Origin of the sequence: Acrocarpospora catenulata, assembly GCF_018476525.1 — a bacterium.
Taxonomy (GTDB): Bacteria; Actinomycetota; Actinomycetes; order Streptosporangiales; family Streptosporangiaceae; genus Acrocarpospora; species Acrocarpospora catenulata.
In genome coordinates, this window is the sequence record NZ_JAHCST010000002.1 from 1 (window position 1) to 57,671 (window position 57,671).

Annotated in this window: 38 protein-coding genes (1 of these 38 running past the window's edge); 22 read left to right on the plus strand and 16 right to left on the minus strand. The window is 70.8% G+C overall.

The window, feature by feature from the left end; translation table 11 throughout:
* Nucleotides 1-32: 32 nt before the first annotated feature.
* From KIP79_RS48880 to KIP79_RS02035, 3 genes are all read left to right on the plus strand, one after another.
* Nucleotides 33-662 carry a carbohydrate binding domain-containing protein gene (locus KIP79_RS48880; protein ID WP_261368000.1) on the plus strand — a complete coding sequence of 210 codons (630 nt, stop codon included), beginning with the start codon at nucleotides 33-35 and terminating at the stop codon, nucleotides 660-662.
* 69 nt (nucleotides 663-731) lie between these two features.
* Nucleotides 732-3,470 (plus strand): carbohydrate binding domain-containing protein, encoded by a 2,739-nt coding sequence (locus KIP79_RS02030; RefSeq protein ID WP_214102954.1) that lies wholly within the window; start codon nucleotides 732-734, stop codon nucleotides 3,468-3,470.
* A 123-nt stretch (nucleotides 3,471-3,593) separates the two neighbouring features.
* Nucleotides 3,594-4,970, plus strand: a complete 1,377-nt coding sequence (locus KIP79_RS02035) for a sensor histidine kinase (RefSeq protein ID WP_214102955.1) — start codon at nucleotides 3,594-3,596, stop codon at nucleotides 4,968-4,970.
* Here KIP79_RS02035 and KIP79_RS02040 read toward each other — a convergent pair.
* Complete coding sequence (locus KIP79_RS02040; protein ID WP_308169522.1) at nucleotides 4,909-10,158, minus strand: non-ribosomal peptide synthetase/MFS transporter; 5,250 nt, start codon at nucleotides 10,156-10,158, stop codon at nucleotides 4,909-4,911. The genes KIP79_RS02035 and KIP79_RS02040 overlap by 62 nt on opposite strands.
* Nucleotides 10,159-10,356: 198 nt before the next feature.
* Here KIP79_RS02040 and KIP79_RS02045 point away from each other — a divergent pair, with 198 nt between their 5' ends.
* Genes KIP79_RS02045 through KIP79_RS02055 form a run of 3 tightly spaced genes read left to right on the plus strand, consistent with a single transcriptional unit; the run spans nucleotide 10,357 to nucleotide 18,401 of the window.
* Entirely contained in the window at nucleotides 10,357-16,302 is a 5,946-nt protein-coding gene (locus KIP79_RS02045; protein WP_214102956.1) for a non-ribosomal peptide synthetase, read from the plus strand.
* A 10-nt stretch (nucleotides 16,303-16,312) separates the two neighbouring features.
* Nucleotides 16,313-17,905 carry a condensation domain-containing protein gene (locus KIP79_RS02050; RefSeq protein WP_214102957.1) on the plus strand — a complete coding sequence of 531 codons (1,593 nt, stop codon included), beginning with the start codon at nucleotides 16,313-16,315 and terminating at the stop codon, nucleotides 17,903-17,905.
* A gap of 10 nt (nucleotides 17,906-17,915) precedes the next feature.
* The gene (locus KIP79_RS02055) at nucleotides 17,916-18,401 is read left to right on the plus strand and encodes an NUDIX hydrolase (RefSeq protein ID WP_214102958.1); all 486 of its coding nucleotides are present in this window, start codon (nucleotides 17,916-17,918) and stop codon (nucleotides 18,399-18,401) included.
* On the opposite strand, the gene KIP79_RS02060 is transcribed toward KIP79_RS02055, so the two are convergent.
* Nucleotides 18,398-19,345 (minus strand): alpha/beta hydrolase, encoded by a 948-nt coding sequence (locus tag KIP79_RS02060; RefSeq protein WP_214102959.1) that lies wholly within the window; start codon nucleotides 19,343-19,345, stop codon nucleotides 18,398-18,400. The two genes, KIP79_RS02055 and KIP79_RS02060, sit on opposite strands and share 4 nt — an antisense overlap.
* A gap of 631 nt (nucleotides 19,346-19,976) precedes the next feature.
* Here KIP79_RS02060 and KIP79_RS49160 point away from each other — a divergent pair.
* The 4 genes from KIP79_RS49160 to KIP79_RS02080 all read left to right on the plus strand — a co-directional run bounded on the left by KIP79_RS49160 (nucleotide 19,977) and on the right by KIP79_RS02080 (nucleotide 25,108).
* Entirely contained in the window at nucleotides 19,977-22,049 is a 2,073-nt protein-coding gene (locus tag KIP79_RS49160) for an N-acetylneuraminate synthase family protein (protein ID WP_308169539.1), read from the plus strand.
* A complete protein-coding gene (locus KIP79_RS02070; protein WP_214102961.1) occupies nucleotides 22,049-22,999 on the plus strand; it encodes a glycosyltransferase family 2 protein in 951 nt (316 codons plus the stop codon). The genes KIP79_RS49160 and KIP79_RS02070 overlap by 1 nt, the downstream gene beginning before the upstream one ends.
* A complete protein-coding gene (locus KIP79_RS02075; protein ID WP_214102962.1) occupies nucleotides 22,996-24,279 on the plus strand; it encodes a polysialyltransferase family glycosyltransferase in 1,284 nt (427 codons plus the stop codon). The genes KIP79_RS02070 and KIP79_RS02075 overlap by 4 nt, the downstream gene beginning before the upstream one ends.
* Before the next feature lie 67 nt (nucleotides 24,280-24,346).
* Nucleotides 24,347-25,108 (plus strand): pirin family protein, encoded by a 762-nt coding sequence (locus KIP79_RS02080; RefSeq protein ID WP_214102963.1) that lies wholly within the window; start codon nucleotides 24,347-24,349, stop codon nucleotides 25,106-25,108.
* 61 nt (nucleotides 25,109-25,169) lie between these two features.
* On the opposite strand, the gene KIP79_RS02085 is transcribed toward KIP79_RS02080, so the two are convergent.
* A complete protein-coding gene (locus tag KIP79_RS02085) occupies nucleotides 25,170-25,385 on the minus strand; it encodes a hypothetical protein (RefSeq protein ID WP_214102964.1) in 216 nt (71 codons plus the stop codon).
* Nucleotides 25,378-26,259 carry an RpnC/YadD family protein gene (locus KIP79_RS02090; protein ID WP_214102965.1) on the minus strand — a complete coding sequence of 294 codons (882 nt, stop codon included), beginning with the start codon at nucleotides 26,257-26,259 and terminating at the stop codon, nucleotides 25,378-25,380. The genes KIP79_RS02085 and KIP79_RS02090 overlap by 8 nt, the downstream gene beginning before the upstream one ends.
* Before the next feature lie 199 nt (nucleotides 26,260-26,458).
* On the opposite strand from KIP79_RS02090, the gene KIP79_RS02095 reads away from it, so the two are divergent.
* Nucleotides 26,459-27,805 carry a CHAP domain-containing protein gene (locus KIP79_RS02095; RefSeq protein ID WP_214102966.1) on the plus strand — a complete coding sequence of 449 codons (1,347 nt, stop codon included), beginning with the start codon at nucleotides 26,459-26,461 and terminating at the stop codon, nucleotides 27,803-27,805.
* Here KIP79_RS02095 and KIP79_RS02100 read toward each other — a convergent pair.
* The 10 genes from KIP79_RS02100 to KIP79_RS02145 form a co-directional block, all read right to left on the minus strand.
* The gene (locus KIP79_RS02100) at nucleotides 27,789-29,030 is read right to left on the minus strand and encodes an MSMEG_0565 family glycosyltransferase (RefSeq protein ID WP_308169523.1); all 1,242 of its coding nucleotides are present in this window, start codon (nucleotides 29,028-29,030) and stop codon (nucleotides 27,789-27,791) included. The two genes, KIP79_RS02095 and KIP79_RS02100, sit on opposite strands and share 17 nt — an antisense overlap.
* Before the next feature lie 98 nt (nucleotides 29,031-29,128).
* Nucleotides 29,129-29,962, minus strand: coding sequence for a carbon-nitrogen hydrolase family protein (locus KIP79_RS02105; protein ID WP_214102968.1), 834 nt, complete (start codon nucleotides 29,960-29,962; stop codon nucleotides 29,129-29,131).
* Between the two features lie 3 nt (nucleotides 29,963-29,965).
* The gene (locus KIP79_RS02110; protein WP_214102969.1) at nucleotides 29,966-31,018 is read right to left on the minus strand and encodes a carbon-nitrogen hydrolase family protein; all 1,053 of its coding nucleotides are present in this window, start codon (nucleotides 31,016-31,018) and stop codon (nucleotides 29,966-29,968) included.
* Entirely contained in the window at nucleotides 31,015-32,508 is a 1,494-nt protein-coding gene (locus KIP79_RS02115; RefSeq protein ID WP_214102970.1) for an MSMEG_0567/sll0787 family protein, read from the minus strand. The genes KIP79_RS02110 and KIP79_RS02115 overlap by 4 nt, the downstream gene beginning before the upstream one ends.
* Before the next feature lie 31 nt (nucleotides 32,509-32,539).
* Nucleotides 32,540-33,595, minus strand: a complete 1,056-nt coding sequence (locus KIP79_RS02120) for an MSMEG_0568 family radical SAM protein (RefSeq protein ID WP_214102971.1) — start codon at nucleotides 33,593-33,595, stop codon at nucleotides 32,540-32,542.
* Nucleotides 33,595-34,107 (minus strand): MSMEG_0572/Sll0783 family nitrogen starvation response protein, encoded by a 513-nt coding sequence (locus tag KIP79_RS02125; RefSeq protein WP_214102972.1) that lies wholly within the window; start codon nucleotides 34,105-34,107, stop codon nucleotides 33,595-33,597. The genes KIP79_RS02120 and KIP79_RS02125 overlap by 1 nt, the downstream gene beginning before the upstream one ends.
* A gap of 11 nt (nucleotides 34,108-34,118) precedes the next feature.
* Entirely contained in the window at nucleotides 34,119-34,934 is an 816-nt protein-coding gene (locus tag KIP79_RS02130) for an amidohydrolase family protein (protein ID WP_250212589.1), read from the minus strand.
* The gene (locus KIP79_RS02135) at nucleotides 34,934-36,202 is read right to left on the minus strand and encodes an MSMEG_0569 family flavin-dependent oxidoreductase (RefSeq protein WP_214102974.1); all 1,269 of its coding nucleotides are present in this window, start codon (nucleotides 36,200-36,202) and stop codon (nucleotides 34,934-34,936) included. Before KIP79_RS02135 ends, KIP79_RS02130 begins: the two co-directional genes overlap by 1 nt.
* Before the next feature lie 106 nt (nucleotides 36,203-36,308).
* The gene (locus KIP79_RS02140) at nucleotides 36,309-37,547 is read right to left on the minus strand and encodes a DUF6716 putative glycosyltransferase (RefSeq protein WP_250212570.1); all 1,239 of its coding nucleotides are present in this window, start codon (nucleotides 37,545-37,547) and stop codon (nucleotides 36,309-36,311) included.
* Nucleotides 37,544-38,470: a hypothetical protein gene (locus KIP79_RS02145; protein WP_308169525.1), complete on the minus strand. Its 927-nt coding sequence runs from the start codon at nucleotides 38,468-38,470 to the stop codon at nucleotides 37,544-37,546. The genes KIP79_RS02140 and KIP79_RS02145 overlap by 4 nt, the downstream gene beginning before the upstream one ends.
* A 357-nt stretch (nucleotides 38,471-38,827) precedes the next feature.
* Here KIP79_RS02145 and KIP79_RS02150 point away from each other — a divergent pair, with 357 nt between their 5' ends.
* The 6 genes from KIP79_RS02150 to KIP79_RS02175 all read left to right on the plus strand — a co-directional run bounded on the left by KIP79_RS02150 (nucleotide 38,828) and on the right by KIP79_RS02175 (nucleotide 46,706).
* A complete protein-coding gene (locus KIP79_RS02150) occupies nucleotides 38,828-40,420 on the plus strand; it encodes a sulfatase family protein (RefSeq protein ID WP_214103136.1) in 1,593 nt (530 codons plus the stop codon).
* A gap of 428 nt (nucleotides 40,421-40,848) precedes the next feature.
* Complete coding sequence (locus tag KIP79_RS02155) at nucleotides 40,849-42,195, plus strand: ABC transporter substrate-binding protein (RefSeq protein WP_214102976.1); 1,347 nt, start codon at nucleotides 40,849-40,851, stop codon at nucleotides 42,193-42,195.
* 116 nt (nucleotides 42,196-42,311) lie between these two features.
* Nucleotides 42,312-43,286 carry a carbohydrate ABC transporter permease gene (locus KIP79_RS02160; protein WP_214102977.1) on the plus strand — a complete coding sequence of 325 codons (975 nt, stop codon included), beginning with the start codon at nucleotides 42,312-42,314 and terminating at the stop codon, nucleotides 43,284-43,286.
* Entirely contained in the window at nucleotides 43,283-44,170 is an 888-nt protein-coding gene (locus tag KIP79_RS02165; protein ID WP_214102978.1) for a carbohydrate ABC transporter permease, read from the plus strand. Before KIP79_RS02160 ends, KIP79_RS02165 begins: the two co-directional genes overlap by 4 nt.
* Before the next feature lie 52 nt (nucleotides 44,171-44,222).
* A complete protein-coding gene (locus KIP79_RS02170) occupies nucleotides 44,223-45,659 on the plus strand; it encodes a GH1 family beta-glucosidase (protein WP_214102979.1) in 1,437 nt (478 codons plus the stop codon).
* Between the two features lie 27 nt (nucleotides 45,660-45,686).
* Nucleotides 45,687-46,706: a LacI family DNA-binding transcriptional regulator gene (locus KIP79_RS02175; protein ID WP_214102980.1), complete on the plus strand. Its 1,020-nt coding sequence runs from the start codon at nucleotides 45,687-45,689 to the stop codon at nucleotides 46,704-46,706.
* Nucleotides 46,707-46,758: 52 nt separating this feature from the next.
* Here KIP79_RS02175 and KIP79_RS02180 read toward each other — a convergent pair whose 3' ends face one another.
* A complete protein-coding gene (locus tag KIP79_RS02180; protein WP_214102981.1) occupies nucleotides 46,759-47,670 on the minus strand; it encodes a TauD/TfdA family dioxygenase in 912 nt (303 codons plus the stop codon).
* Entirely contained in the window at nucleotides 47,667-48,899 is a 1,233-nt protein-coding gene (locus KIP79_RS02185) for a glycosyltransferase (RefSeq protein WP_214102982.1), read from the minus strand. Before KIP79_RS02185 ends, KIP79_RS02180 begins: the two co-directional genes overlap by 4 nt.
* Before the next feature lie 539 nt (nucleotides 48,900-49,438).
* Here KIP79_RS02185 and KIP79_RS02190 point away from each other — a divergent pair.
* The 5 genes in view from KIP79_RS02190 to KIP79_RS02210 are tightly spaced (at most 14 nt apart) and all read left to right on the plus strand, a layout consistent with a single transcriptional unit that may run on beyond the window.
* Nucleotides 49,439-54,790 carry a non-ribosomal peptide synthetase/MFS transporter gene (locus KIP79_RS02190; protein ID WP_214102983.1) on the plus strand — a complete coding sequence of 1,784 codons (5,352 nt, stop codon included), beginning with the start codon at nucleotides 49,439-49,441 and terminating at the stop codon, nucleotides 54,788-54,790.
* A gap of 14 nt (nucleotides 54,791-54,804) precedes the next feature.
* Nucleotides 54,805-55,143, plus strand: a complete 339-nt coding sequence (locus KIP79_RS02195) for a phosphopantetheine-binding protein (RefSeq protein ID WP_214102984.1) — start codon at nucleotides 54,805-54,807, stop codon at nucleotides 55,141-55,143.
* Complete coding sequence (locus tag KIP79_RS02200) at nucleotides 55,140-56,384, plus strand: glycosyltransferase family 4 protein (RefSeq protein WP_214102985.1); 1,245 nt, start codon at nucleotides 55,140-55,142, stop codon at nucleotides 56,382-56,384. Before KIP79_RS02195 ends, KIP79_RS02200 begins: the two co-directional genes overlap by 4 nt.
* Nucleotides 56,381-57,307 (plus strand): thiamine pyrophosphate-dependent dehydrogenase E1 component subunit alpha, encoded by a 927-nt coding sequence (locus KIP79_RS02205; protein WP_214102986.1) that lies wholly within the window; start codon nucleotides 56,381-56,383, stop codon nucleotides 57,305-57,307. The genes KIP79_RS02200 and KIP79_RS02205 overlap by 4 nt, the downstream gene beginning before the upstream one ends.
* On the plus strand, nucleotides 57,304-57,671 hold the 5' portion of the coding sequence (locus KIP79_RS02210) for an alpha-ketoacid dehydrogenase subunit beta (protein ID WP_214102987.1). Its footprint extends 616 nt past the window's final position; only the first 368 of its 984 coding nucleotides appear in the window; it begins with the start codon at nucleotides 57,304-57,306; the stop codon falls past the right edge of the window. The genes KIP79_RS02205 and KIP79_RS02210 overlap by 4 nt, the downstream gene beginning before the upstream one ends.

Genomic DNA, 57,671 nt, shown 5'->3' on the forward strand with positions numbered 1-57,671 from the left:
GAACTGACGGCCGACGTGGTCAGGAGACGTTGATGCGCGACGAATTCGAGCGGAACCTGGAGTCCGGCACCGGCAGCAACACCGCTACCATCTACTACGGCACCTCGTGGACCACGGCGAACATCCACTATCAGCCGTCGGGTGGGTCCTGGACCGCCGTACCGGGCGTCGCCATGGACGAGACCGCCTGCACCGGATGGAAGAAGAAGACCATCAACCTCGCAGCGGCGACCAGCCTGAAGGCCGCCTTCAACAACGGCGCCGGCACCTGGGACAACAACGGCGGCGCGGACTACACGATCGGCACCGGGGTCAGCCGGGTGAGCGGCGGCACGGTGACCGCCGGCAACCCGTGTGACAGCACCGGCGCCGTCTCCGCCACGTTCAACGCCACCGCCACCACCTCCTGGGGCCAGAACGTCTTCGTGGTCGGCAACCTGGCCGCCCTCGGCTCCTGGAACCCGGCCAACGCCGTCCCGATGTCGGCGACCGCGTACCCGACCTGGTCGGCGGCCGTCTCCCTGCCGGGCAACACGGCGGTCGAGTACAAGTACCTCAAGAAGAACCCCGACGGCTCGATCACCTGGGAGAACGGCGCCAACCGCACGTTCACCACGCCGTCCGGCCCCGCCTCGATCACCCGCACCGACACCTGGCGCTGACCACGATCTCCTGCCCCGGGCTTCCTGACCTCGCCCGGGGCAGGCCCTCACCTGACCTGAGGACCCGTCATGAAACATGTCCGGCTTGCCATACTCGCCGTGATCGCCCTGTTACTCCCACTCATTCCGGCCATCGCCTTCGCGGCCAACAGCGCGACCGTCTTCTACCAGAGCTCGTGGAGCACCACCAACATCCACTACGGCATCGGCGGAACCTGGACCACGGTGCCCGGCCTGCCGATGGAGCCCGCCTGCACGGGGTGGGTCAAGCGAACCGTCGACCTCGGCACCGCGACCACCTTCCAGGTGACCTTCAACAACGGTTCCGGCACCTGGGACAACAACAACGGCGCCAACTACACCCTCGGCACGGGGAACGTGACCGTGGCCAACCGGGTGATCGGCTCCGGTGATCCCTGCACCGGGACCAACGCGGCCGAGGTCTACTACTACACGCGGACCCGCGGGTGGACCACGACCAACATCCACTACGGCATCGGCGGGACCTGGACCGCGGTGCCCGGCGTGCCGATGAACGAGTCCGCCTGTGCCGACTGGGTCCGGCGCACGGTCAACCTCGGCACCGCGACCACCTTCCAGGTGACCTTCAACAACGGTTCCGGCACCTGGGACAACAACAACGGCGCCAACTACACCCTCGGCACCGGCCGCACCACCGTCCGGGACGGCGTGGTGACCGGGTCGGCCCCGAACCCCTGCCCAACCGCCTCCCCGTCCCCCAGCCCGTCACCGTCACCCAGCCCGTCACCGTCACCGAGCCCGTCACCGAGCCCCTCCCCGTCCCCGTCCCCCAGCCCCTCGCCGTCGCCCACCGCGCAGCCCGGTACGCCCCTGGGCGGCGATCCTCGCGAGGACAGCATCTACTTCGTCATGACCGCCCGCTTCAACGACGGCGACAGCGGCAACAACCGGGGCGGCAGCCAGCACGTCAAATCCGGCAACGCCGCCAACGACGACCCGATGTTCCGCGGCGACTTCAAGGGCCTCATCGACAAGCTCGACTACGTCAAGGCCCTCGGCTTCTCCGCAATCTGGATCACCCCGGTCGTGCTGAACCGCTCCGACTACGACTTCCACGGCTACCACGGCTGGGACTTCTACCGCGTCGACACCCGCCTGGAGTCCCCCGGCGCCACCTACCAGGACCTCATCAACCAGGCCCACGCCAAGGGCATCAAGATCTACCAGGACGTCGTCTACAACCACAGCTCCCGCTGGGGCGCCAAGGGCCTGTTCGTCCCGCCCGTCTACGGCGTCCGCGACAGCCAGTGGAGCTGGCTCTACTCGCCCAAGGTCAACGGCCGCGCCTACGACCCGATGGTCGAGCACCAGGGCGACGACCCCGCCCTCACTCCGGCCCAGAACGCCCTCGCCAAGGGCAGGCCGTACAACGGGGACCTGTGGTCGACCGAGGAACCGGCCGGGAACACCTGCCGGAACTGGGGCCAGCCCACCCAGTACTCCAGCCCGGAAGGGTTCCGCATCTACAACTGCCAGTGGCCGAACCCGACCTCGGGCATGTTCCCCGCGCAGTACTACCACCAGTGCTGGATCGGCAACTGGGAGGGCGAGGACGCCCGCAGCTGCTGGCTCCACGACGACCTGGCCGACTTCAACACCGAAAGCGCGGCCGTGCAGGAGTACCTGATCAACGCCTACAACAAGTACATCGACATGGGCGTGGACGGCTTCCGCGTGGACACCGCCGTGCACGTGCCCCGGGTCACCTGGAACCGCCGGTTCCTGCCCGCGCTGCGCCAGCACGCCGTCGAGAAGTTCGGCCCGGAGAAGGCCAAGGACTTCTACGTGTTCGGCGAGGTGGCCGCGTTCGTGCACGACAAGTGGAACCGCGGCTCGGTCAACCACTCGGCCCAGTTCTTCACCTGGAAGGAGCGCCGCGACTACAGCCCCGACGACGTGACGGCGGCCATCGAGCAGTTCAACTACGAGAACCTGATGGGCACCGCGAACCAGCCCACCAGCGACAACGCCTTCCTGCGGGGCAACGCCTACCACGCTCCCGACCACACGAAGTTCAGCGGCATGAACGTCATCGACATGCGGATGCACATGAACTTCGGGGAGGCGTCGAACGCGTTCAACAACGGCCGTGACTCCGACAACAGCTACAACGACGCCACCTACAACGTCGTCTACGTGGACTCGCACGACTACGGTCCGAACAAGTCCACCGTGCGGTTCGCCGGCGGCACCGACGCCTGGGCCGAGAACATGTCGCTGATGTGGACCTTCCGCGGCATCCCGACGCTCTACTACGGCTCGGAGATCGAGTTCCAGGCGGGCAAGCCGATCGACTGCGGCCCGACCTGCCCGCTGGCCACCACCGGCCGCGCGTACTACGGCGACAAGATCGCCGGAACCGTCACCGCGACCGGCTTCGGGGTGGTCGGCAGTGCGTCGGGGCCGGTGGCGACCACCCTTGAGCAACCGCTGGTCAAACACCTCCAGCGGCTCAACCAGATCCGCCGTGCCGTCCCGGCGCTGCAGAAGGGCCAGTACTCCACCGAGGGCGTGTCCGGCCAGATGGCCTTCAAGCGGCGGTTCACCGAGGGCGCCGTGGACAGCTTCGTGCTGGTGACCGTCTCCGGGTCCGCCACCTTCACCGGCATCCCGAACGGCACCTACACCGACGCCGTCACCGGCGACGTCAGGACGGTGAGCAACGGCACCCTCAGCGTCTCGCTGTCCGGCAAGGGCAACCTCCGGGCGTACGTGCTGAACTCCACCGTCGGGAAGGTCGGCGCGACCGGCCCCTACCTTCGCTGACCCGTCCGTCGAAACGATCAGGGCCACTCCGGCTGCCGGAGTGGCCCGCTGACCTGCCAACTTTGAGAGGTCCTTGAGAATGTCACGAAGGGATCATGGGATCGCCGTGAGTAGCCTCAAGGGATGTCCCTCCCCTGGTGGCGTACCCGGTCGATTCGCGGGCGGCTGACCCTTGGCGCGATGGTGATCGCCGTTCTCGTGCTCATTCCCATCGCCATCGCCGCCGATCTTGCTGTCCGCTATTACATCTCCCAGCTGGCGTGGGACGAAACCACCACCGCCGCCTCCGGGGTCGTGTCGAAGATCCAGAGCGGGCATCTCACCACCCCGATCCCGGCCAACGGCCCGATCAACTTGATCCAAGCCGTGGCGCCCGGCGGGCGGATCGTGGCCACCACCAACGCGGCCCGCGACCTGCCCGCGCTGAGCCCGGTCTGGCCGAGCCCGCAGAACCGGATCCAGATGCTCGTCTCCTGCCCGTTGCCCGGTGACGGCTGCATCTACGTCACCGCGATCCGCGCCGACGTCACCCCCGGCTCCCTCGTCGTGTACGCGGGCCGGGAGACCCCGCTCATGGTGCGCAGTCGCGTGCTGGCCGCCGCCCTCACCGCCCAGGTGCTGCTGCTGACCGCGTTCATCGGCTGGGTGGCCTGGAAGATAGCCGGGCGGGTGCTGCGCCCGGTGGATGACATCCGCCAGGAGCTGGCCGAGCTGACCGAGCGGAACCTCAACCGGCGGGTGCCCGTGCCGGCCGGGAGCGACGAGCTCGCCAGGCTGGCCATGACCGCCAACCGCGCGCTGGACCGGCTGGAGGACGCGATGGAACGGCAGCGCCAGTTCGCCGCCGACGCCTCGCACGAGCTGCGCACGCCGATCGCCGGCATCCGCGCCCAGCTGGAGAGCGGCCTGCTGCACCACGAGGACATGCCGGACGCGATCCGGGCGGCGCTGCGGGACACCGCCCGGCTGGAACTGATCGTCAACGACCTGCTCTTCCTGGCCAGGATCGGCTCCTCCCGGGCCGAGGCGCCGGAGGAGGTGGACCTGACCAACCTGGTCACCACCCATGTGGCCAACCGTCCGGCCCGGCTGCTCCCCAAACTCACCGCCGACCAGGACGTCCGGGTCTACGGGGTGGAGTCGCAGCTGGCCAGGGCCCTCACCGAGCTGCTGGTGAACGCCGACCGGCACGCGGCCGGGTCGGTCTCGGTGGAGGTGCGCCGCCGCGGCGGGGAGGCCGTGGTCGTGGTGGCCAACGACGGGGAGCCCATCGCCGCGGCCGACCGGGAGCGCATCTTCGAACGCTTCACCCGGCTGGACAGCGCGCGCAGCCGGGACCGCGGCGGCACCGGTCTGGGCCTCGCCATCGTCCGGGAGGTGGTGGAGGCGCACGGGGGCACGGTGGCCGCCGAGAGCGACGGCCAGGGGGTGCGCTTCGTCATCCGGCTGCCGCTCGCTCGGCTGCCGCTTGCCGCCGCCGAACTGCCTCAAGACCGATGAGGTCGTCCGGCGGCGCGTCCGGCACCTCGGCGTCGAACCTGGCCAGCCGCCGCACCCGCAGTCCGGTGAGCGCGATCACCGCGATGGCCGCCGCGAACACCAGGTAGAGCAGGGCGGTGCCGCGGCCGGGCCCGGTGCCGATCACCGCGCCGACCGTCCCGGCCAGCGCGCCGCCCTCGGCCAGCAGCGGTTCGAGCAGGGCGCTGCCGTACGGGGCGACCAGGCCGAAGGCGAGCGGCAGGGTGGACCAGGCGATCAGCGTGTTCAGCGCGATCACCCGGCCGTGGAAGCGCTGCGGCACCTTGACCTGGACGATGGTGGCGTAGATGCCGTTGACCAGGGTGAGCGCCAGGGACATGCCGAACGCGCCGATCCCGATCACGAGCAGGTCCTGGCGCAGCCCGGTGACCAGGCAGAAGACCGACAGCAGCAGGGTGGCCAGCAGCACGCCGCGCAGCCGGTGGCGGCGCGGGCCGCCCCAGACGGTCATCGCCAGGCCGCCGAGCAGCACCCCCGCGCCGCCGGCGAAGGAGACCCTGCCCACGTCGGTGAGCGTGGCGAAGGCCAGCACCAGCGGGCTGATCAGCAGGAAGAGCGGGGACAGGAAGATGTTCAGGCCGGCGAAGAAGAAGAGCATGGCGCGGAAGTTGCGGTTGCCCCAGGTGTAGCGGAAGCCTTCGGCCATCTCGGCCACCAGGGTTTCGCGCCGCCGCAGGCCCAGGGTGGCCGGGAAGCGGATGAGCAGCACCGACAGGAAGGCGAAGGTGTAGCTGGCCACGTCCAGCACCAGGATGCCCTCCAGGCCGATGGCCGCCATCAGGCCCACCGCGACCAGCGGCACGATCAGCTGGGCGGTGCCGGTGACCATTTGCACGATCCCGTTGGCGTGGCCGAGGTAGCGTTTCGGCACCAGCTGCGGGATGGCGGCGCCGTAGGCCAGGCGCTGGAAGGTGAGGGCCACCGAGAGCAGCACCAGCAGCGGGTAGATGTGCCAGAGCTCCAGGTTGCCGGTCCAGAGCAGCAGGCCGAGGGCGAGCTGGGTGCCACCCGCGCCGACGTCACCGGCGAGCATGACCTTGCGCCGGTCGTACCGGTCCACCACCACCCCGGCGAGCGGGGCCACGAGCATGCCGGGGACCAGGGCGATGACCGAGAAGAGGGCGAAGCTGACCAGCGAGCCGGTGGTGACGTAGATCCAGAGCGGGATGGCGAACTCGGTGAGCGCGGAGCCGACGATGGAGACCAGCTGCCCGGCGGCGACCGCGCCGAAGCGTTTCAGGCTGGGCCGGACGGCCGGTTGGCGCTCCTCCGCCTCGGTGGCGGTCCCGTGCAGCCACCAGGACCGCTCCGGCGCGCGTTCGATCGGCCCGGTACGGCCGTCAGCGATGGCCGCCCGGGTGCCGGTGACGATCTCGGCCAGTTCGGCGGCCCGGTGTTTGAGGAAGAAGTGCCCGGCCTCGTCCAGCACGACCAGGGCGGCCTCGCCGGTGAGGTGCAGCCATTCGCGGTAGCGCTCCTGGTAGAACTCGGTGGCCGGGTCGCGTTCGCCGACCACCGAGATGATGGGCGCGGCCAGCCGCGGGGTCTCCTGGGCGTACAGGCGGGTGAAGTACGCCTCCGCCTCCCGGGTCCCTTCGCGGCGGTTGCGGATGATGGCACGCAGCTGGTCCTCGTCGAGCTCTTCGACGTCGAGTCCGGCGGCGATGAGCGCGTTGGCCCAGACCCGGTCGCTGCGCAGCCGCTGGCCGAGGTCGCGCAGGGGCGTGAGCATCGAGGACGGGCGGGCGAACGGGAAGATGCCGCCCACGTGTACGGCGTCCACGGCCCGTCCGGCGGCCTCCAGGCGGCGGGCGATCTCCATGACCAGCATGACGCCCAGGCCGCAGTGGCCGTACAGGGTGACGGGGCCGGTGACGCCGGTGAGGATCTCCTGGACGCAGGCGTCGGCCACTTCGGGGATGGGACGGGTCTCCTCGTCCAGGCCCCACTCCTGACCGGGCACCGCGACCGCCTGCAGCGCCCAGCCCGGCGGCATGGCGTCGGCGAGCGGCTGGTAGATCGCGGCGCTGCCGCCCCCGTACGGCACGCAGACCAGCGTGGCCGTGGCCGCGCGCGGGGGCGTGAGCCGGTGGAGCATGCGCCGTGGCCCGTCATCGCCCCGGTTGGCCAGGGCCCGGACCGTACGGTGCCGGAAGATGTCCATGATGGTGACCGGCCGGTCCATGACCTTGCGGAGCTTGGCCACCACCTGCGCGGCCAGCAGTGAGTGGCCGCCGAGGGCGAAGAAGTCGTCCTCGGCGCCGACCCGGTCGAGTTCCAGGACGCGCGCCCAGACCTCGGCGACGGCCTCCTCCAAGGGGGTGGCCGGGGCCACGTACGCGTCTTCGGCGGCGCGCTCGCCGGACGGGTCGGGCAGGGCGGCCTTGTCCACCTTGCCGTGCGCTTTCAGGGGGAGCTCGTCCAGCCAGACGTAGCGGGCGGGGATCATGTACTCGGGCAGGAGTTCGGCCAGGTGGGCGCGGAGCGAGGGTTGCTCGCCGGTGCCGACCAGGTAGGCGACCAGCTTGTCGCGGCGCAGGTCCACCACGGCCTGGTGGACGGCCTCGTGGCTGGTCAGGGCGGCTTCGATCTCGGCGGGCTCGACCCGGTAGCCGCGTACCTTGAGCTGCTGGTCGGCGCGGCCGAGGAACTGGAGTTCGCCGCCGGCGAGGCGGCGGGCGAGGTCGCCGGTGCGGTACATGCGGGCGCCGGGTTCGCCGTACGGGTCGGGGAGGAAACGTTCGGCGGTGAGCGCGGGGCGGCCGAGGTAGCCGCGGGCCAGGCGGTCGCCGCCGAGGTGGACCTCGCCGACCACGCCGATCGGGGTGGGTTCGCCGCGCTCGTCCAGGACGTACACGCGGGCGCCCGGGAGCGGGCGGCCGATCGGCAGGACGGGGAGGGGGTCGGGGCCGACCTCGTGGGTGGTGACGCCGACCGTGGCCTCGGTGGGGCCGTAGTGGTTGAGCACCCGCAGGCCCGGGCGGGTGAGGCCGGCCGCCCAGGCGGCGGGGGCGGCCTCGCCGCCGAGCAGCAGCAGTTTGCGGGGGCGCACGTCGGCTTCGGGGAGCAGGGACGCCAGATGGGAGGGGGTGATCTTCAGGTAGTCGACGGTGCTCAGGGTCCTGGCGAGTTCGGCGGCGGGGAGGCGGGGGTTGAGCAGGTGCAGGGTGCCGCCGGTCATCAGGGAGAGGTAGAAGATCGTGATGCCGAAGTCGAAGGAGAGGGACTGGAGGAGGGCGTAGCTGCCGCCCTCCTCGACGGCCAGGCGTTCCCGGGCTCCGGCGAGGTAGGTGAGGATCTGCCGGTGCTGCACGGCCACGCCCTTGGGCTTGCCGGTGGTCCCGGAGGTGTAGATCACGTACGCCAGATCGCCCGGTTGCGCCGGATTTATCGGGAAATTTCCGCGTTCGTCGGGGGTGACGGTGTGGGTGACCGGGAGGGACTCGGTGGTGATGGCCACCTGGATCCCCGCGTCCTCGATCAGGTACGCCAGACGGGCGGCCGGTTGGGCGGGATCGAGCGGGACATAGGCGCCGCCCGCCTTGAGCACGGCGAGGATGGCCACCGCGATGTCCACCGACTGTTCCAGACATATCCCGACCCGCACATCGGGCCCGACCCCCAGTTCGGCCAGCCGCCCCGCCAGCGCATCCGACCTATCTGACAAATCGCCATAGGTGAGCGAGGTGTCCCCGCAGGTCACGGCCACCCGCGACGGCGGCCCTGCCACCACCTCGTGCAGCAGCGCGGCCGAAGGCGTGGCTGCACCCGAGACGGCGAAGGCCAGCACCTCGGCGTGCTCATCCTCGTCGAGCAGGGAGAGCTCCGACAGCCGCCGCCCGGGATCCGAGGCGACCGCCTTGAGGAGGTTGGTGAAGTGCCGGGCGATCCGCTCGATCGTCGAACGGTCGAACAGGTCGGTGTTGTAGGCCAGCTGCCCGTGGAACCCCTCCACCGTCTCGTACAGGTAGAGCGACAGGTCGAACCGGCTGATCCCCGGTTCCACCGGGAACGCGCCGAGCCGCAGCCCCCGCCCGTCCAGCCCGGTGCGGAAGTTCTGCAACGCCAGGGTGACCTGCGCGATCGGCGACCGGCTGACGTCGCGCTCGACGTTGAGCTCCCCCACCAGCCGGTCGAACGGCAGCTCCTGGTGGGCGTAGGCGTCCAGCGCCAGCGAACGGGTCCTGGCCAGGAGCTCGGCGAAGGTCGGGTCCCCGGACAGATCCGCCCGCATCGCCAGCGTGTTCACGAACATGCCGACCACCCGGTCCAGCTCCGGCACCCCGCGCCCGGCCACCGGGGAGGCCACCGCGAAGTCCCGCTGCCCGGAGTACTTCCCGAGCAGCACCTGGAAGGCGGCCAGCAGGATCATGTACGGCGTCGCCCCACTCCCGGCCAGCCCCGCCAGGGACACGGGCACGGGGAACTCCAGCACCGCCCCCACATGGCCCATCTCAGGCGGCCGCGGCCGGTCGGTCGGCAGGTCGAGGGCCGGCACCCCGGCCAGCCGGTCCCGCCAGTAGGCGATCTCCCTGTTCAGGTCCCGGCCGCGCTGCCAGGCCGCGTAGTCGCCGTACTGCACGGCGGCCGGGGGCGGGGTCTCGCCCCGGAGGAGGGTGAGCAGCTCGGAGAGGATGACGTCGAACGACCAGCCGTCGGTGACCAGGTGGTGGGCGGCCAGGAGCAGCACGTGGTCGGCGGGGGCCAGCCGTACCAGCAGGGCGCGCAGCAGCGGGCCCGCCGCGAGGTCGAAGGTGCGCCCGAGCTCGGCCTCGATCAGGGCTCTGGCCTCCTCCGGCGAGGCGGCCTCGGCGAGCAGGAACTCCGGGTGCGCTTCCTCGGCCACGGTGACCACGGGCACGCCGTCCAGGTCGGCGAAGCGGGCGCGGAGGGCCTCGTGCCGGTGGGTGATCTCGCGTAACGCCGCCTCGACCGCGTCCGGGTCGAGGTCGCCCTCGATCCGGACGGTGAGGGGCACGGTGTAGGTGGTGGTGCCGGGGCGGTACTGCTCCAGGAACCAGAGGCGCTCCTGGGCCGGGGAGAGCACGAGGCCGTCGGCGGGGTCACGCGGCGGGATGACGCGGGTCTCCTCGCGGCGGCGCAGCCGCTGGGCCAGCAGCGCGCGCTTGTCTGCCGACAGTGTGCTCACGACATCCTCCGACAGGCTTATCTGTAAAGATACTTTACAGTTTGCAAGTGATCGCTAGTGTGACACGTTCCACAAACCTCGCACAACCACTGAAAATGAGGGGTTGTCGGGTCCCGGCCGGACATGGTTCACTGACGCCGTTCGGAGATCTGTAAGCAAACTTTCCAGTAACAAACTTTCCAGTTTGGCGGTTCTCCCGTGTCACAGCCGCTCTCGTACGGCCAGGAACGGCTCTGGTTCCTGCATCGGCTCGACCCGCTGGACCACTCCTACAACACCTGCCATGCCGACCGGCTGCGCGGCCCGCTGGACCTGGACCGGCTGGCGGCGGCGTTCACCGCGGTGGCCACCCGGCAGGAGTCGCTCCGGACCTGCTTCACGGAGGTGGACGGGACGCCGGTCGCGGTGGTCCGCCCGCCCGCGCCCGTCCCGATCGCCGTGGTGGAGGCCGCCGACCTGGAAGCCGCCCGGCAGATCGTGTCCACGGCCGCCAACACACCCTTCGACCTGGCCACGCCGCCGCTGCGGGTGACACTGGTCCGGCTTTCGCCGGAGGACCACATCCTGGCGATCACCGTGCACCACATCATCGCCGACGGCATGTCGGCCGCCCTCCTCGTCACCGAACTGGCCGCCTGCTACGCGGGCGAACAACTGCCGCCCCTCCCCCTCCAGTACGGCGACCACGCCCGGGCGGAACGCGCCAAAGGTGCCCCCGACGTCGGCCCGTGGGCGGCGGCGCTGGCCGGAACCCCGGTGCTGGAACTCCCCCTGGACCGTCCCCGGCCGCCGCAGCGCACCGGGCGGGGCGGCGAGGTCACCTTCACGCTCGACCCCGGCCTGGCCGCGGCGGTCGCCGAGCTGGCCAGGCGGCAGCGGTGCACGCCGTTCATGGTCTGGCTCACCGCGTACCAGGTGCTGCTGGCCCGGCACAGCGGGCAGGACGACTTCTGCGTGGGCTCGCCGGTGGCACGCCGGGACCGCACCGAGTTGGAGCCGCTGATCGGCCACCTGGCCGGAACCCTCCTGCTCCGCACCGACCTGGGCGGGAATCCAAGTTTCCTGGAGGCGCTGCGGCGCACCCGGCGCACGGTGATCGAGGCCATCGGTCAGGCGGACCTGCCGCTGGAGTTGCTCCTCGGGGCGCTGGACATCGAGCGGGACCTGAGCAGGACGCCGCTCTTCCAGACCATGTTCGCCCTGCACACCCAGATCGGTGAGAACGCCTCCGCCGGGCCGGTGCCGGGCACCGAGGCGACCCCGTTCGCGCCGGGCTGGCTGGCCGCCAGGACCGATCTGTCCCTGGACCTGTGGCCGGCCGCCGGGGGCGCGTTGCTCGGCTCGCTCATCTACAGCGCGGACCTGTTCGACCAGGCGACCGCCGACCGGCTGGCCGCGCGTTTCGCCGTGCTGGTCGAATCCGTCGTGGCCGACCCGGAGACCCGGGTGGGCGATCTCGACCTGCTGCCAGAGGAGGAACGTTCCTGGCTGCTGTCGCGGGAACGGCCCGCCGAGGTCCCGCCGGTGACCCTGGCCGATCTGTTCCTGGCCCAGGCCGCCACCACCCCGGACGCGCTCGCGGTGGACGACTGGACGTACGCGGACCTGCTCGGCCGGGCCCAGGCACTGGCCGCCAGGCTGCGCGACAAGGGGGTCGGCCGGGGTTCGCTGGTCGCCGTGCAGGTCTCGCGCGGGCCGGGCATGCTGGCCGCCTTCCTCGGGGTGACCCTGTCCGGCGCGGCCTACCTGCCGGTGGACCCGGAGTATCCGCAGGCCCGGGTGGACTACGTGCTCGCCGACTCCGGGGCCGCCCTGACGCTGACCGACGCCGACCTGGAGGACCCGTCAGGCGTGGGCACCCTCGACGCGCTGCCGGAGCCGGGGGACGTCGCGTACGTGCTCTACACCTCGGGGTCCACCGGGCGGCCGAAGGGCGTCGTGGTCCCGCACGGGGCCCTGACCAACCTGCTGCTGGCGATGAAGGAGCTGTTCGAGGCGGGGCCTGAGCACGCCTGGCTGGCGCTCACCTCCACGGCCTTCGACATCTCGGCGGTGGAGCTGTTCCTGCCGCTGATCACCGGCGGGCGGGTGGTGGTCGCCTCCGCCGACCACGCCAGGGACGGGGTGGCGGCGGCCGAGCTGATCCGGGCCACCGGGGCCACCCATGTGCAGGCCACGCCGTCGGGCTGGCGCATCCTGCTGACCGGCGACCTGCCCGAGGTGTGCGCGGTCACCGCCGGGGAGCCGCTGTCGCCCAAGCTGGCCAGGGAACTGCGGGCCCGCACCAACCGCCTGGTCAACGGCTACGGACCCACCGAGACGACGATCTACTCGACGGCCTGGGACGTCCCGGCCGACCCCGCCGAGATCACCATCGGCCATCCGGTGGCCAACACGGTCATTCACATCCTGGACAGAGCGGGGAACCTCGCCCCCATCGGCGTCCCGGGCGAGCTGGTCATCGGCGGGCTGGGCGTCACGAACGGCTACCTCGGCCGCCCGGAACTCACCGCCGAGCGTTTCGTCCCCGACGCGGACGGCAACCGCCGGTACCGCACCGGCGACCTGGCCCGCTGGCGCCCCGACGGCACCATCGAGTTCCTCGGCCGCACCGACAACCAGATCAAACTCCGCGGCCACCGCATCGAACTCGGCGAGATCGAGGCGGTGCTGGAGCAGTTCCCCGGCGTACGGCAGGCGGTGGCGGCCGTCCGGGACGACACCCTGGTCGCCTTCGTCGTCCTGGCGGAGGGCTCCCCCGAGGACGTGCGGGCGCACGTGGCACGGTTCCTGCCCGGATACATGGTGCCCCGGCAGGTCGTGGCGCTGGACGCGCTGCCGATGACCCCCAACGGCAAGATCGACCGCAAGGCGCTGCCCACGGCGGCGAGCGCCGCCCCCGCCGCCGCCCGGGTGGCCCCGCGGACCGCCACCGAACGGCTGGTGGCCGGGGTGTTCGCCGACGTGCTCGGCAGGACGGCCGGAGAGATCGGGGTGTTCGACGACTTCTTCGCGCTGGGCGGGCACTCGCTGCTGGCGACCATGGTCGCCGCGCGGCTGCCCGTACGGGTGCCGGTGCGGGAGGTGTTCACCCGGCCGACCGCCGCCGCGCTGGCCGAGTTGCTGGACGGGCCCGCCGTACCGGGGTTGGCGGGGCCGCGGCCACGGGAGGCCGGGACGGTTCCGCCGCTGTCGGCGGGGCAGGAGCGGCTCTGGTTCCTCAACCGGCTCTATCCGGAGACCGACGCCGCCTTCAACATGTGGGTGGTCCGGCGGCTGCGCGGCCCGCTGGACGCCGACCGGCTGCGGGCGGCGTTCGCCGGGGTGGCCGCGCGGCACGAGAGCCTGCGCACCCGCTTCCCCGAGGTGGACGGCGGGCCGGTGGTGGTCATCGACCTGCCGGGCCCGGTGCCGGTCGAGTACCTGGAGCACGCCGATCCCGAGGCGGCCGTGGCGGAACGGGTGAACACCCCGTTCCAGCTCGCCGACCGGCCGCCGCTGCGGGTCACGCTGATCCGGCAGGCGGACGGCGAGCACGTGCTCTGCCTGGTGATGCACCACATCCTCGGCGACGGCTGGTCGCTCAACGTGCTCCTGGACGAGCTGGCCGACCTCTATTCCGGCCGCGCCCTGCCCCCGGTGCCGTTGCAGTTCGGCGACGTGGCCGCCTGGCAGCGGGCCCGCGACACCGACGGGCTGCTGGCGTACTGGCGGGAACGGCTGGCCGAGCCGACCCCGCTCGACCTGCCCACCGACCGCCCCCGTACGGCGGGCAGCGCGGGCCGGGGCGCTACCGTCACCTTCACGCTGGACCCGGCGACCGCCGAGGCGCTGGCCGCGGCCGGCCGGCGGAACGGGGCCACGCTCTTCATGACCCTGCTCGCCGCCTACCAGGTGCTGCTGGCCCGGCACAGCGGCCAGGACGACATCCTGGTCGGCACCTCCAACGCGGGCCGGGACACCCTGGCCCTGGAGTCGGTGATCGGTTACCTCACCGACATCCTCGTGCTCCGCGGCGACCTCGGCGGCGACCCGCTCTTCAGCGACCTGCTCCGGGCCACCCGGACCACCGTGCTGGACGCCTTCGCCCACCAGGGCATCCCGTTCGAGGACCTGGTCAAGACCCTCCAGCTGGAACGGGACCTGACGCGCACCCCGGTGTTCCAGACGATGGCCATCCTGCACACCGAGGACTCCGGGCACGAGCCGAAGCCGTTCGACGGGCTGGCGGTGGCGGGTTTCCCCGGGGGGCACAGCCAGGCCAAGTTCGACGTGATGCTGGAGGCCTGGCACGACGACGGTGCGGAGCTGCTGGTGCAGCTGGAGTACGACACCGCGCTGTTCGACGCGGCGACCGTGGCGGCGATGGCGGACCGGTTCGCGCTGCTGCTGCGCGCGGTGGCGGCCGATCCTGACCGGCGCCTGTCGGCGTTGCCGATGCTGACGGAGCAGGACTCGGCCTTCCTGGCGAAGGTCTCCGAAGGGCCCGCGCTCGACGCGACTCCCCCGCGTTTCATGGACCTCTGGGCTTCCAGCGTCCTGAAATTTCCGGATTCGGTGGCTGTTAGTTGTGGGGATCGGCAGGTCACCTATCGTGAGCTGGCCGCGATGGTGGATCCCAGTGGTCCGGCGGGGATCCGGGAGGTGTCCCTGGAGCGGTCGCCGGAGGGCGTCGCGGCGTTGCTCAGCGCCTGGGCCTCGGGGGCCGCGTACCTGCCGATCGACGAGACCCTGCCCCCGGAGCGCGCTGGGTTCATGCGGTCGGAGGCGGCAGGCTTCACGGGTGAGGACGCCGCGTACGTCATCTACACCTCCGGTTCCACCGGCACCCCCAAAGGCGTGGTCGTCGGCCAGGACGCGCTGGCCGCCCGGATCGCCTGGATGACCTCGGCGTACGGCCTGCGGCCGAGCGACCGGATCGTGCAGTTCGCGGCGCTCAGCTTCGACACCCACGCCGAGGAGATCTTCCCCGCGCTGGCCGCCGGGGCCACCCTGGAACTGCTCCCGGACGGCGCGGTCACCCTGCCCGACGTGCTGGCCGTCCGGCCGGAGATCACCGTCCTGGACCTGCCCACCGCGTACTGGCACCACCTGGTGGGCCAGCTCGACGACATCGCCTGGCCGCCGGGCCTGCGGCTGGTCATCCTCGGCGGCGAGGAGGCCCGGCCGGCCGCCCTGGCCCGCTGGCACGCCCGGTTCGGCGACCGCGTCCGGGTGGTCAACACCTACGGCCCCACCGAGGCCACCGTCATCGCCACCGCGACCGACCTGACCCCGGGCGATCCCGAGGCTCGGCTGCCGATCGGCAGGCCCGTCGCCGGGACCCTCGTGCGGGTGCTCGACCAGGCCGGATGCCCGGTGCCGCCGGGCGCGCCCGGGGAGCTGTGCATCGGCGGTGCCGGGCTGGCCCGCGGCTACCTGCGCCGCCCGGAACTGACCGCCGAACGGTTCGTGTCCGACCCGTGGGGGACGCGGGGTGCCCGGCTCTACCGCACCGGGGACCGGGCCCGCTGGCGGCGGGACGGGCAGCTGGAGTTCCTGGGCCGGACCGACGACCAGCTCAAGATCCGCGGCTACCGGGTGGAACCCGGCGAGGTCGAGTCCCGCCTGCTCGCCCACCACCGGGTACGGCAGGCGGCGGTGACCGCGCTCGACGACCGGCTCGTGGGTTACGTGGTGGGCGACGCCGGGGGTGACGAGCTCGCGGAGTTCCTGCGCGGGGGGCTTCCGGCGTACATGGTCCCTTCGGTCTGGGTGGAGCTGGCGGAGCTGCCGCTGACCCGGCACGGGAAGGTGGACCGGCGGGCGTTGCCGTACCCGGAAATGGGCGGGCAGGGTGAACGGGTCGCGCCGCGCACGGACGCGGAGCAGCTGGTGGCCGAGGTGTACGGCGAGGTGCTCGGGCTGACCGAGGTGGGCGCGCTGGACGACTTCTTCGCCATCGGCGGCCACTCGCTGCTGGCTGCCAGGGTCATCGCCCGGCTGCGCGCCATCACCGGGGTGGAGGTGCCGATCCGGACCATGTTCGACGGGCCCGAGGTGGCCGCGCTGGCCGAGGCCGTGGAGAACCTGCTGGTCGCGGAGCTCACCGAGCTGTCCGACGAAGAGGCGGCGCGGCTGGTGCACGGCCGCGCCGAAGAGTGAGGAGCCGCCAATGGGGTTGACCACCGCCCACTTCGCCGGAACCGGTGTACGTAGCGGCCCGCTCACCATGGGCCAGGCCAACATGGTGCGCTGCGTCCGCACCGATCCCCCCGAGCACATGAACTACCAGGTCATCCGGCCGCTCCCGCAGGGTGTGACGGTGGCGTCCCTGGCCGAGGCGGTGGGCGTGCTGCTGTCCCGGCACGAGTCCCTCCGCACGCTCTTCACCGACACCACCCAGGAGGTCCTGGCCGAGGGCACGCTGTCCGTCGAGGTCTGCGAGGAGGCGGCAGCGGAGGTCGCGCGGCGGCTCCAGGGCGGGCGGTTCGAGGTCGAGTCCGAGATCCCGCTCCGGGTGGCGGTCATCACCGCCGGCGGGGTACCCGAGCAGGTGGTGCTGGTGACCACGCACAGCGCGGTGGACGCGATCGGGCTGGCGGTGCTGCTCGCCGAGTGGGACCAGCTGGTGCTGGGCAAGCCGTTGCCGCCGGTGACCGCGCCCCAGCCGGTGGACGTCGCGGGCACCGAGGCGAGCCCGGCCAGCAGGCGCCGGGCCGAGGCGGCACTGCGCTACTGGGAGACCCAGCTGCGCCGCATCCCCCACTCGACCCTGACCGTCTCGGTGGACGACACCGGCACCGACTGGCTGCTGCCCCGGCTCCGGGTGCGCTCGGCCGCCGCCGCCCGCGCGCTGCGGCGCATCACGGTCCGTACGGGGGTGAGCGGGTCGGCGGCGGTGCTCGGCGCGCTGGCCACCCTGGCCGGGCTGCGCGGCGGGGCCGATACCGTGCCCGTGCTGTCCATCTCCGCCAACCGGTTCCGGCCGGAGCTGCGGGAGTACGTGGGGCCGCTCGCCCAGGACGCGCTGGTGCCCGTCGAACTCGATCACGAGTCCTTCGACGGGGTGCTCGGCGGGGTGCGGTCGGGCACGCTGGCCGCCTACCAGAACAGCCGGTTCGACGCGGCGGCGCTGATCGAGATCATGGAGCGGGTGCAGCGGGAACGCGGGGTCTTCTTCGCCCGGGACGTCGTCTTCAACGACATGAGCGCGCCCGGGCAGGGGGCCAGGGTGGTCGCCGCGTCCGACCGGGACGTGCGCTCGGCCTGGCTGCCCGAGGCGACGCTGCCGACCAGGACCTCGCTCTGGGTGAACCGGCTGGAGGGCGAGTACGACGCCGTGCTCTGGGCCGACCCGCGCTGCCTGCCCCGGGAGGACGCCCTGCTCCTCGGCGAGGGCGTCGCCCGCCTGCTCATCGAGGCCGGGCGGCGGGACGTCCCGCTCGCCGAACTGCCGGAACTGACCGGGATCAGCCCGGTTCCCCGGGGCGCGGGCTGGGTGCGGTCCGACCAGAACTGGACGGAACTCGCCGAGGTCCGGCGGCTGCTGCCGGAGCCCTCGGAGGTGGTCGTGGAAGGGGCGCGGCTGGTGGCGTACACGGCGGCGGACACCACCCCGGAGGAACTGCACGAGACCTGCCTGCGGCAACTGCCCGGCCGGATGTCCGCCGTCACCCCGCAGCACTACGTCATCTGCGCCAGGCCCCCAGGACTGGGGGAAAGCTGGCCGGAACTACCGCGCCTGCGCGAGGGGTCAGGGCGGTAGCCTCATCAGCGTGATCGTCCGTCCCTCCGCCCGGGTCCTCATCCTGGACGACGCCGACCGCATCCTGCTCTACCGTGCGCTGAGCACGACCGAGAATCCGGATTACGCCTGGATCACCCCGGGTGGCGGGGTGAACCCCGGTGAGGACCTGGCCACGGCCGCCGCTCGGGAGTTACGCGAGGAGACCGGGCATCGGGTGGCGCCGGAGGACCTCGGGCCGGTCGTCGCCGTCAGCTCCGGACCCTGGGAGAGCGCCGAGGGTGTGCGGTTCTACGGCGAGGACTCGTTCTTCCTGCTCCGGGTGCCCCACCTGGAGGTGGATGTTTCCGGCATGGAGGAGCTGGAGAGCTCCCTGCTGGACACCTTCCGCTGGTGGACGCTGCCCGAACTCCGTGCCGCCACCGAACGCGTGCTCCCGTACCGGCTGGCCGAACTCCTGGAGACCCTGCTCCACCGGATCCCGGCGGAGCCGATCGTCCTCCCCTGGCACCTCTAGCCGGAACTGCCCATCAGCACCGGCAGCGCCCGCTCCAGCGCCCGGGTCCAGTACGGCCAGCGGTGCGTGCCCTCGCCGTAGAAGTCGGTGGTGACCTCGACTCCGGCGGCCTCGGCGGCCTTGGCGAAGTTGGTGTTCTCGGTCAGCAGGGACGCCTCGCCTCCGTCCCGAGAGCCGCCCGAGTCCAGCGGGCCCGGATCGCCGTTGCCGCAGGAGATGTACAGGCGCAGGCCCTTCAGCCCGGCCACCAGGTCGGTGGGGTTGTGCGCCCGCCAGTTGTCCTCCTGGGCGGGGAGCGGCCCCCAGATGTCGTCGGGCTCCGCGCCGGAGCCGCGCAGGAAGTCGCTGAAGCCGGGCGGATTCGAGCGGATGTCGAGCACGCCGGAGAAGGAGGCCGCCGCCTGGAACACCCCCGGGTACCTGGACGCGTAGCTCATCGCGCCGTGGCCGCCCATGGAGAGCCCGGCGATGGCGCGCCGGTCGCCCACGCCGTACATGGGCTCGACGAGGGAGCGGACCTCCTTCATGTGGAAGGTCTCCCAGGCGGGGCCGTTCACCCAGTCGGTGTACCAGCCCATGCGGCCGCCGTCGGGGAGGATGACCACCGCCTTGGCCTTCGCGGTGACCCGCTCGGCCTCGCCCGAGCTGAGCCAGCCGTCGCCCGAGCTGGCGCAGCAGCCGTGCAGCAGGTAGAGGGCCGGCCAGCCGGTGGAGCCCTCGGTCCAGCCCTCCGGCCTGATCACCCAGACCGTGCCCTTGCCGCCGAGGGCCGGGGACTCGATGGTCACCTCGTCGACCCGCCCGCTGAGGTTCTCTTTCCCGAGGACCCGCGCCTGTTGGAACGCCTGCGAGGAGGTTTGCCCGGGCGCCGGAGGCTCCGAAGGCGACTCGGCCGTGCAGGCCGTCAACAGGAGAGCCGTCAGAACGCCCAGTATTAAACGCACGCCCTACTTCTACATCAAGTGCGAGGTCTACCGGAGGGGGTGCGGCCACCGGGCGGGGCACGGTGCGTGACCGCCCGGTGGGGATGGCGCTCCCAGGTCCCTTCTGGCCGTACGAACGGCCCGAACCAACCGTCATCACGGTACGAGCGCCCAGATATGTATGTCAATCCAACAAACTAAGCCGATGAAAGTTTCACGCGGCGGGCTCGCCGGACGGATCCGGCGAGCCCGCCAACCCCTCTGGCGAGGGCTTGACGCCCCCGATACGAAGCGGTGATCGGGGGCGGTCCGTCCAGGCGATACGGGGGCTTATCGCGAACGGACGGTGTCATGGACGGAAACAATTCCCGGCCAAGTACGAAATTGCTCCCGCGAGATCATTTAATCGATTGCCGAAACCCGAAACCAGAGCCACTACCCGCCAATATCGCGCCATTAGTGGCTCTTTCGGATCATGCCCTGGATCTTGTGCTGGCCTGGGGGAGCATCCCGTACAGAACGGAAAGTTAAGCCGCAGGCTTCTCGTTGTTCAGCTTTTTCACCCCCTGCGGGATACCCTCATGGCTAGGTTTCCAGGCACCCCCGCTGCTCCGGGGCATGTTGTCGCAGGTAAGAGGAGTGTCAGGTGCGTGTGCTTGCCGTTGTCCCGGCGCGTGGCGGTTCAGTGGGGGTTCCACTGAAAAATCTGGCGAAGGTGGGAGGCACCCCGCTGGTCTCCCGTGCCGTGCTGGCCTGCGTGCGCGCCGAACTGGTGGACACCGTGGTGGTCAGCACCGACCACGCCGGCATCGCCGAGACCGCCGAGCACGCCGGGGCCCGCATCGTCGACCGCCCGGCCGAGCTGAGCGGCGGCACCGCCTCCAGCGAGTCCGCCGTGCTGCACGCGCTGGACGCGCTGGCCGCCGCCGACGGGGCCGAGGACCCGGAGATCGTCATCCTGGTGCAGTGCACCAGCGCCTTCATCGACCCCAAGGACCTGGACGCGGCCGTCGCGAAGGTCCGGGACGGCCAGGCCGACGTGGTCTTCTCCGCCATGGAGACCTTCGAGTTCGTGTGGACCGCCGACGGCCAGGGCATCAACCACGACCGGTCGTACCGCCCGCGCCGCCAGGACCGCGAGCCGCACTACCGGGAGACCGGCGCCTTCTACGTGATGCGCACCGCCGGGTTCCGCTCCAGCGGCCACCGCTTCTTCGGCACCGTCGCGGTGCAGCCCGTCCCCGCCGTGCACGCGGTAGAGGTGGACACCACCGAGGACCTGGAGATCGTGCGCGCGCTGGCCCACGTCGTGGACGTGCCGCAGCCCATCGACGTGGACGCGGTGATCACCGACTTCGACGGCGTGCACACCGACGACCGGGCGTACGTGGACTCCGAGGGCCGCGAGATGGTCGCGGTCAGCCGCTCCGACGGCATGGGCGTGGCGCTGCTCAAGCGCTCCGGGGTCAAGCTGCTGGTGCTGTCCACCGAGCAGAACCCGGTGGTCTCGGCGCGGGCCCGCAAGCTCGGGGTGCCGGTGCTGCAGGGCCTGTCCACCAAGCAGACCGCGCTGCGCGACTGGCTCACCATCGAGGGGCTCGACCCGGCGCGGGTGGCCTACGTCGGCAACGACCTCAACGACCTGGGCTGCATGAGCCTGGTGGGCTGGCCGATCGCGGTGCCGGACGCGCACCCCCGGGTGCGGGCCGCCGCGCGGGTGGTGCTCACCCAGGCCGGCGGGGCCGGAGCCGTACGCGAGCTGTGCGACCGGGTGCTGGCCGCCCGTCCGCCGCTGGCCGAGACCGAGCAGCCCCCGGCCCGGCCGCTGACCTTCCGCGCCCGCCAGGCCGCGGTGCCCGCCGTACGGATCGGGGAGCACCTGCTCGGCCCCGGCCACCCGGTGTACGTGATCGGCGAGATCGGCATCAACCACAACGGCGACGTGGACATCGCCCGGCGGCTGATCGACGTGGCGGTGGACGCGGGCTGCGACGCGGTCAAGTTCCAGAAGCGCACGCCGGAGATCTGCGTGCCGGTGGAGCAGCGCGGCCAGATCCGGCAGACGCCCTGGGGCGAGATGACCTACATGGAGTACAAGATCCGGACCGAGTTCGGCCGGGACGAGTACACCGAGATCGCCGCGCACTGCAAGGACCGGGGCATCGACTGGTTCGCCTCGCCGTGGGACGTGCCGTCGGTGGAGTTCCTGGAGGAGATGGACGTCATCACCCACAAGGTGGCCTCCGCCTCGGTGACCGACCACGAACTGCTCCGCGCGCTGGCCGCCACCGGCAAGCCGATCATCCTCTCCACCGGCATGTCCACCCTGGAGGAGATCGACAAAGCGGTGCGGATCCTCGGCACCCAGCGGCTGGTCATGATGCACGCCACCTCCACCTACCCGCTCCCCCCGGAGGAGGCCAACCTCCGCACCATCGCCACCCTCCAGGAGCGGTACGGGGTGCCCGTCGGCTACTCCGGCCACGAGCGCGGCCTGCAGATCTCGCTGGCCGCCGTCACCCTGGGCGCGGTCACCGTGGAGCGGCACATCACGCTGGACCGCACGATGTGGGGGTCCGACCACGCGGCCTCGCTGGAGCCCAGCGGTCTGGAGCACCTGGTCCGGGACATCCGCATCATCGAGCAGGCCCTGGGCGACGGCGTCAAGCGCGTCTTCCCCGGCGAGGAGGCTCCCCGGGCCCGGCTGCGGCGGGTCACCGTCTGATGATCACCCTCTCGGTCATCGTCCCGGTGAAGGACGGCGAGGCGTACATCGCGGACACGCTCACCTCGCTCGTGCGCAACGCGCGTGCCGACTTTAAGGTGCCGGACTTCGAGGTGATCGTCGTCGACGACGGCTCGGCGGACGCCACCGGGACGATCGTGGCCGAGTTCCGGGACGAGCTGCCCACGCTGCACGTCATCCGGCACAGCGAGCCCGCGGGGCTGGCCGGCGCCCGCAACGCGGGGCTCCGGCTGGCCTCCGGGCGTTACGTGACCTTCCTGGACGGGGACGACTGGCTCGGGCGGGGGTACCTGGCCGAGCTGGTGGCCGCCATCGAGGGCCTCGGGTGCGACTTCGTCCGGGTGGACCACGTGCAGTCGGAGGGCCGCCGCCGGGAGACCCACTGGGCGCCGGAGGCCCGGCGGAACACGGTGCTCGACCCCCGTGAGTCGATCCTGCCGGCGGATGCCAAGACCATGGTCGACTATCCGTACGCCTGGGCCGGGATCTACCGGCGGGAGCTCGGCGACCTGCTGAACTTCCCCGCCGGGTTACACACCGCCGAGGACCGGCCGTGGATCTGGCGGCTGCACCAGCGGGCCAAGTCCTTCGCGGTGGTCTCGCTGGCCGGGGTCTTCTACCGGCGCGGGCTGCCCGGCTCGCTGACCCAGATCGGGGACGCCAGGCAGCTGCACTTCTTCGACGCCTTCGACGTCCTGTTCGCCGAGGTCGAGGAACGGTTCCGGCCCAAGGCGGTGCGGACGTTCTGCGCGTTGCTCGCCAACCATCTGGAGCAGCGCGACCGGCTCACCCCCGAGACCGCCGCCGCGTTCGAGTCCCGGGGGGCGGAGATGCTGGCCCGGCTCCCCGCCGACCTGGTCACCGAGTCGGTCGAGACGCTGGACCCGAAGCGGCGGGCGCTGCTGGTCCCGGAACGGAGTGCGACGTGACCCAGTTGTTCCACGCCTCCCGGCTGTTCGGGGCGATGACGCTGGCCGCGGGCATCGACGCCGGGGCGTTCGGGCCGCCCGGGGAGCGGCGGGTGCTGCTGCTGACCAACAACGCCGACATTCCGGAGATCGCGCTCGGGCTGGACGAGGCGCCCGGGTTCGCGGCGTTGCGGTCCCGCTTCGACGAGGTGCACTCGTGGAACGAGATCATCGCGCCGTTCCATCCGGCCGAGTGGAAGCCGCGGACCATCGAGGTGCCGGTCTTCGGGCGGCTGCTGCTGCACCGTCTCGGGATAGACGAAATCACCGAGGTGGCGATCGAGTCCGTGATCGTGCCACCGTCCCGGCTGCTGCCCGGCCTCTTCAAGGACTGCGGCATCACCGTCTACTCCGACGGCCTGATGGCCCACAGCCCGACCCGGGACGTCCTACCCCACGAGATCTCCGCCCGCGTAACCCGCCTCCTCCACCTCGGCCTGGTCCCGGACGTCGCTCCCCTACTCCTCAGCGAACACGGCGTTCCGCCCCAACTGATCCCGGCCACCCACTTCCGCCAGGTGGTGGACGAGCTCTCCGCCGCCGGTCTCCCTCAGGGCGGTTCCCCTGATGGCCCGGTGTTGATTCTCGGGCAGTACCTCTCCTCGCTCGGCATCCTGTCGCTGGACGAGGAGCACCAGCTGCACGCGGGCATGCTCCGGGCCGTCGCTGCCCGAGGGCACCATGACGTGATCTTCCAGCCGCACCCGGCCGCCCGTCACAGCCAGGGCCGCGAACTCCGCCCCCTCGCCGCCGACCTCGGCCTCCGGCTGACCTTCACCCCTGAGGGCATTCCGGCCGAATCCCTCTTCGCGACCCTGAGCCCCGCCCTCGTGGTCAGCTGCTTCTCCACCGCGCTGACCACGGCCAAGGTCTTCTTCGACCTGCCGGTGGCGACCATGGGCACCGAAATGCTGCTGGAACGGCTCACTCCGTACGAGAACAGCAACCGCATCCCGGTCACGATCGTGGACGCGACCACCCCTCAGCTGTTCCCGGACGGCTCGCTCACCGATCCCCCGCCGGTCGACCTTCCCGGCCTGATCAACGCGGTCGCGTACTGCATGCAGCACACCGCCCACCCCGAACTCCGCGAACCGGCTCGTGACTATCTCGCGGCCAACGGCCCGGCCCGCTACTTCAAACGCCGCCGCCTGGAAACCCTCGACCTCGTCACCACCCCCGCCCCACCGCAGTCCCGCTCCGGCCTCTCCCGCCTCCGCTCCCTCATCCCGGGCCGCTGACGGGAACATCCCCCACCCTCAGATGGTTTACATTTCAACCAACTCGGGATTCATGGAGGGACTGGACATGGCTGACGTCACGGTGACGCCCGGCATCGACATCCGGCGGGCGGAAGACCGCTTCAAGACGCAGATCGGGTGGCTCGACTCCAAGCACTCCTTCTCCTTCGGCGGACACCACGACCCCCGCAACACCCACCACGGCGTGCTCCTGGTCAACAACGACGACATCGTCACCCCCGGGATGGGCTTCGAGACCCACCCCCACCGGGACATGGAGATCGTGACCTGGGTGCTGCGCGGCTCCCTCGTGCACCAGGACTCCGAAGGCCACTCCGGCGTCATCTACCCAGGGCTCGCCCAGCGCATGAGCGCCGGCACCGGCATCCTCCACTCGGAGAAGAACGACTCCTGGCGCCTCCAGGGCGACCCCCACAGCGACCCCGTGCACTTCATCCAGATGTGGGTCGTCCCCGACACTCCCGGCATCACCCCGGGCTACGAACAACTCGAAATCGACGACTCCCTGATGCGCGGCAAACTGGCCCCCGTCGCCTCCGGCCACCCCGACCACGACGCCGCCATCCGCATCCAGAACAAGTACGCCACCCTCCACGCCGCCCGCCTCTCCCCCGGCGACACCATCACCCTCCCGGAGGCCCCCTTCCTCCACCTCTTCATCCCAGAAGGCTCCATCACCCTCGAAGGCGCCGGCCCCCTCACCAAGGGCGACGCCGCCCGCCTCACCGCCGTCAGCGGCAACCGCGTAACCGCCACCGCCCCCACCGAACTCCTCCTCTGGGAAATGCACGCCACCATAGCCGCATAAAACAAGCGTGGCCCTCCGGGCACCCGCCCGAAGAGCCACGCATTGTAGAACTCGAAGGACTTCAGCTGAAGAGCTGATCTGCAGAGGTCACGGTCAACGACTTGTTCAGCCAGGCGTCAAGCTGAGCCAGATCGGTACAGGACATGATCCGCTCGCGATCCTCCTCCGACACTTCGATCTCCCGATTCCCGAGAAACCGCAGGATCGCGCGCCCCATGCCTTTTGCCCAGATCCTCTTGCCGGGTTCACTTAGGACGAGGCTCGAGAACTCAATCAAAGAGGTCCTCGACGGAGGTCACGTAGGACGCCTTCTCCAGCCACAGGTACAGCTGAGCTTCCTCGGTACACGCAAGAATTCGCTCACGAGCCGAGTCAGACACCTCGACCTTCCGAAACTCGAGAAGCCGCAGGACAGAGCGCGCTTCGCCTATGGCCCTGCCTTCGTCTCTTCCTTCGTCTCTGCCTTCGGCCCGAAGTTTCTGGGCGTATTCGCTCTGGAAGCGGTGGGTCTGTGCGGTCATGAGACGCTCCATCTCCTTCTGTGCACTTCCGGTCAGCGCCACGGTGACGAAATCAGCGTACTCCTGGGCCTGCGTCGAATCGATGCTGGCCAGGGCATCGACCAGGGTGGCGAGGATAATGTTGATCTCTGGGTGCTTGCTGTGGGTGATCGCGGAGATCGCGGCCAGGCCGATGTTGCCGACGGCCCGGGCAATGTCGGTGATCACGGGGGTGTTGTCGGGGCCGATGACCAATGGGGTCAGGGTCAGGCCAGGATGACCGGTTTCGATGGGAGCGGCGGCCCACTTGGCGGTTGAGCTGTCTTTGCAGATGACGACGAGGCAGGCGGGGCACTTGTCGCGAACGCGGACGTTGGCGATGTAGGCCAGCCAGGTGCCGTGCTTGTCCGGATCGCGCTTGAGTTGGACTTCCACGATCACGGCGAGCTTCCGTCCGCCATCCTCGGAGTACAGGAGCACTCCATCGGCCCGGTACTCGGTTGGCTGGATCTTCGTCAGATCTGGGGAGGCAACTACGGCATCACCGTCCTTGGGGATGTCTAGGTCGAACAGTTCTCGGAGGGCACAGGCGGTATTCACCGGATCCAACTTGGCGATACCGGCCAATCCCTCATGGAGGGGAGTAACCATGTGCGGAAGATTACCAAACGCAATCGAACACTAGCTCCAAGTTACCATATGTGATGAATGTGCAGGTTATGGCTTAGGTGCTATTTCGGGCTTTGGCGTATACCTAATGGGTATTTGTCGGGCAAGATTTGTCCTTTTTCGGCAGGCTTCGTGGGGTCGTGTGGGCGGAGTTGCTGGGAGGGTGATCTTGGTGGGGCGGATGTGGGCGGTCGTTGTGGCCGGGGTTGCGGTGGTGTCGGTGGTGGGGCCGGGTGCGGCGAGCGCTGATGTTGACGGCGGCGAGACCTCGGCCGTGGCGGGGGCGCCGGTGCGGATGGCGGGGAGTGCATGGTTCGCCGGGGGTGGGGTGCCGGTTTGTGGGAGTAGTACCGCCAAGACGTGTGATGGGCAGGTGCATGTGGGCGGGGTCTCGTCGAACTGGTGGCAGTGTGTGGAGTTGGCGCAGCGGTTCTACGCGCGGCGGGGGTGGCACAAGGGGATCTTCGCGGGGGTGGGGGTCGCGTCGCAGATCTATGCGAAGGCGACGGCGCTGGGGATGGCGCGGCAGCCGAACGGGAAGGTGCTGGATCTTGTCCCTGGGGACATGATCGTGATGAACCGGACGGGGCAGGCGGGGCATGTGGTGGTCGTCGAGAGCGTCACCGCCAACAAGGACGGCACGCGCAGTGTCATGACGGTCGGGCAGAACTCGAAGGTCGTCCGGAACGCGATGCGCTGGCATGGCGGGGTGCTGGACAGCTTCTGGGCCGACTACAGCGTCGCGGGTGCGGTCCGCTCTCCCCAGAACATCGGCATTCTCGCGTACGGCGGGGGTGTGGCGGAGTACGAGCAGGTCGTCAACGGGGGCGGGGTGCATGCGATCGGGTCTCGGCTGTTGTCGGTGACCTCGACGGGTGAGGCTTTCGGGGGGCCGGTCGTGCATCGGCGTCCGGGCGGGGTCGTCGGGAGGATCGTGGATGCGGCTGTTACTCCGTCGGCCGGTGGTTACTGGCTGGTGAGTTCGACCGGGCAGGTTTTCGCGTATGGGGACGCCAAGCCGTACCAGGTGGAGGTGGCGGGTGAGGTCACGGCGATCGGGGCGTTGCCGGATGGGGGGTATCTGCTGCTGGGGGCTGATGGGCGGGTGTTCGGGAAGGGGGTTGCGCGGCGGGAGCCCGAGGGTTTCTCGGGGAGTTTCGTGGACATCGAGGTAACGGAGACCGGGGAAGGGTACTGGTTGCTTACCTCGGCAGGTCAGATTTATCCGTATGGGGATGCGGAGCCCCGCTGGTACGGCAACGCCACGACCTTCGACAAGGCGATTGTGGCGATGTCCCGGACGCCCAGCGGTAAAGGTTATGTGATGGTGGATAAATCCGGGCATGTGTTTGCGTTTGGCGACGCGAAGCATCTGGGAGATCTGCCGCCTGGGCTTCCCGAGGCGACCGATATCGCCTACTCGCCGGCCGGAGACGGATACACGATCATCACCAAGTCTGGAATCCAGCGATCCTTCGGGAACGCTCCGGCTTCTGCGGTCACGGCCGGCTTCACCGGGATGTTCTGAGTTCGCGGTAGAGGTCGAGATGCGCTTGGGCTGCCGCTTTCCAGGTGTGACGGAACGCCAGTTCACGCCCTGCGGCGGCCCTGTCGGGATCAGGCTGCTCGATCGCGTCACGATATCGCTCAGCGAATCCGGAAATATCGTCCGCGAAGAGTGCTGAATCTCCAAAGACCTCCCGGAACACCGGAAGGTCCCTCGTGACGACCGGAACCCCCGCCGCCAACGCCTCCATAGCGGCCAGACCAAACCCTTCCTTCACCGAAGGAAACGCGAAAACCGCAGCCCCAGCCACCAACGCCGGCAACTCCTCATGCCCAACCGGCCCCAAAACCAGCGGCTCCACCCCGAGTTCCTTCGCCCGGATCTCCCATTCCGCCCGGTACCCACGATAATCAAACAACGTATCCCCACCGGCAACGACCAGCCGAACCCCCGAGGAGCCCCGCTCCTCCGCAAAGCGCGCATACGATTCCAGAAGATCCATGGACCCCTTACGCGGCTCAATCCCCCCGACAGCCAGGATGTAGGCCCCCAACCGCTCCTGCCACCGCCCCCTCGCCGCCACAGCATCAGGATCATCCGAAGCAGCGGCCGCGAACCGCTCAGCCTCCACCCCGTTCGGTATCACCCGAGCCGAAATACCCCACCCCTCGGCCAGCTCCCCCGCCACCGCCCGAGAAACACAAACATGCGCCCACGGCTCCACAATCGCCCGCTCATGACAAGCGGCCAGTTCAGGAGTACTGAACTGATCAATATGATGAACCGTCCGAACACATGACCCCACCGCATTCGCACTAATACAGTCCTGCGCATGAACAATGTCATACCCATCGGACTCAAAAGCCCCCCGCAAAATCATAATCGACCGAAGCACCCGCTCCCCAAACGCCTCCCCCTCAACCCCCAAATAGGGCACCACCCGAACACAAACCCGAGAATCAACCCTCCGAAAAAACGTCCGATCCCCACCCCTCCCCAACGCCCAAACATCAACCTCAACCCCCAACCCCACCAACGCCTCAGCCAACGAAAGCGTATGCACCACCCCACCCCGAGGCTTAGTAGAATAAGTAACCAACGCAATCTTCACCGACCCATTCCTCCTCGTCGCTCGTGGGTTCCTAATCGCGGTTGCCATGGCACTCCCACCCACCCAGCCCGTTGTTTGACCTTCGGCCGGACCCGCTTCGCCGGGGTGGCAACTGGGCGCGAGGGACACTGACATTGGCAGCCACGTCGGATCCCGGCTCCGCCAGGCAGGACGGCTTGCTGGGCAGGGTTTGTGCGGTCCGGGATAGGGATGTCGGATAGGCGGTGTGGTGGTCACGGTTTGGTCCGGTAGGTGTTCGGGCGGCGTTCGGTGATGTGTTGGAGGACTCGGCGGGCGGTGGCTATTTCGGTGGTTACGTCGAGTTCGGCGACGGCCAGGCCGGCTTTGGACCAGGTTCGGGCGAGGATTTCGCCGCCGGGGCCGACGACTTTGGCCTGGCCGAGGAAGCGCATGCCGCCCATGGCGCCGGTCTGGTTGGAGGAGGCCAGGACGACCTGGTTCTCGGCGGCGCGGGCGCAGTCGTACAGGTCGAAGAGGCGGGACTGGCGGTCCTGGGCCATGCGGGGGGCGCGGTTGGTGATGCTGGTGGGCCAGGCGGAGAGGCAGGCGATGATGTCGGCGCCGTCCAGGGCCAGGCTTCGGGCGGATTCGGGGAAGGTTTTGTCGTAGTCGATGAGCATGCCGACGCGGCCGACGGGGGTGTCGAAGGCGTCGAAGCGGTCGCCGGGGGCGTAGGCGGCGATCTCGCCTGCTGGCAGGTGGACTTTGCGGTGCCGACCGAGGACGCCGTCCCCGGTCAGGCAGACGGCCGCGTTGTAACGGCGGTCTCCGTCGGCCTCGCAGTAGCCGACGCAGACGACCATCTCGGCGGCCAGCCCGGCCACCCGTTTGAGCAGCGGGTCGTCAGGGCCGAGCGCGGGCGGCAGCGCGTCCGGGTCGGGGTGCCGCAGGTCGGCGAGGTAGCCGCCGAGAGCGGCGTCCGGCAGCACCAGCAGCCCGGCACCCGCAGCCCGTGCGTCGGCGATGAGTTTTGCGATGCGCTGGAGATCGAACTCCAGGTCCCGTCCAAAGTGCGCGGAAGCCGCCGCGATCCGTAGCGTCGCCACAGATCACGATCCTCCCACCGGGTACGCGTCCGCCTGCCGATCCCGGGATCCATCCAGGACGTCGGTATCCGGCTGCCGACCCCGCGAACCTCCCACACCATCCGCATCCAGCCGCCGGTCCGACGATCCCCCCACACCGTCCGCATCCGCCTGCCGGTCCCCGGGGGCATCCGTATCCGACTGCCGAGCCCGCGAACCTCCCACACCACCCGCATCCAGCCGCCGGTCCGGCGAACCTCCCACCGCGTACGCCTCCGGCCGTCGATCCCGCAGATGCCCCATCGACCGCCGGGCGGCGGTCAGCGACGCCCCTACGTCGACCTCGGCGACGGCCATGCCCCCATCCACGGGGGTGACCGCCAGCACCTCCCCACCCGGCCCGACCACCTTCGCCCGGCCGACGAACCGCAACTGCCCGAAGCTTCCCGACTGGTTGGCCGACAGCCAGACCACCTGGTTCTCCAGTGCTCTGGCACGATCGAACAGGTCGAAGCGGTGGGTCCACCGGTCGTCGGCGATGTCGGGGGCGGGGTTGGTCCGGCTGGCGGGCCAGGCCGATACGCACACCACGATCTCGGCCCCGTCGAGGGCGAGGGCCCGCGCCGACTCAGGGAACGCCTTGTCGTAGCAGATCATCATCCCGAGACGCCCGACCGGCGTGTCGAAGGCCGCGAAACGGTCCCCGGCCGCGTAGGAGCTGTGCTCGCTGAGGGGCTGGTGCACCTTCCGGTGGTGCCCGAGCACCCCGTCCCCGGTCAGGCAGACCACGCTGTTGTACCGGACCCCCGCCTCCTCCTCGCAGTATCCGGCGCACACCACGACGTCCCCGGCCAGCTGTCGCAGCCGCGTGATCTCGGGGCCGTCGGCGGCCAGCGCGGGCGGCCCTTCCGCGCCGCCGTCCAGGCTGGCCAGGTAACCGCCCAGGCAGGCCTCCGGCAGGGCGAGCAGCCGTACCCCCGAATCCCGCGCCCTGGCGAGCAGCCCGGAGATCCGCTCGAAGCATTCCTCCAGGTCCCGCCCGAAGGGCGCGGCCACCGCCGCCATGCGGATGTTCACGCCGCCCCCAGCCCGGTCACGCTCGCCCCCAGCACCTCGGTGACCTCCCCGTCCGGCCAGCGCAGCCGTACGCCGCGGGAGGCGGTCAGTTCCCCGCACCCGGCGCTCACGGCGGGCCCGGCCTCCAGCGGATCCGTGGTGAGCATGGCGTACCCGGGGAAACAGGTCAGCCAGTCCCCCATGGTGGCCCCGGACGGCCGGGGCACCCGGGCGACGTCCAGGGTGGCGCCGCAGCCGGAGGCCTCGGCGAGCATGCCGAGGGTGCCGGTGATCCCCGCCATGGACACGTCCTTGGCGGCGTCCGGCCGGGCCCGGGCCACGGCGCTGACCATGGCGTGGAGTTCGGCGGGCGTGCGGGTGGAGGTGGAGTCCCATTGCCGCCCGGTGTATCCGGGCCGCCAGCGTCCGCCGAGGTCGGCGGTGAGGTGCACCCGGTGGCCTGGACGGCCGCCCCCGCCCGGCACCGGCCGCGGGGCCCGTCCGAGCGCGGTCACCGAGAGCGCCGCGGGAACCCCCAGCTGGGTGTGCCCGCCGAGGATCGGCACCTCGTACGCGTCGGCGGCCCGGCGCAGCCCGGCCATCACCCGGGCGGCGAAGGAGGCGTCCCTGGCGCCGAGCGCGTCCAGCAGCCCGACCGGTACGGCCCCCATCGCGGCCAGGTCGTTGACGTTGACCAGCACCGAGCACCACCCGGCCCAGTCGGGGTCGCGCTCCACCATGGAGGGCAGGATCGCGTCGCAGGCGGCCACCAGCTCGCTGTCCGGCACGGGCGCGCCGTCGTCGCCGACGAAGCCGCGCCCGCCGACGGCCATCCCGCGCAGCAGCGGCCCGAGCGAGGCCTTCCCGGCGGCGGTGGCGGCGATGCGCCCGATCGGCCAGCGCATCAGCACATGCGGCACCCCGGCGATCCGGCTGGGCCGGACCGGGTGCCAGCCCAGCCGGACGAACAGTGACTCGTGCCGGGCCTGCACGTCGGCCTCGAACCGGATGACCCCGGCGTCCTCCGCGTACGCGCAGGCGGCCCGGACCAGCGCGGGACCCACCCCGGGCGCGCCCCGCTGCCCGGGGGCGACCACCAGCCGCCCGCCCCGCCACCAGCCGATGTCGGGCCCGTCGTCGGCGGGGCCCAGCCGTACCCCGCCGATCACCGTGCCCGCGGGGTCCCTGGCCACCAGGATGACGGTGCGCGGGTCGTCGTCCCGGAAGTCCAGGTCGGTGTCGGGGAAGAGCCCCTGGTCCTCGACGAAGACCCGGCGGCGGAGCAGGCGGTAGGCGTACACCGCGCCGCGGTCGGCCGCCCGTCCGATGGTGAACGGGCGGGGCAGCGCCCGGCGGCCGGTGCCGAGCAACGCGGGCACGTCCATCTCGCCGCCGCCCGCCCCGAAGCCCGCCCCGAAGGCGCCGGGTTCCGTGCCGAGCAGGGCGTCGCAGACGTCCCGCGTGGTGAACCGGTCCCAGACCAGCTCCCTGACCGAACTCACATTCCTCACCCGAACTCACCTGAGAAGACCACGCCAAACATCACCCGCCCGCCGTGGACAGCGCCCCGCACGCGCCACAGGCCGCGCACCCGGCCCCCTGCTCGGCCCCGGTCATCCGGGCGGCGCGCAGCAGCGCGGCCACCCGCTCGGTGACCTCCCTGACCAGCTGCTGCGCGGGACCCGGCACCCCGTCCCTGCGGGCCAGCGTGCCCGCCATCGGCCGGAACGGCACCACGAACGGGTACACGCCCCGGGCGATCAGGCGGGCGGCCCCGGCCACCAGCTCGTCCGAATCCTCGCCGAGACCGACCAGCAGATAGGTGGACACCCGATTCCACCCGAACACCCGCACCGCCTCGTCCCAGGCGGCCTCGTACGCCGCCAGCGGCACGCTCGCCTTGCCCGGCATCCACCGCCGCCGGACCGTCTCGTCCAGCGACTCCACGTGGATGCCGATCGCGGTCGCCCCGGCCGCCCGCAGTTCCCCGATCCAGGCCAGGTCGGCGGGCGGTTCGCACTGCACCTGGATCGGCAGCCCGGGCACCGCCGCGAGCACCGCCCGCACGCTCCGCGCCAGCACCCGGGCCCCCCGATCGGGCCCGCTGGTGGTGCCGGTGGTCATCACCATCTGCCGGATCCCGTCCAGACGGACGGCGGCCTCGGCCACCTCGGCCAGCTGGGCGGGGGTCTTGGCGGCCACCGTGGCCCCCGACCGCAGCGACTCCTCGATCACGCAGAACCGGCACCGGTCGGCCTCGCCGTACCGGACGCAGGTCTGCACGACCGTGGTGGCCAGCACGTCCGAGCCGTGCAGTTTGGCGATCTTCTCGTACGGCACGCCGTCCGCGGTGGCCAGGTCGTAGAAGCGGGGCCGCCGGACCGGCCGCACGGCCAGGCCCATGTCGGTGCCGCCCAGGTAGAGGCGGCCGTCCCGCACCACGTACGGACTGTCGGGGTTGAGGGGGATGGCGGCGTTCGCGCCGTCGACCACCAGGTGGCCGTCGTCGCTGGGCCCCGCTCCCCCCGCCCGGCGCACCGGCGCGTCGAGCCGGACGCCGCGGATGGCGACGTCGACCCGGGTTCCGACGCGGTCCATCAGAACATGTAGGTGGAGTTGATGATCGCGCCCTTCCGGGCATAGTGGATCAGCGCGTCCTGCACGTCCAGCGGATGGGTGGGGATGACCCCTTCCATCAGGTCCTCCTCGCGGGCCCCGTGCAGGGACAGGCCGAACCGGCAGCAGTACACCTTGCCGCCCTCCGCGATGAACGTCTTGAGCGAGTTGTTGATGTTGTGCTCGCCGGGGAAGGCCGAGTTGCCGGTGGTCGGGAAGCCCCGGGTGGCCAGGCAGTTGAGCGAGCCGGGGCCGTAGAAGTAGATGGCCGACTCGAAGCCCTTCCGGAGCGCCCGGGTGGCCTGCAGGATGGCGACGAAGCTGACCGAGGACTCGTGCGCGATGCCGTGCACGAGGGTGAAGTAGCACTCGCCGTCCTCGGCCTTGTAGTCGGGGAAGACCTTGGTGTCGCCGTACAGGCTGGAACCCTCGGGCAGGGACGGGTGCGGGATCTCGGCGAGGCTGGCCTGCTCCAGCTCGGTGAGGTCGGCCATGGGGGGTTCTCCTATCCGTAGAGCTTCTCGAAGGTGTCGCGGAAGACCAGCCGGGCCAGTTCGCCGTCGCCGACGGCGGCGCGCAGCCGGGCGTGCTCCCCGGGATGGTCGCCCCAGGGTTCGTCGCTGGCGAACAACAGCCGGTCGTGGCCGAGGCCACGGCGGCCGATCTCCTGGACCAGCCAGCGGGGGGTGAATCCGATGGCCCAGGAGAGGTCGGTGTAGACGCGTTTGCCCGCGTCGAGCCAGTCGAAGAAGCGGTGGCCGGCCAGCTTGATGTGGCCGCTGGCGCCGCCGCCGAAGTGCACCAGGTGGATGGCCACGTGGTCCCCGTACCAGTCGACCAGCTGCCCGATCTCGTCGATGTCGCTGGCCGCCCCCGGCGAGGTGTGCACGTGCACGACCAGGTCATGTTCCCGGGCCACCGCGAAGATCCGGTCGAGTCCGGTACGGCAGGCGGGGTCGCCGGCCCGCCCGCCCAGCAGGAAGCTCAGCTTCAGCGCCCGCACCCCCGGCTCCCCGGCCAGGGCGAGCGCGGCCTCGGTGCGCTCGGCGTCCTGCGGCCGCGGCGAGACCCATAACCCGCACCGGACGCGGTCGTCCCTGGCGGCGGCCTCCAGGCAGAGCTCGTTGAAGGAGAACGCGACGGCCGGGTCGGGCACCCCGTAGTTGGGGATGACCAGGGCGCGTTCGGTGCCCTCGGCGTCCAGGTCGGCCAGGAGTTCCGTCACGGTGGCGCGGGCGCCGATGTCGGGATTGACCGGCGGGCCGCCGTAGAAGGGGTAGGCGGGCAGCACCCCGAGGTGCCGGTGCGCGTCGGCGAGCATCACGTCCCCAGCAGTTCGGGATGGACGAAGTACCCCGACCCCGCCCGTACGGGACGGGCGACGGCCGCGATGTGCCGGGCCAGGTGCTCGGCGTCGGCCCCGACCCCGACGAATCGGCCGGAGCCCCAGGTGTGCTGCCAGGGCAGGCCGAGGAAGTACAGGCCCGGCCAGCGGGTGACGCCGCGCTCGTGCACGGGGTAGCCGGTGCCGTCGAAGACGGGGATGCGGATCCAGCGGTGGTCGCGCCGGTAGCCGGTGCACCAGACGACCGCGGCCAGACGGCCCGCGTCCAGCGACGACTCCCCGTCCGGGGGCTCCCAGACCGGGACGTACCGCTTCTCCACGGGGGCGTCGAGACCCTCGCGGTCGATGTAGGCGTCGATGGAGTCCTTGACGCTCTCCGCCACCGCGTCGGCGTGGTCGAGGTTGCGGCGCAGGTCCGCGGCGAAGCGCAGGGTGGTCCCGGTGACGGCGGCGAGCCTGCCGTGCAGGCGCATGCCGTCCCGCGCGAAGGCGCGCAGGTCGATGTCGCGTCCGCCGTCGCGGCCGGTGACGTAGTGGTTGGCCCTGGCCCGGACCGCGTCGTGGTCGTCGAAGTCGGTGATCGGCCGGTCGTAGTAGCCCATCAGGTCCAGCCAGGCCACCACGTCCCGCCCCCGGTAGCGCCGCGCCACCCGGGGCGCGCCGCCCACCGCCAGGTGCACCCGCCGGCCCGCCAGGTGCAGGTCCTCGGCGATCTGGCAGCCCGACTGCCCGCTGCCCACCACCAGCACCTCTCCAGGCGGCAGCGCGTCCGGATTGCGGTAGTCCATCGCGTGCAGCTGCGGCACCGGGATGCCGCCGGCCAGCCGCGGCACCACCGGCTCCTGGTACGGCCCGGTTGCCACCACCACCTGGTCGGCGGTAACGGCGCCCCGGTCGGTACGGATCTCGAACCGCTCCCCCGCGGTCAGCCGGAGCGCGGTCACCCCTTCCCGGACCGGCGGCCGGAACGAGGCCGCGTACGCCTCCAGGTAGCCGACGATCTCGTCGCGGAGCATGAACCCGTCCTGGTCGTCACCCGGGTACGGGAACCCCGGCAGGCGGCACTGCCAGTTGGGGGTGACCAGGCAGAAGGAGTCCCACCTGCGGCTGCGCCAGGCCTCCCCGATCCGGCCACGCTCCAGCACCACGTGCTCGACCCCGCGCCGGGTCAGGCAGTGGCTCATCGCCAGCCCGGCCTGACCGCCGCCGACGATCACCACCGCGTGGTGGGAGTTCTCTGGCACCGCGCCTCCCCGGGGGAATCGGCCGTGTGCCTAAGAGTTCAGAGCGCTCCTGTGTCCGAACGGTTTCATCCGGAATAAAACGCCGTTGCCGGGGGCCCGCCTTGTTTCAGAAGGATTTGAGAAATTTCCGGGCCCGGCGCTTGGCGCGGTAGCCGTACCGGAGCACCCGGGGCGGGACCTCGATGCGGAGCCGGGCGCGGCGGCGGGCGGCGGCGTGCTCCCGTCCGTCCAGCAGCGAACGGGCCGGCTCAAGCCGCCCCTCGCGGGCGGCGGCCACCAGCGCGGAGATCCGGACCGCCCAGTCGCTGGCGGCGGCGTCGTGGAAGTAGTTGGCCTGGCACCACTCCGCCGTCGGGGTGCGGAAGTCGGCCTTGGCCAGGTCGTCCAGGGTGCCCAGGCAGCCGCTGCCCTCGAAGACCAGGTTGATCATCTCCGCGCTGACCCCGAAGTCGGACAGGATCATCAGCGGCACCCCCTGGGCGATGGCCTCCAGCGCGGCGGTGGAGCTGACCGTGACGAATCCGGCGGCGTGCGTCAGGTGCTCGTGCATCGGCCCGGCCGCGAAACGCACCGCGTCCGGCCGGACCCGGCCCTCGGCGGCCATCGTGTTCCACAGGCGCTCGTAGTGGTGCTTCTCGTTGTGGGTCTGCCGCTCGTCGTCGCGGGCCCGCAGCTTGACCACCACGTCCAGGTCGGGCCGGGCCTCGGCCAGCCTGGCCAGCGCCAGCAGCACGCTCTCCCGGTCCTCCCGCGGTTTCGGCACCTTGGCCTGGGTGGCGAAGATCACCCGATCCCGCGCCCCGTTCCCCGGCCCGCCCAGGTCCAGGTACGGCAGGCGGGCCAGCGCGATCTGGCCGCCGCCGCCCAGTTCCCGGGCGATCTCCCCGAACTCGCCGACCTCCCGCCCGCTGTGCAGCACGAACAGGTCGCATCCGCTGCGGTACAGCCACGCCTTCTCGGTGGCGGGCACCGAGATGCCCGGCAGACCGGTGGCCAGCACCGGCCGCGGCCTGAGCCCGGCCAGCACCTCGGCGGCCAGCGCGTCCACCACCGGACCGGTGCAGGACAGCAGCAGCACGTCCGGCCGGAAGCGCTCGGCGGCCCTGCGCAGCGCCCGCGCGCCGAGCACCGGCACCTCCGTGAACCTGGTCCCGCTCACCGCCGCCGCGATCTGGCCGGCCGAGGGGCTGATCGGCGTGCGCACCACGGCCAGCTCGGTGGTCCACACCCCCGGCGCCCCGTCCAGCAGGCCGGCCGCCCACTTCAGGTAGGAGTCGGAGTCGGCCACGGCGAGCACGCGCAGCGGGGCCGGGACCAGCAGGCGGTCCGGGGAGACGCGGGTCAAGGAGCAACCCTTTCGTGTGCGAAGAGTTGGAGGTGGGAGCGGAGCGAGGGGCCCGCCGAGGCGGTCCACCAGTCGTCCGGGACCTCGACCGTCTCGACCGAGACGCCCCTGGCCCGGAGCAGGATACGGAGTGAGGTGACCGCCGTCGAGGGCAGGCTGAGCACCCGCTGGTCGGGGCGGAGCCCGCGCAGGGTCATCTCGGCGGGCACGCCCGACTCGTACACGGTGACCCCGGAGATGCGCCGGACCCGTTCCAGGTCGCGCGGGTCCTCCCGGCGGTGCGGGTAGTACGCGATGGGCTCCTCGATGCCGGACAGCCACTTCACGTACGCCTCCCGCCGGATGAGCCCGTTGCGGACCAGGGAGGTGCCGAGCACCACGGTGCGCTCGTCGGGGGGCACGTCGCCGGGCTGGGAGCGGAGCCAGCCGAAGTCGTGCCGGACCAGTTCGGCGCCCCGGTCCCGCACGGCCTCGGCCAGGTCGTCGGGGACCGGGAGGGCGGTGAAGACGGTGAGCCTGCCGCCGCGCAGCCGGAGCCCGGCGGCGGCGCCCAGCACCGAGCGGGCGATGCCCGGCTTGGCCCGGGCGCGCAGCAGCGGGCGGCGGGAGACCAGCAGCTCCAGCAGCCGGATGGTGGCCAGGCCGTCGTCGACCAGGACCACCTTGCGGGAGGCGGTGGTGAGCAGCCGCATCTGGACCCGGCCGGAGAACGCGTCGCCGACCGCCCAGGTCCGCCCCGGCCGGGGCATCTTGGCGGACGGCTCGGCCAGTTCCAGCCCCGGGGGCAGGTCGAGCCGGGTCATCTCGGCGCGGGTGAGCCGGAGCGCGGGCAGCCCGGACCGCGGCACGACCCGGGTGGCCGGGCCGAGCAGGCCGGCGTGCTGTGCCTCGATCACGCACAGCAGCTGCAGCGGGGATTCCACCCACGCGACGGACTGACCGTCTTTACTCTCCAAGGACCCGTTCACGACGGGCTCACGGTAGCCGCCGGATACGACGCGTCAGGGAACAAACGGTGAACAGCCGACCACGGGACGGGGCCCGATCATTCACTGAACCTCCATCCGGCGGTGACATACCACAACGAATCCGGACACATCTCACCCCAGGCAAATTCCCTTAAATCCGGACATTTCCGATTTGTGGCCGGGGGGCCTGCCGGGGCTCACCCGGAGAAAACGACGGTGTCGATTTCACCACGGAATCCATGCGCGCGATAGCCGTGCTTTTCATCACGTTTCCACGGGGCGCGCGGCGGCAAGGATCTTTCCATGGGTTCCATGGGTAAATGGACGGTCTGGGGGGCAGTTGTCGCTTTGCTCACCGTATCGGCACCGGCCGGAAGCGCGGCGACAGCGACTGCACGGGAGGCCGCCGCGGCGGCACGTTCGGCACATCCTACCTGGTCAGGGCAGGGAGCACGAGCGGCGACGGAGAAGCCGAACATCATCTTCATCCTCACGGATGATCTTGATGCCGCGGATATCGCGAAGTTTCCGAATATTTCAAAGTTGCTCACCGCGCAGGGCACGACTTTCTCGCGATTTTTCGTGACAAATCCGTGGTGCTGCCCGTCGCGCTCGTCAATTCTGCGCTCGCAGTCCGTACACAACCACCAGGTCTCCTCCAACCGTTTCCCGAGCGGAGGTTTCCCGAAATTTCATCCCATGGAGGGTTCGACGGTCGGCACCTGGATGCGCCAGGCCGGCTACCGCACCGCCCTGCTCGGCAAATACCTCAACGAGTACCCGGCCGGGAAGGCCACCTACATCCCGCCCGGCTGGGACGAATGGGCGGTCCCCGTCACCGCCCTCTACCAGGAGTACGGTTACCGCCTCAACGCCAACGGTGGCATCGCGCCGCACGGCTTCGCCCCCGAGGACTACCTGGCCGACGTGCTGACCCGCAAGGCCGTCGACTTCGCGGCCAAGGACGGCCCGTTCTTCCTGTACCTGTCCCCGGTGGCCCCGCACCGCCCCGCCCACTACGCCCCCCGCCACGAGAACGCGTTCGCGGACGCCAAGGCCCCGCGCACCCCGTCCTTCAACCAGGAGGACGTCTCCGCCGAGCCCGAATGGATCCGCCGCCGCAAGCCGCTCTCCAATAAGGTCATCAAGGAGATCGACCGGCACTACCGGGATCGGCTGCGCGCCATGCTCGGCGTGGACGACATGGTCGGCACCCTGGTCAGCGAGCTGACGCGGACCGGCAAGCTGTCCAACACCTATATCTTCTTCACCTCCGACAACGGCTTCCACCTGGGCCACCACCGGCTGCGCCCGGGCAAGACCACCCCGTTCGAGGAGGACATCCGGGTGCCGATGATCGTCCGGGGCCCGGGCGTGCCGGCCGGGCACACCGTGCGCGAGCTCGGCTCCAGCGTGGACTTCGCGGCCACCTTCGCCGATCTGGCCGGGGGCAGGCTCCCGGAGTTCTGCGAGGGCCGCTCACTGGTGCCCCTGCTGTTCGGGGACGCCGTGCCGTGGCGGAACGCCGCCCTGGTGGAGTTCGTGCAGCCGGACTACGCGCCGGGCACCCCGCCGACGTACAACGTGCTGCGCACCGACCGGTACAGCTACGTCGAGTACGCCACCGGCGAGCGCCAGCTGTACGACCTGAGCGCCGATCCGTACCAACTGCGGAACCTGGCCGCGGTGGCCGAACCCGAACTGATCCGCCGCCTCTCGGAGTGGCTCGGCCGGCTGCGCACCTGCCAGGGGGCCACCTGCCGGACCGCCTCGGTCGCCCCGCCCAGTGGTACGTTGGCTGAACTTTCAACGATCAGGCCGGTGAACGCGGGCTGGAGCCAGAACCCGGTGCCGATGGCGCCGCTGATGCCCGCCACCCCGGACCTGTGGCGGCGGAAGAGCTGAGACACCGGCTTCGGCCGTCCGATCCGGACGGCGTGCGATCCTGAGCGCCCGGGTCCACCGGGCGCTCAGGCATGCGGCGGGGGACCCGCTCTGACCAGCGGCGGCCTGGCCCGCTGCCCGTCCAGGAGCGCCGGGAGCGGCCTCGCCTTCGTGAGATTGGGCACACCGAACAGGCGGTTTGTGCCCTATGCGAATGGGAGCGCTCCCAACTACTCGTATACACTTTTTGACCATTTATGTCCGTTTAGGCCCGTATAACCTGTCCAGGAGTAACAGTTAGGTTTCGGGAACTTGACGCTGGATTGCCTATGGTGGAACTCTTCGTGGGAGCGCTCCCAACGCGTGCGAACGCAGGGCCATGTCGTCGGGGACCGGCCCGGGAGACGCCCCCCAAACGAGATTCGGGAACCACCTGAGAGGGGTCCGGAATGATGAACAACACGCGCCGCGGCAGGCTGCTCGCAGCCGTCGCGGTCGGCGCGCTCGCCTTCTCCGCAGCGGCCTGTGGGTCGGACGAGCCTGCCACCCCGGCCGCCGAGGGCTCCGGCGCCGCGTCGGCCCCGGCGGAGAAGGTCGAGATCACCCTGCAGACCTTCGGCGGCGGCGAGAACTTCGCCTACGACGACGCGGTCGCCGCGTGGAACTCCAGCCACCCGAACATCCAGGTCAAGTACGTCAACCTGACCGACCGCTTCGAGGACACCTACCTACCGCAGGTGCTCCAGTGGCTGGAGGCCGGCAGCGGCGCGGGCGACGTCATCGCCATGGACGAGGGCGCCATGGGCCTCATGGCGGCCCGCCCGCAGTACTTCGCGGACCTGAGCCAGTACGGCCTGGACAGCCGCAAGGCCGACTTCCCCGAGTACAAGTGGAACACCGGCGTCAACAAGGACGGCAAGCTCTTCGCGCTCGGCACCGACATCGGCGGCATGGCCATGTGCTACCGCACCGACCTGTTCAAGCAGGCCGGCCTGCCCACCGAGCGGGACGCGGTCTCCGCGCTCTGGCCGGACTGGAACGCCTACTTCGAGACCGGCAAGAAGTTCAAGGCCGCGCTGCCCAAGGTGGGCTTCGTGGACGGCGCCAACACCGTGTACAACTCGGTGCTCGCGCAGGAGGCCGGCAAGAACGGCGGCCAGGTCTACTTCGACCAGAACCAGACGCTGATCGTGGACAAGAACCCGGGCGTCAAGGCGGCCTTCGACTACGTGCAGAAGCTCAGCGAGGGCGGTCTCACCGCCAAGCTGCGCTCCTGGACCGAGGAGTGGAACACCGCCATGCAGAAGGGCGGCTTCGCCACCATGGGCTGCCCGAGCTGGATGCTCGGTGTGATCTCCGGCACCTCCGGTGACGCCAACAAGGGCAACTGGGACGTCGCGGCGGTGCCCGGCGGCAGCGGCAACTGGGGCGGCTCCTGGCTGATGGTGCCCTCGCAGAGCAAGCACCCGAAGGAGGCCGCCGAGGTCCTCAACTACCTGACCGGTAAGGAGGGCCAGGTCGCCGCGTTCAAGGAGGGCGGCAACTTCCCCAGCAGCCTCCCCGCGCAGCAGGACCCGGCCGTCGCGGACGCCAAGAACCCGTACTTCAACGACGCGCCGAGCGGCCCGATCTTCTCCGCCTCGGTCGCGCAGCTGTCGCCGGTGTTCTTCGGTGAGAAGCACGCCCAGGTGAAGGCCGCCGTGGAGGAGGTCCTGGTGGGCGCCGACCAGGGCTCGGTCAAGTGGGCCGACGCCTGGACCCGGTTCGTGGAGGAGGGCGTCAAGGCCGCGGGCTGATCCCCCGGCCGCGAACGTCACCGGCCCCCGGATCCGGGGGCCGGTCGCCTCGACTAAGAGCGGCCAGGACGGGCACCCCTCGCCCCCTGGCCGCTCCTTCCACGAAAGGTGGCAGTATGAGCCTCCACGTCGACGCGGGCCAGAGGACCCGTCCGGTGCCGTCGTCACCACGGCGGCACGCCCGGCCTCCCGGACCCCGCCGCTGGTTGTCCTGGCTGGACCTGCGGGCAGCGCCGTACTTCTTCGTCTCGCCGTACTTCATTCTGTTCGCGATCTTCGGGATCTTCCCGCTCGTCTTCACCCTCTGGGTGTCGCTGCACGACTGGCAGCTGGCCGGCGACAAGACCTTCATCGGCCTGGAGAACTACACCGAGCTCCTCGCGGACGACAAGTTCTGGAACTCCGTGCTCAACACCGTGGGCATCTTCGTGATCGCCACGGTGCCGCAGCTGCTGCTGGCCCTGCTGCTGGCCAACGCGCTGAACAAGAAGCTCCGCGGCCGGCTGGTGCTCCGGCTGAGCGTGCTCGCGCCGCTGGTCACCTCGGTGGTGGCGGTGGCGGTGGTCTTCACCCAGCTGTACGGCCGTGACTACGGCCTGGTGAACTGGGTCGTCGGCCTGTTCGGCGGGGACCCCATCCACTGGCAGAACGCCAAGTGGTCGTCCTGGATCGCGATCGCCACCATGGTCGACTGGCGGTGGACCGGCTACAACGCGATCATCTACCTGGCCGCGATGCAGACCATCCCCAAGGACCTGTACGAGGCGGCGGCCATCGACGGCGCCAGCCCTCGACGGCAGTTCTGGGGCATCACGGTCCCGCTGCTCAAGCCCACCATCATCTTCACCGTCATCGTCTCCACCATCGGCGGCTTCACCCTCTTCGCCGAGCCGGTGATGTTCGGCGCCGGCCTGATGACCGGCGGCACCACGGGCCAGTTCCAGACGGTGGCCATGTTCATCGTCAAGGAGGGCTTCCGTGACTTCGAGTACGGCTACGCCGCGGCGGCGGCCTGGATCCTGTTCCTGCTGATCCTGATCACCGCCTTGATCAACTTCGTACTCGTCCGCGGCATCGGGAGATCACGATGACCACACTGACCCAGGCCCGGCCCCCCCGGGTCACCGGGGCGGGCACCTCCCGGCTCGACCCGTTCCGGGCCACCCCGCTCACCAAGGCGATGCTGGCCCTGGCGATCTTCCTGTCCATCTTCCCGATCTACTGGATGATCGTCATCGCCACCCGGAGCAACGAGGACGCGCACAGCATGCCGCCCCCGCTGCTGCCCGGCGGCAACCTCGGCGAGAACATCAAGGCGGTGTTCGACGCCGAGAACGCGCACTTCATGACCGGCATCACCAACTCGATCATCATCACCTCGATCGTCACCATCGGCATCGTGCTGATCTCCACGCTGGCCGGGTTCGCCTTCGCCTCGCTCACCTTCCGCGGGCGGAACCTGCTGCTGCTCTCGGTGGTCCTGACCATGATGGTGCCGCTCCAGCAGATGGGCATCGTCCCGCTGTACCAGATGATGGTCACCCTCGGCTGGACGAACACCCTGAAAGCCGTCATCCTCCCGTTCCTGGTCAACGGGTTCGGCGTCTTCCTGATGACGCAGTACACCCGGCAGGCCGTACCCCGGGAGCTGGTGGAGGCGGCCCGGGTGGACGGCGCGAACACCCTCCGGATCTGGTGGAATGTCGCCCTGCCGGCCGTACGGCCCGGCATGGCGGTACTGGCCATCCAGACATTCATGCTGATCTGGAATGAATTCCTCTGGCCCCTGATCATCCTGACCCCGGACAATCCGACTGTGCAAGTCGCTCTCCGGGCTCTCAACGACCGGTATTCCACCAACTACGTGCTCATTTTCGCGGGCACCACGCTATCGATCATTCCGTTGCTGCTCGTCTTCGTCTTCTTCGGCCGCCAGATCATCGGCGGACTCATGGAAGGCGCGGTCAAGGAGTGAACATCCACACATCCAGCGCCTCGGTCACACGGCCGACGAAGGAGGAGGACGCGTGACCACCCAAGACACAGAGACCCAGATCGACACCCCGGGTCTGGTGTTCCCCACCGGCTTCGTCTGGGGCTCCGCCACCTCGGCGTACCAGATCGAGGGCGCGGTCAGCACCGACGGACGCGGCAAATCCATCTGGGACACGTTCGTGCACCAGCCGGGCCGCGTCGTCAACGGCGAACACGCCGACGTCGCCATCGACCACTACCACCGCTACCGTGACGACGTCCGGCTGATGGCCGACCTCGGGCTGACCGCCTACCGGTTCTCGGTCTCCTGGCCCCGGGTGCAGCCGCTCGGCAGCGGCGCGATCAACGCCAAGGGCCTGGACTTCTACTCGCGCCTGGTGGACGAGCTGCTCAGCTACGGCATCGACCCGTGGCTGACGCTCTACCACTGGGACCTGCCGCAGGCTCTGGAAGACGCCGGCGGGTGGCCGTCACGCGACACGTCGAAGCGCTTCGCGGACTACGCGGCGGCGGTGCACGGGGCCCTCGGTGACCGGGTCAAGAACTGGGCCACCGTCAATGAGCCGTGGTGCGCGGCGTTCCTCGGATACGCCTCGGGCGAGCACGCACCGGGACGGCGTGAACCCGCCCGGGCGATCCACGCCGCGCACCACCTGAACCTGGCCCACGGCCTGGCCGTGGAGGCGATGCGGGCCCAGCGCACCGACACCCGGATCGGCGGCTGCGTCAACCTGTACGCGATGACCACCGCCACCGAGAGCGAGGCCGACCAGGACGCCGCCCGCCGGATCGACGGCCTGCAGAACCGCTTCTTCCTGGACGCGCTCATGCACGGCCGCTACCCGGCGGACGTGCTGGCGGACCTGAGCCAGCTGACCGGCCCGGAGTTCATCCACGACGGGGACATGGCGCTCATCTCCCAGCCGCTGGACATGCTCCTGATCAACTACTACAGCCGGTACACCGTGACCGGCGCCTCCGGCGGAGCCTCCTCGGCCACCGCCGCGCCCACCGACTCCGGCTCCCCGTGGGTGGGCAGCGAGCACGTCGGCTTCGTCAACGGCGGACGGCCGGTAACCTCTATGGGCTGGGAGGTGGACGGCCCCGGCCTGCTTGAGGTGCTGCACCGGCTGACCCGCGAGTACCCGTCCATCCCTCTGTACATTTCAGAGAACGGCGCCGCCTACGACGACGTGCTGACCGAGGACGGGGCTGTCCACGATGTGGAACGCCGCGCCTTCATCGACACCCACCTGCGGGTTTGTCACCAGGCCATCGAGGGTGGAGTGCCCCTCCAGGGCTACTTCGCCTGGTCCCTCATGGACAACTTCGAGTGGGCCTGGGGGTACGGCAAGCGTTTCGGGCTGGTGTATGTGGACTATTCAGCGCAGACGAGGATCCTGAAAGATAGCGCTCTCTGGTACGCCGAGACCATCCGGCACGGAGGCCTTCGGGGTCCGGCAGAATAGGCCCAATTGGATGAGGGGGCAGATTTGATGAACGGGGACCGACGCTTGGCTGCCCGGCCGACCCTCGAAGCGGTCGCGGCCAGGGCCGGAGTTGGGCGTGGCACGGTGTCACGGGTCATCAACGGCTCACCCAAGGTGAGCGAGAAGGCCCGCGACGCCGTGCTGCTCGCGATCGACGAACTCGGTTATGTGCCCAACCGGGCGGCCAGGACCCTGGTCACCAATCGCACGGACACCATCGCCCTGGTGGTGTCGGAGTCGGAACAGCGCGTCTTCGACGAGCCGTACTTCGCGGGCCTGATCCGCGGCATCGGCTCGGCGCTGGCCGAGACCGGCCTCCAGCTCATCCTGAGCATGGCACAGAACCGGAGCGAGCACGAACGGCTGGAGAACTACCTGACCGGGCAGCACGTGGACGGTGTGCTGCTCACCTCGGTGCACGGCGCCGATCCGCTGCCCGGGAGGCTGGAGAACCTCGGCGTGCCGACCGTGCTCGGCGGACGGCCGGTCGGGCTCAATCCGTACAGCTACGTGGACATGGACAACCGGGCCGGGGCCCGGCAGGCGGTCAAGTACCTGCTGGGCAACGGCCGCACCCGGGTGGCCACCATCGCCGGGCCCCAGGACATGGGCGTGGGTGTGGACAGGCTCGCCGGGTACCGGGACGCGCTGCTGGCCACCGGCACCCCGGAGCGGGTCGCCTACGGCGACTTCTCCGAGGAGAGCGGTTCCACGGCGATGCGCGAACTGCTCGACCGGCACGGCGACCTGGACGCGGTCTTCGCCGCCTCCGACCCGATGGCCGTGGGCGCCCTGCGGGTGCTCAAGGAACGCGGCAAGTCCGTGCCCCACGACGTGGCGGTGATCGGTTTCGAGGACTCCAAGGTCGCCCTGCACACCGATCCCCCGCTCACCTCGGTGCACCAGCCGACGGAGTCCATGGGCCGCCAGATGGTCCAGCTCCTGGTGGCCCGGATCAACGGCGAACCCCTGGAACAACCCGTCGTCATCCTGGACACCCATCTGGTGATCCGCGCCTCGACCTGAGGTTTCGGCCTGATTCGGGCGCCGGCCGCGTGGCCGGCGCCCGAGTCGTCTCTCAGCTCATCGCCACCAGGATGCGCCGGGCCCCGGTGAAGGGGCGGCGGCCGTGGCCGACCAGGACGTTGTCGATCAGGAGCACGTCGCCGGTGCGCCAGTCCACGTTCACGGCGTGCTCCAGGCCGCGGTCGCGGGCCTGGATGACGTGGCCGGCCGGGATGGGCGTGCCGTCGGCGAAGGCGACCGACTGGGGCAGGTCCTCGGGCGGCATGATCTCGGCCAGCATGGCGGCGGTCTCGTCGCCCAGCGAGGCGGGATGCCACTGGTCGGCCTGGTTGAACCAGACCTCGGCGCCGGTCACGGGGTGGCGGGTGGTGGCGGGGCGGACCTGGCTGACCCGGATGCCGCCGTCGGCACGCCACTCCCACTCGGCGGCGGAGGCGTCCAGGAACACCTCGACCTCCGCTCTGTCCTCGGTCTCGAAGGTGTCCTGCCAGCTCTTGCCCAGGCCCATGCCGCCGTGCAGGTTCTGGGTGTAGCGCACACCCTTGGCGAAGTCCTCCCGTACCCGCGGGTCCAGCGACTCCAGCCAGCGCACGCCGTCCACGACCGGGGTGGCGCCGCCGGTGGCGGCGGCCTGGGCGCAGAAGAACATGAGCCGGGACGGCCAGGCGGCCGCGTAGGAGAGCTCGTTGTGCATCGAGATCGTGTACTCGGCCGGGTACTCGGTGGAGGTGTAGAGGTTCTGCCCCACCTTGGTGCGGGGCGAGTTGCCGTGCACGTAGGCCAGGCGGTTGGGCAGCAGCAGGTCCATCGGCGCGTCGAGCGTCTCCTCGGTCACCCCGAAGCCACGGAAGACCAGCGCCTTCTCCTGGACGAGCAGGTCGTCCACGGGGTTGGCGCGCAGGTAGCCGGCCAGGGTCTGGCCGGGCCCCTCGGGGACGATCTCGTACGGCTGCCAGGTGGTCATCGATGTTCTCCTGTTGCGCTGAGGTGCTTTCTGAGGGCCAGGCGCTGCTGCGGGGTGAGGGCGGGACGGCCGCGCCGTACCGGGTCGAGGAGGCACTGGACGGCGTCGGCCGCGCCGCGCACACCCGCGGCGGGGTCGAGGTCGCCGGGTACCCGCGCGGCCAGGCCCCGGTCGGCCAGTACGCCGTCGAGCGCGGCGGCGGCCTCCCCCCAGCGGGCCGGGGGCAGCCAGGCGGCCAGCCCGAGCCGGGCCAGCCGGGCGGCGTTGTCGGGCCGGTCGGCGCCGTCGGCCAGGATCACCTGTGGGGCGCCCGCGGCCAGCGCGCGGGTGAGGGTGCCGATGCCGCCGTGGTGCACGATCGCGGCCACGCGCGGCATGACCTGCCGGAACGGCAGCCGGGGGAACCAGGTGACGCCGGGCGGCAGCGGGTGGGGCACCAGGTCGGCGTGCGGCACCACCAGCAGCGCGGGGCGGCCGGCGAGGGCGGCCACGGCGGCCTGGTAGAACCCGGCGTTGAGCATGCGGCCGGTGCCGCCGGAGATCAGCACCGGGCGCTCCGCCAGCGCCTCCTCGGCGCCGTCCGGCAGTTCCCCGCCGGCCTCGTCGGGCACGGCGAAGCCGGTCAGGCGGAAGCGTCCGGGAGCGCGGGCGCCGGCCTGGTCGAACCAGGCGGGCCACAGGCCGACGTCCAGGTCGGCTCCGGCGAACCACTTCTCCCAGTCGGTCACGGGGGCCAGCCCGAGTTCGGCGCGTACCTCGGCGAATCCGGCGGCCAGTTCGGTGCCGTACATGTGGGCGGCCAGCCGGGCGGACATCACCTGGATCGGCGAGACGGCCACCCAGGCGCAGGGCACGCCGAGTTGTTCGGCGGCGAAGCGCACCGAGACCGCGGAGGTGTGGCGGCCGACGAAGACCGTCTCCCCGGGCCGGTGGGCCGCGGCCAGGACGCGGCACTCCGCGCGCAGCTGGTCGAACAGGCCGTTGCGCTGGTAGAAGCCGAGCCAGCTTGACGCGCCCCGGGTGTCCATGAGATGGGCGGTGTCGGCCTGGTGGCGGGCGTACTCCTCGGCGGTGTCGACGGGGACGAAGTCCAGGTCGGTCCTTTTCCCGAACGGGGCGTGGCTGACCAGCGTGATCTCATGTCCGGCGCGGCGGAGCTCCTCCCCCAGGCGGACGAACGGCAGCACGTCGCCGTCGGTCCCGTGGGTGATCAGGATTATCCGCGCCACGGGCACCGTTCCGGGCTGATAATTCCACCTGACAGCGTGTTGGGCATGAAACTTTCATTTCCCTTGCGTCGTTGGCGTGTGTGGGTGATACTCCCATCCAGAGAGCGCTCTCTCAATCTCATCCCCGACCCCGGAATGAGAACAAAGAAGCAGTACGGAAGCGTTCTTGTCAACCGGTGATCCCGATTAGTGGAACGTTCGCGCACGACCTGCGCGTCCTAGTTGCCGTGACTTTTTTTAAGTATCATACTATCCTGGGGGCAGGCATCTGACCTGCACGAAGCTCCTTGGAGGTGGACGCGCTCCCACACCGTTTGCCTGTTACGGGCAACAACCATTCCGGCAGCCGTGTGACACGAATGCCGCGGTCGGTCTTGCGTCGGATGGGCCGTTCATTTAATCTCTTTGGGAGGCGCTGTGGGAGCGCTCCCACACTATTTTGACCACGCACCGGAAAAGAGCGGCACAGCCGCTTTTCGGCATGCGCTCGGGGTCGTCGTGTTCATCGCTCTCATAGCTCGCAGAGGAGAGGCCACTCAGTGGCAGTGACATCCACCTCCAGGTCTGATTCAGCGCCGCGCTCGTCGATCGGAGGGCTGTCTCCCCTCCGTCAGGCCGCCCTCGCCCGGCTGCTCACCCCACGCCAGAAGACCCCCATCACGCCGCTCCCCCGCGACGGCGACCCCCTGCCGTGCTCCTTCGAGCAACGGCAGATGTGGCTGGGCTCTCAGCTGGACGGGGTCGCCACCGCGCCGAACGCCACCCTCGGCCTGAAACTGGAGGGCCGGCTCGACCTGGCCGCGCTGACCGCCGCGCTGGACGGCCTGATCGTCCGGCACGAGAGCCTGCGCACCACCTACCAGGGCGACGGCGACGAACCCCGCCAGATCGTCCACCCGCCCTTCCCGATGCCCCTGGAGTACTGCGACGCCCCCGGCCTGGCCGAGGAGGTGACCGCGGAGGCCGCCACCCACCGCTTCGACCTGCGGAACGGTCCCGTGGTCCGGGCCACCCTGATCCGGCTGGCCCCCGAGGCGCACGCGCTGCTGGTGGTCTGCCACCACATCGCCGCCGACGGCTGGTCCATGGGCCTGCTCGCCGACGAGCTGGCCGTCAGGTACGCCGCCGCCCTGACCGGCCGCGAGCCCGAACTGCCCGAACTGCCCGTCCAGTACGCCGACTACGCCGCCTGGTCCCGGGCCGAGCTCACCCCCGAGGTGCTGGCCGCCCGGGGCGAGCACTGGCGCACCACGCTGGCCGGGGCCGGCGCGCTCCAGCTCCCGATGCGCCGCGAGCGCCCCGCCCCCGGCGGACGCCGCACCAGCACCCACTGGACCACCCTGCCGCACGCCCTGCTGGCCAGGCTCCAGGCCGCCGGCGGGCCGGGCACCACGCCGTTCACCGCGCTGCTGTCGGTCTTCACCATGCTGCTGGCCCGCTACACCGGCGAGCCGGACATCACGCTGGCCTCCACCAACGGCGGCCGCCGCCGGGTGGAACTGGAGAAGGTGGTCGGCTGCTTCGTCAGCGCCGTGCCGGTCCGCGGCGACCTGTCCGGCGACCCCTCCTTCCCCGAGGTGGCCGCGCGGCTGCGCCGGGCGGTGGGCGGCGCGCTCACCCACCACCTGCCGCTGTCGGTGCTGGCCGAGCAGGTCCCGGTGGAGCTGCCGGTGAGCTTCTCGCTGCGGGGTTTCCAGGACCAGCGCGGCGGCGAGTGGCCGGGGCTGACCGCCTCGATCTGGAGCCACGAGGTGGACGACCTGGGCTACGAGCTCTCCCTGCTGGTGCACCTGGACCGGGAGGAGGTGGGTCTGGACTTCGCCTGCCGCCGGGACGTGCTGGACGAGGAGAGCATCGCGCGGATGGCCGGGCACTTCCGCCACCTGGCCGAGCAGATCGCCGCGGCGCCCACACTGCCGCTGTCGGCGCTGGAACTGGCCACCCCCGAGGAGCGGGCCACCATTCTCGGCCCGTGGAACGACTCGGCGGCGCCGTACCCGGAGAAGGCGCTGCCGGAGCTGCTCCAGGAGCACCGCGAGTCGGCCGCCACGGCGGCCGTGTTCGAGGGCGCCACGGTCAGCTACGCCGAGCTGCACGCCAGGGCCAACCGGATCGCGCACCGGCTGCGGGAACTGGGCGTCGGCCCGGAGGCCACCGTCGGGGTGCTGCTGGACCGGCGGCCCGACCTGATCGCGGCGCTGCTGGGGGTCTGGCAGGCGGGCGGCGCGTACGTGCCGATGGATCCGGCGTTCCCGGAGCGGCGGATCGCGGACATGCTGGAGACGGCGGAGACCCGGCTCGTCATCACCGAGGAGAAATATGCCGATTTATTCGGCAATATCGAGATCCTCGACATCAGTGATCCCTCGATCGACGAGCAGCCCGCCACCCCGCCCGGGGTGCCCTACGACGTCGACCGCCTGGCGTACCTGATCTTCACCTCGGGGTCCACCGGGCGGCCGAAGGGCGTGCAGGTCACCCACCGGGGGCTGGTCAACCACGTCTGGTGGGCGGTACAGGAGCTGGCCGCGCGGGGCAGGGGCGGCGCGCCGCTGCTCGGCTCGGTCGCCTTCGACCTGGTGGTGCCCAACCTGTGGGCGCCGCTGGTGACCGGCCAGACCGTGACGATCCTGCCGCAGGACTTCGACATGGGCGAGCTGGGCGCGATTCTGGCACGCTCCGGACCCTTCAGCTTTATCAAGCTCACCCCCGGCCATTTGGAGATCCTCGGCCACCAGCTGGACGACGCGGCCGCCGCCGGGCTGGCCGAGGTGATCGTGGTGGCCGGGGAGGCACTGCCCGGCTCGCTGGCCGACCGCTGGCTGGAGATCCTCGGCCCCGGCCGCCTGATCAACGAGTACGGCCCCACCGAGGCGTCGGTCGGCACGTGTATCCATCCCGTCCTGCACCGGCAGCACCACGAGGTGGTCCCGATCGGCCGCCCGCTGCCCAACATGCGCATGTACGTGCTGGACCCGGCCGGCAAGCTGCTCCCCGCCGGGGTGCCCGGCGAACTCTACGTGGGCGGCGTGGGCGTCACCCGCGGCTACATGAACCGGCCCGACCTGACCGCGGAACGCTTCGTGGAGTTCGAGGGCGAGCGGGTCTACCGCACCGGCGACCGGGTGCACTGGCTGCCCACCGGCGACGTGGCCTTCCTTGGCCGGTTCGACGACCAGGTCAAGATCCGCGGCTACCGGATCGAGCTGGACGAGGTGCGCGCCGCGCTCCTGGACCACCCGAGCGTGCGCGACGCCGTGGCCGTAGTGCATGAGGACCGGCTGGTCGCCTACTACGTGGGCGCCGCGGGGCCGGTCGCCGACCTGGCCGAGCACTGCGCGGTGCGGCTGCCCGAGTACATGATCCCGGTGGTCTTCACCGAGCTGGACTCCATCCCGCTCAACGCCAACGGCAAGGTGGACCGCAGGGCGCTGCCGGAACCGGTGGCCGCGGCGGCCACCACGGACACCGTACTGCCGCGCACCGACACCGAACGCGCGGTGGCCGGGGTCTGGCAGGAGGTCCTTGGCCGGGACGAGGTCGGCGTGCACGACGACTTCGTCACCCTGGGCGGCCACTCGCTGCTGATGATCCGCATGATCGCCCGGCTCCGCCAGGTGCTGCCGGAACGGCCGGTGACCGTGCTGGACGCCATCGCCAACCGCACGGTGGCCAAGCTGGCCGCCCTCATCGACGGGGTGAGCACCGAGGAGGACGGCGAGTCCGAGGAGGAGACCGGCCGCGGCCTGCTGGTCCGCATGACACCCCCCGGCAAGGCCACCCTGACGCTGGTCTGCGTGCCGTACGGCGGCGGCAGCGCGGTCGTCTACCAGAGCCTCGCCGAGGCCCTGCCCGAGGGCGTGGCCCTGTACGCGGTGGCCCTGCCCGGCCACGAACTCGGCATCGAAGAGGAGACCCTCCCCTTCGCCGAGGCCGCCCAGCGGGTCGCCGCCGAGATCGTGTCCACCGTCAAGGGCCCCCTCGTGCTGTACGGCCACTGCGTGGGCAGCGCCCTCACCACCGAGATCGCCCGCCGGGTGGAACGCACCGGCCGGAAGGTGGAGGCGGTCTACATCGGCGGCAGCTTCCCGTTCGCCGCCCCCCGCACCGGCTTCGGCGGCGTGCTGGCCCGTTTCTTCCGGCGCAGCCGCAACGACAACGCCGAGGCCAACTGGCTCCGCGCGATCGGCGCCGACCTGGACGGCCTGGACGCCGAGCAGGTGGCCACCATCGTCAAGACCATGCGCGGCGACGCCCAGGCCGGCGAGGAGTACTTCTCCGAGCTGGTGGAGAGCGGCGCCACCAAGCTGGACGCGCCGGTCATCTCGGTGGTCGGCAGCCGCGACCCGATCACCGACTTCTACCCCGAGCGCTACCGGGACTGGCACGTCACCGCCGGGACCACCGCGCTGGTGGTGATCGACGAGGCCGGGCACTACTTCCTCCGCTACCGGGCCGAGGAGCTGGCGAAGATCGTCACCACCGTGCACACCGCGCTGGACGAGCCGCACGGGGCGCAGACCTGGCGGAAGGAGGCGGTCTCCCGGCAGGCCCTGGCCGCCGACGCCCGGCTGAGCCGCTTCCTGCGGGTGGCCGGGGGCCAGCTGGTGTCGATGATCGGCACCGCGATAACCGAGTTCGCGGTGCCCATCTGGGCGTACCTGAAGACCGGCTCGCTGCTGCAGTTCAGCCTGTTCGCCATCGTCGGCCTGGTGCCGGGCCTGGTGCTCTCCCCCGTGGTCGGCGCCCTGGTGGACCGCTACGACCGCCGTAAGGCGATGCTCGCCGGGGACGGCGCCTGCCTCACCCTCCAGGCGGTCATGCTCACCCTGCTGCTCACCGGCACCCTCACCATGCCCGCCCTGTACGGCCTCCTGGTGCTGCTGTCGATCTCGCTGACCCTGCAACGCCTGGCCTGGGGAGCGGCGGTGCCGCAGCTGGCGCCCAAGCACTACCTCGGCCACGCGGGCGGCGTGCTTCAGCTCGGCAACGCCATCGGCCGCCTCATGGTGCCGCTGTTCGCGGTCGCCGTCCTGGCCGCCATCGGCCTGGAGGGCATCCTCATCGGCACCATCGCCTGCTACCTGGTCGCGGTCACCGTCACCCTGCTCACCCCGTTCCCCCAGCGCATGGGCTGGTTCCGGCGGGAGACGGTGGGCGCGGAGATCCGCAACGGCTTCCGCTACCTGTGGCGGCGGCGCGGCCTGCGGGCCATGGCGCTGACCATGTTCGTCGTCAACTTCTTCCTGTTCACCGCGTTCGTGATGATCTCGCCGCTGGTGCTGTCCATCGGGGAGCTGGCCGACACCGGCCGGATCGCGGTGATCGCCGGCGTCGGCGCGGTGGCCGGCGGGTTCGTCATCTCCTTCTGGGGCGGGCCCCGGCGGCGGCGGATGTTCGGCATGCTCGCCTCGGTGGGGGTCGTGGCGGTGTTCGCCTTCTCGATGGGCCTGCGGCCCTCGCTGCTGCTGATCGCGGTGGCCGCGGCCGGCATGTCGCTGATGATGTCGATCAGCGACGGCATCTGGATCACCATCATCCACGCCAAGGTGCCGCAGCGTTTCCACGCCCGGGTGATCGCGATCAACCAGATGCTGGCCATGTCCACCCAGCCGATCGGCCTGGCCGTCCAGGCCTGGCTGGCCACGCTCATCTTCGAACCACTGATGCGCGAGGGAGGCGCGCTCGCGTCCACCGTCGGCGCCGTGATCGGCACGGGCGAGGGCCGGGGTATCGGCCTGCTCTACCTGATCTGCGGCCTGGCCATGGCGCTCACCATCGTCATCGCCCTTCGGCACCCCGCTCTAGCGCACTTCGACCGGGACACCCCGGACGCCGAACCGGACGACCTGGTCGGTCTGGCGGAGATCAACGCCAGGCAGTCTCGCTGAAAGGAACGTGTCACATGACCTCCCCCGATATGACCCCCACTGAGTCGGCCGTCGCCGAGATCTGGACCGAGCTGCTCGGCCAGGCGCCCCCGTCCACGCACGACGACTTCTTCGAGCTCGGCGGCCAGTCGCTGACCATGGTCCAGTTCCTGGCCAGGGTGGAGGAGCAGTACGGCGTGGAACTCCCCATCGACGTGCTGTTCGCCTCCGGGTTCACGGTGGCCGAGGTGGCCAAGGCGATCGACGAGGGCCGGCTGGACGCGGTCGGCGACGAGGAACTGGCGGAGCTGCTCAAGCAGCTGGAGGGCATGTCCGACGAGGAGATCAGCGAACTGCTGTCGGAAGACGCATGAGGGTTCTGCTGGCCCAGAACATGTTCCACCTGCCGAGCCACGGCGGGGCGAACAAGTCCAACCGGGTCCTGCTGGAGCAGCTGGCGGCGCGCGGGCACGAGTGCCACGTCGTGGCGCCGCTCTCCGGCGCGCTGCGGGCCACCTCCGTGCAGGCGCACCTGTCGTACCTGGAGGGCCTTGGCGCCACCGTCAAGGCCGTCTCCGAGGAGGAGGTCGAGTACACCTACCAGGGGGTCACCGCGCACGCGGTGGCCCTCCCGCCGCTGCTGGCCCGCCGGGTCGGCGAGGTGGCCGCCCAGGTCGGCCCTGACTGGACGCTGGTCCCCTCCGACGATCCCGGCCTGCTGATGCTGGGCGCGGCGCTGCGGGCCACCCCCGAGCGGGTGGTCTACCTGGCGCACACCCTCCAGCAGCTGCCGTTCGGTCCCGGCGCGTTCTACCCGAGCGCGGCCGGGACCCGCATGGTCAAGCGGGCGGCCGGCGTGGTGGCGGTGAGCAGGGCCGCGCAGTACTACCTGGCCCGGTACGGCGGGATCGACGCCACCCTGATCTACCCGCACATCTACGGCGACCCCCGGGAGCTGACCGGTGGCGAGCACGTCACGATGATCAACCCGTGCGGGTACAAGGGCCTGGCCATCCTGCTCGGCCTGGCCGACGCCCGCCAGGACGTGCCCTTCCTGGCCGTGCCCACCTGGGGGGCGACCCCGGCGGAGCGCGCCGAGCTGGAGCGGCGGCCGAACATCACGGTGATCGAACCGTCCGACGACATCGACGAGATCCTGGCCAGGACCCGGGTGCTGCTGATGCCCTCGCTCTGGGACGAGACCTTCGGCTACACCTGCGTGGAGGCGATGGCCAGGGGCATCCCGGTGCTCGCCGCCGACGTGGGCGGGCTGGCCGAGGCGAAGCTGGGCGTGCAGTACCTGCTGCCGGTGCGGCGCATCGAGAGCTACGAGTCCACCGGCCACGCCCGGCCGGTGCCCGTCGTCCCGGAACAGGATCTGGGCCCCTGGGCGGACGCGCTGGGCGCCGTGCTCGCCCACCCCGAACTCCACCGGGAGCTGTCCCGGCGCTCCCGCGCGGCGGCCCGCGAGTTCATCGCCGGGCTGGACGAGGACGCGCTGGAGAACCATCTGACCTCCCTGCGGCCGAACCGGCGGCAGGCCGCCCTGGCGGCTCTGGCCGCGCGGGCGAAGGAAAGAAACACGAAGGAGAAAGGCAGGATGGGCACCGCATGATCGGCGCGACAGAGGAGCGGGTACGGGACCTGACACCCGTGGCCGACGCGGACCTGGAGCGCATGCTCCGGATCCGGTACTTCGAACGGGCGCTGCTGCGGCTGTTCGAACGCGGCCAGCTCAACGGCACCACCCACACCTGCCTGGGCCAGGAGCACGTGCCGGTCGCGGTGACCGGCCTGCTGGACCCGGAAGACTTCGTGTTCAGCAACCACCGGGGCCACGGCCACTTCCTGGCCAGGTACGACGAGCCGCACGCGCTGCTCGCCGAGATCATGGGCCGGGAGGGCGCGCTCTGCAACGGGGTCGGCGGCAGCCAGCACATCTTTCACGAGCGTTTCCTGTCCACCGGGGTGCAGGGCGAGAGCCTGCCGGTGGCGGTCGGGGTGGCGCTGCGGCTGAAGCGGACGGCGCCGGGACGGCTCGCCTGCGCGTACATCGGGGACGGGACCTGGGGCGAGGGCTCGGTCTACGAGGCGCTGAACATGGCGCAGCTGTGGCGGGCGCCGCTGCTGGTGGTGGTCGAGCACAACCGCATCGCCCAGTCCACGCCGACCACCGTGCAGATGGCCGGGACGGTCGCGGGCCGGGCGGCGGCCTTCGGGGTGCTCCACCACCGGGTGGACGCGGTGGACGTGAACGTGATCCGCGCCGAACTGGCCCCGCTGCTGGCCAGGGCCCGCTCCGAGTCCCGCCCGGTGGTGGCCGAGATCGCCGTACACCGGCTGGGCCCGCACAGCAAGGGCGACGACACCCGCACCTCCGAGGAGCTGCGGGAGGCCGCCGAGCACGACTGGCACCCCCGGTACGCCGCGGCCTTCCCCGAGCAGTTCGCCCGGCTGGAGGAGGAGCAGCGGGCCTTCGTGGAGCGCGTCGTGGACGACGTCATGATCCGCCCGCTCTCGGCCTGGGAGCGGCCATGAGGGTCGCCGAGCACCTGAACGAGGCGCTGCACACGCTGCTGGCCGCCGACCCGTCCGTGCACGTGCTGGGCGAGGACATCACCGACCCGTACGGCGGGGCGTTCAAAATCACCAAGGGCCTGTCCACCAGGTTCGGCGACCGGGTCGTCTCGACCCCGCTGAGCGAGGGCGGCATCGTCGGCGTGGGCGCCGGCCTGGCGCTGGCCGGGGACCGGGCGATCGTGGAGATCATGTTCGGCGACTTCGCCGCGCTCGCCTTCGACCAGCTGCTCAACTTCGCCAGCAAGTCCACCGCCATGTACGGCCGCCAGGTCCCGATCCCGCTGATCGTGCGCTGCCCCACCGGCGGCCGCCGCGGCTACGG

What these genes read in the sequence shown, in the direction of transcription:
- KIP79_RS02205 (WP_214102986.1), top strand. Translation starts at nt 56,381, where the DNA reads ATGATCGGCGCGACAGAGGAGCGGGTACGGGACCTGACACCCGTGGCC.
- KIP79_RS02165 (WP_214102978.1), top strand. Translation starts at nt 43,283, where the DNA reads ATGACCACACTGACCCAGGCCCGGCCCCCCCGGGTCACCGGGGCGGGC.
- KIP79_RS02175 (WP_214102980.1), top strand. Translation starts at nt 45,687, where the DNA reads ATGAACGGGGACCGACGCTTGGCTGCCCGGCCGACCCTCGAAGCGGTC.
- KIP79_RS02180 (WP_214102981.1), bottom strand. Translation starts at nt 47,670, where the DNA reads ATGACCACCTGGCAGCCGTACGAGATCGTCCCCGAGGGGCCCGGCCAG.
- KIP79_RS02130 (WP_250212589.1), bottom strand. Translation starts at nt 34,934, where the DNA reads ATGCTCGCCGACGCGCACCGGCACCTCGGGGTGCTGCCCGCCTACCCC.
- KIP79_RS02100 (WP_308169523.1), bottom strand. Translation starts at nt 29,030, where the DNA reads ATGTCAGTGTCCCTCGCGCCCAGTTGCCACCCCGGCGAAGCGGGTCCG.
- KIP79_RS02200 (WP_214102985.1), top strand. Translation starts at nt 55,140, where the DNA reads ATGAGGGTTCTGCTGGCCCAGAACATGTTCCACCTGCCGAGCCACGGC.
- KIP79_RS02195 (WP_214102984.1), top strand. Translation starts at nt 54,805, where the DNA reads ATGACCTCCCCCGATATGACCCCCACTGAGTCGGCCGTCGCCGAGATC.
- KIP79_RS02080 (WP_214102963.1), top strand. Translation starts at nt 24,347, where the DNA reads ATGGCTGACGTCACGGTGACGCCCGGCATCGACATCCGGCGGGCGGAA.
- KIP79_RS02070 (WP_214102961.1), top strand. Translation starts at nt 22,049, where the DNA reads ATGATCACCCTCTCGGTCATCGTCCCGGTGAAGGACGGCGAGGCGTAC.
- KIP79_RS02090 (WP_214102965.1), bottom strand. Translation starts at nt 26,259, where the DNA reads ATGGTTACTCCCCTCCATGAGGGATTGGCCGGTATCGCCAAGTTGGAT.
- KIP79_RS02150 (WP_214103136.1), top strand. Translation starts at nt 38,828, where the DNA reads ATGGGTAAATGGACGGTCTGGGGGGCAGTTGTCGCTTTGCTCACCGTA.
- KIP79_RS02125 (WP_214102972.1), bottom strand. Translation starts at nt 34,107, where the DNA reads ATGGCCGACCTCACCGAGCTGGAGCAGGCCAGCCTCGCCGAGATCCCG.
- KIP79_RS48880 (WP_261368000.1), top strand. Translation starts at nt 33, where the DNA reads ATGCGCGACGAATTCGAGCGGAACCTGGAGTCCGGCACCGGCAGCAAC.
- KIP79_RS02035 (WP_214102955.1), top strand. Translation starts at nt 3,594, where the DNA reads ATGTCCCTCCCCTGGTGGCGTACCCGGTCGATTCGCGGGCGGCTGACC.
- KIP79_RS02030 (WP_214102954.1), top strand. Translation starts at nt 732, where the DNA reads ATGAAACATGTCCGGCTTGCCATACTCGCCGTGATCGCCCTGTTACTC.
- KIP79_RS02120 (WP_214102971.1), bottom strand. Translation starts at nt 33,595, where the DNA reads ATGGACCGCGTCGGAACCCGGGTCGACGTCGCCATCCGCGGCGTCCGG.
- KIP79_RS02155 (WP_214102976.1), top strand. Translation starts at nt 40,849, where the DNA reads ATGATGAACAACACGCGCCGCGGCAGGCTGCTCGCAGCCGTCGCGGTC.
- KIP79_RS02050 (WP_214102957.1), top strand. Translation starts at nt 16,313, where the DNA reads ATGGGGTTGACCACCGCCCACTTCGCCGGAACCGGTGTACGTAGCGGC.
- KIP79_RS02160 (WP_214102977.1), top strand. Translation starts at nt 42,312, where the DNA reads ATGAGCCTCCACGTCGACGCGGGCCAGAGGACCCGTCCGGTGCCGTCG.
- KIP79_RS02095 (WP_214102966.1), top strand. Translation starts at nt 26,459, where the DNA reads ATGTGGGCGGTCGTTGTGGCCGGGGTTGCGGTGGTGTCGGTGGTGGGG.